At 46.4% G+C, this 57,671-nt stretch carries 48 protein-coding genes and 1 pseudogene (1 of these 49 running past the window's edge); 19 read left to right on the top strand and 30 right to left on the bottom strand.

From position 1 onward, the window contains the following. The 5 genes from serS to lrp form a co-directional block, all read right to left on the bottom strand. Positions 1 to 725 carry the 5' portion of a serine--tRNA ligase gene (gene serS, locus L4D12_RS12480; RefSeq protein ID WP_428448172.1) on the bottom strand. It extends 583 nt beyond the left edge of the window, so the window shows 725 of its 1,308 coding nt (coding positions 1-725); the start codon lies at positions 723 to 725; the stop codon falls past the left edge of the window. Positions 726 to 852: 127 nt separating this feature from the next. Next, positions 853 to 2,193, bottom strand: coding sequence for a replication-associated recombination protein A (locus L4D12_RS12475; RefSeq protein WP_428448171.1), 1,341 nt, complete (start codon positions 2,191 to 2,193; stop codon positions 853 to 855). Between the two features lie 144 nt (positions 2,194 to 2,337). Next, entirely contained in the window at positions 2,338 to 2,952 is a 615-nt protein-coding gene (gene lolA, locus L4D12_RS12470) for an outer membrane lipoprotein periplasmic chaperone LolA (RefSeq protein ID WP_428448229.1), read from the bottom strand. Positions 2,953 to 3,036: 84 nt separating this feature from the next. Then, on the bottom strand, positions 3,037 to 6,237 hold the full coding sequence (locus L4D12_RS12465) for a DNA translocase FtsK 4TM domain-containing protein (RefSeq protein ID WP_428448170.1): 3,201 nt from the start codon (positions 6,235 to 6,237) through the stop codon (positions 3,037 to 3,039). Positions 6,238 to 6,496: 259 nt separating this feature from the next. Further along, entirely contained in the window at positions 6,497 to 6,991 is a 495-nt protein-coding gene (lrp, locus tag L4D12_RS12460; RefSeq protein WP_036832575.1) for a leucine-responsive transcriptional regulator Lrp, read from the bottom strand. Positions 6,992 to 8,118: 1,127 nt separating this feature from the next. On the opposite strand from lrp, the gene trxB reads away from it, so the two are divergent. The 3 genes from trxB to cydC all read left to right on the top strand — a co-directional run bounded on the left by trxB (position 8,119) and on the right by cydC (position 12,708). Continuing rightward, positions 8,119 to 9,078, top strand: coding sequence for a thioredoxin-disulfide reductase (trxB, locus tag L4D12_RS12455; protein ID WP_428448169.1), 960 nt, complete (start codon positions 8,119 to 8,121; stop codon positions 9,076 to 9,078). A 143-nt stretch (positions 9,079 to 9,221) separates the two neighbouring features. Further along, the gene (cydD, locus tag L4D12_RS12450) at positions 9,222 to 10,994 is read left to right on the top strand and encodes a heme ABC transporter permease/ATP-binding protein CydD (RefSeq protein ID WP_428448168.1); all 1,773 of its coding nucleotides are present in this window, start codon (positions 9,222 to 9,224) and stop codon (positions 10,992 to 10,994) included. Beyond that, entirely contained in the window at positions 10,987 to 12,708 is a 1,722-nt protein-coding gene (cydC, locus tag L4D12_RS12445; RefSeq protein ID WP_428448167.1) for a heme ABC transporter ATP-binding protein/permease CydC, read from the top strand. Before cydD ends, cydC begins: the two co-directional genes overlap by 8 nt. A gap of 65 nt (positions 12,709 to 12,773) precedes the next feature. On the opposite strand, the gene rimJ is transcribed toward cydC, so the two are convergent. Then, positions 12,774 to 13,364 (bottom strand): ribosomal protein S5-alanine N-acetyltransferase, encoded by a 591-nt coding sequence (gene rimJ, locus L4D12_RS12440; protein ID WP_428448166.1) that lies wholly within the window; start codon positions 13,362 to 13,364, stop codon positions 12,774 to 12,776. 200 nt (positions 13,365 to 13,564) lie between these two features. Here rimJ and L4D12_RS12435 point away from each other — a divergent pair, with 200 nt between their 5' ends. Continuing rightward, entirely contained in the window at positions 13,565 to 14,041 is a 477-nt protein-coding gene (locus L4D12_RS12435; protein ID WP_428448165.1) for a methylated-DNA--[protein]-cysteine S-methyltransferase, read from the top strand. A 66-nt stretch (positions 14,042 to 14,107) separates the two neighbouring features. Here L4D12_RS12435 and tyrR read toward each other — a convergent pair whose 3' ends face one another. The 7 genes from tyrR to pspA all read right to left on the bottom strand — a co-directional run bounded on the left by tyrR (position 14,108) and on the right by pspA (position 21,495). Beyond that, complete coding sequence (tyrR, locus tag L4D12_RS12430) at positions 14,108 to 15,643, bottom strand: transcriptional regulator TyrR (RefSeq protein WP_428448164.1); 1,536 nt, start codon at positions 15,641 to 15,643, stop codon at positions 14,108 to 14,110. 136 nt (positions 15,644 to 15,779) lie between these two features. Continuing rightward, positions 15,780 to 17,267: a DUF1254 domain-containing protein gene (locus L4D12_RS12425; protein WP_428448228.1), complete on the bottom strand. Its 1,488-nt coding sequence runs from the start codon at positions 17,265 to 17,267 to the stop codon at positions 15,780 to 15,782. A gap of 252 nt (positions 17,268 to 17,519) precedes the next feature. Then, positions 17,520 to 18,557, bottom strand: a complete 1,038-nt coding sequence (locus tag L4D12_RS12420) for a YcjF family protein (protein ID WP_428448163.1) — start codon at positions 18,555 to 18,557, stop codon at positions 17,520 to 17,522. Beyond that, the gene (locus L4D12_RS12415) at positions 18,554 to 19,951 is read right to left on the bottom strand and encodes a YcjX family GTP-binding protein (RefSeq protein WP_428448162.1); all 1,398 of its coding nucleotides are present in this window, start codon (positions 19,949 to 19,951) and stop codon (positions 18,554 to 18,556) included. The genes L4D12_RS12420 and L4D12_RS12415 overlap by 4 nt, the downstream gene beginning before the upstream one ends. A 187-nt stretch (positions 19,952 to 20,138) precedes the next feature. Beyond that, positions 20,139 to 20,525: an envelope stress response membrane protein PspC gene (gene pspC, locus L4D12_RS12410; protein ID WP_428448161.1), complete on the bottom strand. Its 387-nt coding sequence runs from the start codon at positions 20,523 to 20,525 to the stop codon at positions 20,139 to 20,141. Next, positions 20,522 to 20,752, bottom strand: coding sequence for an envelope stress response membrane protein PspB (gene pspB / locus L4D12_RS12405; RefSeq protein ID WP_428448160.1), 231 nt, complete (start codon positions 20,750 to 20,752; stop codon positions 20,522 to 20,524). Before pspB ends, pspC begins: the two co-directional genes overlap by 4 nt. 77 nt (positions 20,753 to 20,829) lie before the next feature. After that, positions 20,830 to 21,495, bottom strand: a complete 666-nt coding sequence (gene pspA / locus L4D12_RS12400; protein ID WP_428448159.1) for a phage shock protein PspA — start codon at positions 21,493 to 21,495, stop codon at positions 20,830 to 20,832. A gap of 165 nt (positions 21,496 to 21,660) precedes the next feature. Between pspA and pspF the strand changes: the two genes are divergently transcribed. From pspF to L4D12_RS12370, 6 genes are all read left to right on the top strand, one after another. Further along, entirely contained in the window at positions 21,661 to 22,680 is a 1,020-nt protein-coding gene (gene pspF / locus L4D12_RS12395; protein WP_428448158.1) for a phage shock protein operon transcriptional activator, read from the top strand. Positions 22,681 to 22,822: 142 nt separating this feature from the next. Then, the gene (gene sapA, locus L4D12_RS12390) at positions 22,823 to 24,445 is read left to right on the top strand and encodes an ABC transporter substrate-binding protein SapA (protein WP_428448157.1); all 1,623 of its coding nucleotides are present in this window, start codon (positions 22,823 to 22,825) and stop codon (positions 24,443 to 24,445) included. A gap of 1 nt (position 24,446) precedes the next feature. Beyond that, the gene (locus tag L4D12_RS12385) at positions 24,447 to 25,409 is read left to right on the top strand and encodes an ABC transporter permease (RefSeq protein WP_428448156.1); all 963 of its coding nucleotides are present in this window, start codon (positions 24,447 to 24,449) and stop codon (positions 25,407 to 25,409) included. Beyond that, entirely contained in the window at positions 25,396 to 26,283 is an 888-nt protein-coding gene (gene sapC, locus L4D12_RS12380) for a putrescine export ABC transporter permease SapC (RefSeq protein ID WP_428448155.1), read from the top strand. Before L4D12_RS12385 ends, sapC begins: the two co-directional genes overlap by 14 nt. Beyond that, positions 26,283 to 27,284: a peptide ABC transporter ATP-binding protein gene (locus L4D12_RS12375; RefSeq protein WP_428448154.1), complete on the top strand. Its 1,002-nt coding sequence runs from the start codon at positions 26,283 to 26,285 to the stop codon at positions 27,282 to 27,284. The genes sapC and L4D12_RS12375 overlap by 1 nt, the downstream gene beginning before the upstream one ends. Continuing rightward, complete coding sequence (locus tag L4D12_RS12370) at positions 27,281 to 28,105, top strand: peptide ABC transporter ATP-binding protein (protein WP_428448153.1); 825 nt, start codon at positions 27,281 to 27,283, stop codon at positions 28,103 to 28,105. Before L4D12_RS12375 ends, L4D12_RS12370 begins: the two co-directional genes overlap by 4 nt. A gap of 70 nt (positions 28,106 to 28,175) precedes the next feature. On the opposite strand, the gene L4D12_RS12365 is transcribed toward L4D12_RS12370, so the two are convergent. Further along, on the bottom strand, positions 28,176 to 29,438 hold the full coding sequence (locus tag L4D12_RS12365; protein ID WP_428448152.1) for an MgtC/SapB family protein: 1,263 nt from the start codon (positions 29,436 to 29,438) through the stop codon (positions 28,176 to 28,178). A gap of 164 nt (positions 29,439 to 29,602) precedes the next feature. Beyond that, positions 29,603 to 30,502, bottom strand: coding sequence for an AraC family transcriptional regulator (locus L4D12_RS12360; protein ID WP_428448151.1), 900 nt, complete (start codon positions 30,500 to 30,502; stop codon positions 29,603 to 29,605). Positions 30,503 to 30,658: 156 nt separating this feature from the next. Between L4D12_RS12360 and L4D12_RS12355 the strand changes: the two genes are divergently transcribed. Beyond that, complete coding sequence (locus L4D12_RS12355; protein ID WP_428448150.1) at positions 30,659 to 30,991, top strand: zinc ribbon domain-containing protein YjdM; 333 nt, start codon at positions 30,659 to 30,661, stop codon at positions 30,989 to 30,991. A gap of 115 nt (positions 30,992 to 31,106) precedes the next feature. On the opposite strand, the gene pyrF is transcribed toward L4D12_RS12355, so the two are convergent. The 9 genes from pyrF to L4D12_RS12310 all read right to left on the bottom strand — a co-directional run bounded on the left by pyrF (position 31,107) and on the right by L4D12_RS12310 (position 40,171). Next, complete coding sequence (pyrF, locus tag L4D12_RS12350; RefSeq protein ID WP_428448149.1) at positions 31,107 to 31,802, bottom strand: orotidine-5'-phosphate decarboxylase; 696 nt, start codon at positions 31,800 to 31,802, stop codon at positions 31,107 to 31,109. A gap of 280 nt (positions 31,803 to 32,082) precedes the next feature. Further along, positions 32,083 to 33,252 carry a lipopolysaccharide assembly protein LapB gene (lapB, locus tag L4D12_RS12345; RefSeq protein WP_428448148.1) on the bottom strand — a complete coding sequence of 390 codons (1,170 nt, stop codon included), beginning with the start codon at positions 33,250 to 33,252 and terminating at the stop codon, positions 32,083 to 32,085. Positions 33,253 to 33,258: 6 nt separating this feature from the next. Continuing rightward, the gene (locus tag L4D12_RS12340) at positions 33,259 to 33,543 is read right to left on the bottom strand and encodes a LapA family protein (protein WP_428448147.1); all 285 of its coding nucleotides are present in this window, start codon (positions 33,541 to 33,543) and stop codon (positions 33,259 to 33,261) included. Between the two features lie 194 nt (positions 33,544 to 33,737). Next, complete coding sequence (gene ihfB / locus L4D12_RS12335) at positions 33,738 to 34,028, bottom strand: integration host factor subunit beta (protein WP_428448146.1); 291 nt, start codon at positions 34,026 to 34,028, stop codon at positions 33,738 to 33,740. 72 nt (positions 34,029 to 34,100) lie between these two features. Next, positions 34,101 to 35,771, bottom strand: coding sequence for a 30S ribosomal protein S1 (gene rpsA / locus L4D12_RS12330; protein WP_428448145.1), 1,671 nt, complete (start codon positions 35,769 to 35,771; stop codon positions 34,101 to 34,103). Positions 35,772 to 35,869: 98 nt separating this feature from the next. Continuing rightward, a complete protein-coding gene (cmk, locus tag L4D12_RS12325; RefSeq protein ID WP_428448144.1) occupies positions 35,870 to 36,553 on the bottom strand; it encodes a (d)CMP kinase in 684 nt (227 codons plus the stop codon). Positions 36,554 to 36,767: 214 nt separating this feature from the next. Continuing rightward, on the bottom strand, positions 36,768 to 38,048 hold the full coding sequence (aroA, locus tag L4D12_RS12320; protein ID WP_428448143.1) for a 3-phosphoshikimate 1-carboxyvinyltransferase: 1,281 nt from the start codon (positions 38,046 to 38,048) through the stop codon (positions 36,768 to 36,770). Between the two features lie 187 nt (positions 38,049 to 38,235). Next, entirely contained in the window at positions 38,236 to 38,913 is a 678-nt protein-coding gene (locus L4D12_RS12315; protein ID WP_428448142.1) for a DUF5666 domain-containing protein, read from the bottom strand. Positions 38,914 to 39,028: 115 nt separating this feature from the next. Then, entirely contained in the window at positions 39,029 to 40,171 is a 1,143-nt protein-coding gene (locus tag L4D12_RS12310) for a DUF5666 domain-containing protein (protein ID WP_428448141.1), read from the bottom strand. 92 nt (positions 40,172 to 40,263) lie between these two features. On the opposite strand from L4D12_RS12310, the gene L4D12_RS12305 reads away from it, so the two are divergent. Together L4D12_RS12305 and L4D12_RS12300 are read left to right on the top strand one after the other, a co-directional pair. Continuing rightward, positions 40,264 to 40,932, top strand: coding sequence for a response regulator transcription factor (locus tag L4D12_RS12305; protein ID WP_428448140.1), 669 nt, complete (start codon positions 40,264 to 40,266; stop codon positions 40,930 to 40,932). Continuing rightward, a complete protein-coding gene (locus L4D12_RS12300) occupies positions 40,904 to 42,145 on the top strand; it encodes a sensor histidine kinase (protein ID WP_428448139.1) in 1,242 nt (413 codons plus the stop codon). Before L4D12_RS12305 ends, L4D12_RS12300 begins: the two co-directional genes overlap by 29 nt. Positions 42,146 to 42,369: 224 nt before the next feature. Here L4D12_RS12300 and serC read toward each other — a convergent pair whose 3' ends face one another. Then, positions 42,370 to 43,452 (bottom strand): 3-phosphoserine/phosphohydroxythreonine transaminase, encoded by a 1,083-nt coding sequence (gene serC / locus L4D12_RS12295; protein WP_428448138.1) that lies wholly within the window; start codon positions 43,450 to 43,452, stop codon positions 42,370 to 42,372. Between the two features lie 221 nt (positions 43,453 to 43,673). Then, a complete protein-coding gene (gene gyrA, locus L4D12_RS12290; RefSeq protein WP_428448137.1) occupies positions 43,674 to 46,310 on the bottom strand; it encodes a DNA topoisomerase (ATP-hydrolyzing) subunit A in 2,637 nt (878 codons plus the stop codon). Between the two features lie 510 nt (positions 46,311 to 46,820). Between gyrA and L4D12_RS12285 the strand changes: the two genes are divergently transcribed. Together L4D12_RS12285 and ubiG are read left to right on the top strand one after the other, a co-directional pair. Continuing rightward, complete coding sequence (locus tag L4D12_RS12285) at positions 46,821 to 46,961, top strand: hypothetical protein (RefSeq protein ID WP_428448136.1); 141 nt, start codon at positions 46,821 to 46,823, stop codon at positions 46,959 to 46,961. A 197-nt stretch (positions 46,962 to 47,158) separates the two neighbouring features. Then, on the top strand, positions 47,159 to 47,866 hold the full coding sequence (gene ubiG, locus L4D12_RS12280; RefSeq protein WP_428448135.1) for a bifunctional 2-polyprenyl-6-hydroxyphenol methylase/3-demethylubiquinol 3-O-methyltransferase UbiG: 708 nt from the start codon (positions 47,159 to 47,161) through the stop codon (positions 47,864 to 47,866). Positions 47,867 to 47,887: 21 nt separating this feature from the next. Here ubiG and L4D12_RS12275 read toward each other — a convergent pair whose 3' ends face one another. After that, positions 47,888 to 48,010, bottom strand: coding sequence for a hypothetical protein (locus L4D12_RS12275; protein ID WP_428448134.1), 123 nt, complete (start codon positions 48,008 to 48,010; stop codon positions 47,888 to 47,890). On the opposite strand from L4D12_RS12275, the gene L4D12_RS12270 reads away from it, so the two are divergent. The 4 genes from L4D12_RS12270 to yfaE all read left to right on the top strand — a co-directional run bounded on the left by L4D12_RS12270 (position 48,009) and on the right by yfaE (position 52,890). Further along, a complete protein-coding gene (locus L4D12_RS12270; RefSeq protein WP_428448133.1) occupies positions 48,009 to 48,668 on the top strand; it encodes an HAD family hydrolase in 660 nt (219 codons plus the stop codon). The two genes, L4D12_RS12275 and L4D12_RS12270, sit on opposite strands and share 2 nt — an antisense overlap. 449 nt (positions 48,669 to 49,117) lie before the next feature. Beyond that, the gene (gene nrdA / locus L4D12_RS12265) at positions 49,118 to 51,385 is read left to right on the top strand and encodes a class 1a ribonucleoside-diphosphate reductase subunit alpha (RefSeq protein ID WP_428448132.1); all 2,268 of its coding nucleotides are present in this window, start codon (positions 49,118 to 49,120) and stop codon (positions 51,383 to 51,385) included. Between the two features lie 57 nt (positions 51,386 to 51,442). Continuing rightward, positions 51,443 to 52,576 carry a class Ia ribonucleoside-diphosphate reductase subunit beta gene (gene nrdB, locus L4D12_RS12260; RefSeq protein WP_428448131.1) on the top strand — a complete coding sequence of 378 codons (1,134 nt, stop codon included), beginning with the start codon at positions 51,443 to 51,445 and terminating at the stop codon, positions 52,574 to 52,576. After that, the gene (gene yfaE / locus L4D12_RS12255) at positions 52,573 to 52,890 is read left to right on the top strand and encodes a class I ribonucleotide reductase maintenance protein YfaE (RefSeq protein WP_428448130.1); all 318 of its coding nucleotides are present in this window, start codon (positions 52,573 to 52,575) and stop codon (positions 52,888 to 52,890) included. The genes nrdB and yfaE overlap by 4 nt, the downstream gene beginning before the upstream one ends. A gap of 40 nt (positions 52,891 to 52,930) precedes the next feature. Here yfaE and adiA read toward each other — a convergent pair whose 3' ends face one another. The 3 genes and pseudogenes from adiA to L4D12_RS12240 form a co-directional block, all read right to left on the bottom strand. Beyond that, positions 52,931 to 55,222 (bottom strand): arginine decarboxylase, encoded by a 2,292-nt coding sequence (adiA, locus tag L4D12_RS12250; RefSeq protein ID WP_428448129.1) that lies wholly within the window; start codon positions 55,220 to 55,222, stop codon positions 52,931 to 52,933. A gap of 67 nt (positions 55,223 to 55,289) precedes the next feature. Further along, on the bottom strand, positions 55,290 to 56,636 hold the full coding sequence (gene potE / locus L4D12_RS12245; protein WP_428448128.1) for a putrescine-ornithine antiporter: 1,347 nt from the start codon (positions 56,634 to 56,636) through the stop codon (positions 55,290 to 55,292). 747 nt (positions 56,637 to 57,383) lie between these two features. Continuing rightward, positions 57,384 to 57,671, bottom strand: a pseudogene (locus L4D12_RS12240) (group II intron reverse transcriptase/maturase); the annotation flags it as partial.

Genomic DNA, 57,671 nt, shown 5'->3' with positions numbered 1-57,671 from the left:
GTTGGGATCAGTGATAGAACACGCGGTTCCTCGTCATTCACTTTTTCCGTTAGTGGCTGAGTGTGGAATAGATCGGCACCAAACTTAGGCAGCTGACCTGTACCAAACAAGCTATCAGAATTCACAAGGTACGGTACATACATTTCCGTATAACCGTGTTCGTCCGTGTGTAGGTCAAGCATGAATTGAGCAATTGCACGGTGAAGACGGGCAAATTTACCTTTCATCACGATAAAACGGGCACCGGTGATTTTCACCGCGCTCGCAAAATCAAGACCACCAGCCAGTTCGCCTAGGTCAACGTGATCTTTTACTTCAAAATCGTAAGATTTCGGCTCACCCCAGCGGCAAATCTCAACGTTTTCATTTTCGTCTTTGCCTACAGGCACAGAGTCGTCTGGCAGGTTAGGGACTGTCTGAGTAATAGCATCTAGCTCTGACTGCAGAGCAGAAAGTGCTTTTTTCGCTTCATCCAGTTCAGAACCTAGGTTACCGACTTCAGCAAGGATACGCTCAGCTTCTTCGTGATCGCCCTTCGCTTTTGCTTGGCCAATGGACTTCGATCGCGAATTACGCTGTGCCTGAAGCTCTTCAGTTTGAACCTGAAGTGACTTACGTTTTTCTTCTAGGGAACGTAGTAACTCAACATCAAGAGTGAAACCACGGCGCGCTAATTTTTCGGCTGTTGCGTCCAGCTCAGTTCGAAGTAATTTAGAATCTAGCATGCTAATCCTGTGCTCATAATGCTCTAAAGTGCATATTATTTAACCAAGTTGCTGGCTAAATAATTTTTTGTTCAGAAGACGTTAGAAAACCTAACGCTAGTGGGTCAACAATACCCAAAAAGCCCTATTATTGATAGCGCTTTAACGTGCTTTTTACGTCTAATGAAGCAAGATAATCTAACTTTTCTGAAATTTTAGTTTCCAAGCCGCGATTTGACGGTTGATAATAACGCGTACCCGCTAGCTCTGGCGGAAAGTAACATTCCCCTGCCGCATACGCACCCGGCTCATCGTGGGCATAGCGGTATTCTTGGCCATAACCCAGCTCTTTCATCAGCTTAGTCGGCGCATTGCGCAGATGATGTGGCACTTCATAGTCAGGATGATTGGCGGCATCCAGCTTTGCTTGGTTAAACGCGGTATAGACTGCATTACTTTTGGGTGCACTGGCCAAATAAACAATCGCCTGAGCAATTGCCCGTTCCCCTTCGTAAGCACCCACTCGAGTAAAACAATCCCAAGCAGATACCGCGACTTGCATCGCGCGCGGATCGGCATTACCGATATCTTCTGAGGCGATAGCCAATAAGCGTCGGGCCACATACAACGGGTCGCACCCGGCCTGTAGCATTCGCGCAAACCAGTATAATGCCCCATCAGGGCTGGAGCCTCGAATGGATTTATGCACCGCTGAAATCATGTCGTACCACAAATCGCCCTTGTTATCGAAGCGACCAATTTTCTCTCCGGCCACATCCGCTAACAGGGCCAACGTAATTTGTTTATACCCCTGACTGTCTTCGTCAGCCATATCGATGATCTGCTCAAGGTAATTGAGCGACATTCTTGCGTCGCCATTCACCAGCTCCGCCAATCTCACTTTAACATCATCAATAAAATGTAATTTTGTTTCGCTAACCCCGCGCTCTTGATCCGCCAGTGCCTGCTCAATCACTTCTAGGATCTCATCATTTTCGAGTGATTTCAGCTTATACACTCTCGCCCGCGACAGCAGTGCATTATTCAGCTCAAACGACGGATTTTCCGTTGTTGCTCCAATAAAGGTCACAGTACCATCTTCAATATGGGGGAGAAATGCGTCCTGCTGGCTTTTATTAAAACGATGTACCTCATCCACAAACAAAATGGTACGACGTCCTGCCATTTTATTATCTCGTGCCTTATCAATTGCGGCACGTATATCTTTGACGCCAGAGGTCACCGCAGACACTCGTTCCACTTCAGCATTCGCGTAATGTGCCGCCACTTCAGCTAACGTTGTTTTTCCTGTCCCCGGAGGACCCCAGAGGATCATTGAATGTAAGTGACCGGCTTCTAATGCTCGGCGCAACGGTTTACCTTCGCCTAAGATATGCTGCTGGCCAATATATTCCTGCACAGTCCGGGGGCGCATACGGGCAGCCAGCGGACGGAAGTCTGATGAAAAATCCAGGCTGAAGTTATTCAAGGTCATGATTCCTTAAAAACAAAATTAGGCGGCACGTTGGTGCCACCTAAATAACAGTATCGAGTATCGAGTATCGAGTATCAGTGTGATATATCAATCACCAATGTCAACTCATCCCCTCTCGAATGCTGAGTAGCAAACTAATCAATTACGTTGATCATCTAGCTCGACACCTTTTGGTGGTGTAAAGGTAAACATGTTCGCTGCAGGGATTTTTTTATCAAAGTGCGTAAAGGTGAAGTTACTGCGTTGGCCGTCTTGCTCAATCACAGAGAACCCTCGAACATCACCGCTCTTGGCCACTGTTACCACAAATTTCCCCATAGAGGATGCGCTGCTTTTTGGCGTCAACGTAAAAGTATCTGCGGTTTGAGCAACATTATACTTCTGCCAATCGGCGCTACTGTTACGCGTCAAAAGCACAAAGGGAGTTTGATCGGTGGCATCATCCAACCACATTGCAGTGACCTGTTCAATGAATGGGCTGTAGTACCACAATGTTTTACCGTCTGAGATTAAGATATTTTCATCCGGTGTTTCAGTGTTCCAGCGAAACAGATTAGGTCGCTTAATCGACACATCACCGTCACCTTCCATCAATACCTTTCCTTCAGGACTAATCACCGTTTGGCTAAAATCGGCACTGAATGCATTAACTTTTCCCAAGCGGGTACTGAGTTCTTGCTGTGGATTTGCCATAGCTTGGGTGGAAAGCATCATCGGAGCTGCAATCAACACGCTGAATACGACTTTCTTCATCATTGTATTAAAAACCTTCTGGTTAATTGCCAGCTCACAGCAAAAGAGCTGGCTTAATCATTATTCTAGTGCAAAACAGCGACATTAATCACGCTGCTGCGGTGGTGGTGCCAGCACTTCACGGTTACCATTATGGCCGGGAGTACTCACGATACCATGCGCCTCTAGCTGCTCAACAATCCGTGCCGCACGGTTATAGCCAATTTTGAACTTACGCTGCACACCGGATACCGATCCGCGGCGCGTTTCAGCAACAAAAGCCGCAACCTCATCAAACAGCTGATCGAGATCATCTTCACTGGCAACCGGAGCTTCACCGGGTAATAAGCCATCAGAACCTTGGTCTGCCTCTAAGATCCCTTCAATATACTGTGGCTTACCGCGCGCCTTCCAATCATTAACAACATTGTGCACATCGTCGTCAGAGGCAAAGGCACCATGTACTCGCACCGGATGGTTTTGGCCGGCCGGCAAATACAGCATATCCCCCATACCCAGTAGCGACTCTGCGCCACCTTGGTCAAGAATGGTGCGTGAGTCAGTTTTCGTCGATACCGTAAAGGCCATACGACTTGGAATATTCGCCTTGATCAGACCGGTGATCACATCCACCGACGGACGCTGGGTTGCCAGTACCAAATGGATACCCGCCGCACGTGCTTTCTGGGCCAAACGAGCGATCAGTTCCTCTACTTTCTTACCGACCACCATCATCATGTCGGCAAATTCATCGACAATCACAACGATACTTGGCATTTTCTCTAGTAGAGGAGCGAACTCATCCATACTGTCGCCCGGTTTCCATAACGGATCATGAATCGGATGACCTGCAGCTGCCGCTTCTTGCAATTTGTCGTTAAAGCCCGCCAAATTACGCACTCCAACCGCAGCCATCAATTTATAACGACGTTCCATTTCACCGACACACCAACGCAGGGCGTTGCTGGCATCTTTCATATCGGTTACCACTTCTGTCAAAAGATGTGGAATCCCTTCATAAATCGAGAGTTCCAACATTTTCGGATCGATCATAATGAAACGACAATCTTCCGGCTTACACTTATACAGTAAGCTCAAAATCATCACGTTTACACCGACCGACTTACCAGAACCGGTTGTACCCGCCACCAGCAAATGAGGCATTTTGCTCAGATCAGCTACAACGGCCTCACCTGCAATGTCGTAACCCAATACGATCGGCAATGCACTATTTTTATGCTGGAAATTATCACTGGCTACCACCTGCGACATGTACACGGTTTCACGGTTAACATTCGGCAATTCAAGACCGATATAAGGTTTACCCGGAATAACTTCAACCACTCGTACAGCCGACGCGGACAAGGCCCGCGCCAAGTCTTTCGATAAACCGGAAATCCGACTCACTTTTACACCTGGAGCCAAATCCAGCTCGTAACGAGTAATCACAGGACCAGGATAAACCCCAACGACCTTAGCCTTGATCTTATAATCAGCTAGCTTAGACTCAACCAGCATCGCCGTCTGCTTCAACTCTTCTTCGCTGGCTGGTTCGACGTTCTGCTTCGCCGGAGCCAGCAGATCCACCGTTGGCATCGGACTTGTCGGTACCGGCAAATCAGCCTCTCTTTTCATCAAGAAAGGATTGTCTAAGCCTGCAGCATGAGCCTGTGCCTTCTGTGCATCCCGAATTTTTTTAAGGAATGCTTCTTCATCACTTAACTCGTCTTCGTGACTACTTCCGCGCTCTGCACGCTCCAGCTCTGACATGCCATCCTGGACACCAATTTCGATATTATGTGCCGGAGCAACATCAGGTTCCGCATTTAATGGGTGAGATACCGTTTCAATAACCGTTGGCGTAACCCGAGTTACCTCAGTCTCAACAGGCTCGATGCACTCTGCCTCGTCACAATATACTGCTTCTGTTATATCAGCAGTCATGTGAACAGGATGTGAATCCTCACGCTCAGCCGTGGCCTGAGTATCTATGTATGGATCGTATGCTTGTTGTATTACCCCTTCAGCAGCGGCTACAGGCGCTGATAAAACAGGCTCGATCGGCATCTCGACCGATATCGGTAGATTATGACTTTGCTGCAACGCCCCGATATCTTCCCGATTATCCTGCCGTTGTTCCTTATCTTCCTGCGGTAACATCACCGTCTCGTTATCCTCCGATGCTAAAACAGTGGCATTGGTCACCGTTACGGTCGGGGTAACATCGTCAATATTGACGGTGAAATTTTCGTCTTTCTCCAGCGCTCGCTCAAGTTCTGCAATGGTCATGCCTTTAGCTTGCATCGTTGAATGAATAGCGACAGGTTCGACAGGCTCTGCCACAACAGCCTGAACGGTCGGTTGTTGCACCGTCTGAACAGCGACGGGTTGGCGCTGAGGCATAACAATAACCGGACCTGTGTCGTTATCTGGTTCGCGCTGAATAGTGTTGTCCTGCGTATCTTGAATGGCAATATGGCTAAACTGCGGCTCCTGACGAGAAAACAAGTTACGATCATTAACGTCAGATTTTTCTACCGGGTTAGCGGCAGCGGTATAGCTGCTAGACGCTAAAAGCGCATCGTCAGCATCAGGCTCTTCAGCCATTTGCTGAACTAAATGACGTCCAAATTCTGTATTCTGCTCATCGGGAATATCCGTCGCAAACGGAGATAATGTTTCTGACTTATCGGCGCGTACCTTATTTAGCCCCCAAGCCAATGCAGCCAACACACTCTCCCCTAACGTATCCACGATAGTCAACCATGAAATACCCGTGAATAAGGTAAACCCAACGGCCCAAGCAAACATCAGAACAAGCGTTGCCCCTAGTAGGTTAAAGAGTGGCAGGGCCATATTCGACACCACATCCCCTATCACGCCACCTGACGAGAAATACCAAATATCATCAAAGTTGAGATCCGCTAAACCGCAGCTTGTCACAAACAGGAGCAACAGCCCGAGTAATCGTGTACCGTAGATCATGTAATCCACCTTAAACGGCTGCTCTCTACGACGAAATAAAATCCAGGCGGCTAAAATAATGACTGCAGGTAAAGGGTATGCGAGTGAGCCCAAGGTAAACAATAATGTATCGGCCACCAAGGCACCCAAAGCTCCCCCTTTGTTCTGTACTGGCCCTTCCCAAGCTGTCTGGGACCAAGAAGGGTCAGCAGGATCAAAACTGATGAGCGCAACCATAATAAAAATTGCTGACAAAATGCCAATAATCAAAAAGCTTTCCAGTAAGCGCTGTCCCCCGGAAAGGCGCGATTGGGGCTGTTTCTTGCCCTTAACTTTCCTCAAAAAACACTCCAATATAACAAATGATGAACGTCTGGCATTATCCTAAACAAGGTAGCGCCCATTATTATAAATAAAGAAATTGGCTGACCAGATCCGTAATGCCTTATCTTATACTAAATGCGAGCTATTTTTGCCATTATGCTGCTAAGGGAAGGTAAAGAGTTGGTGATTTTTCAGATAATGAGGGGAAAATCCGCGCCTAAAACAAATCAAGCGGCTCATTTAGGCCGCTTGATCTATACTATCTCAACACGAAAACTTAACGTGTCTTGATAACCAAGTTATTTGTCTGCTTAACTTCTTCCATAACCACATAAGTACGGGTATCGTTTACACCAGGTAGACGAAGCAGAGTTTCCCCCAGCAACTTACGGTATGCCGACATATCTGATACACGTGTTTTAAGCAGGTAGTCAAAATCACCGGAAACAAGATGACATTCCTGAATGTCTTCTAGCTCCTGAACCGACTTATTAAACTGCTCAAACACATCTGGTGCGCCACGGTTCAACGTGATTTCTACAAACACCAAGAGCGATGCATCTAGATATTGCGGATTTAAAAGTGCTGTGTAGCCACTAATGTAGCCTTGGCGCTCTAGACGACGCACTCGTTCAAGACACGGCGTTGGGGATAAGCCTACACGCTTGGATAACTCAACATTTGAAATCCGACCGTCTTTTTGAAGCTCATTCAATATGTTGCGGTCAATACGATCCAATTCCTTGGATGGTTTTTTCTTGGTATCTACCATTTTTTATTCCACCTTCTTACTTCCTTGCAAAAAAATATACTACAACTTTCTAATTTTTAGAATCAAATACTCTAATAGTCAAACTATAATGCTAGTAGGACTGTATTTACATCCTTGTCAATAGACAATCATACTAAAGGCCAAGAGAGATACAGGATTATCATTTGATACCCTTTATACAATCAACCATCACCAATACTGCCGTTTCTGTTCTGAACGCTGGCAATGCTTGTAAAAGACCTTTATTGGCCGTCACATCTTCGTTATCACCCCAACTATCACAAGGATCAAGCTGCTAAACTCTGACGATAAAAATGCTGGCGCTGTGATTATTTCTAACGCTAATGAAGTTTTTACCAGATCAGAGATGATTGTCAAAGTAAAAGCGCTTCAAGCAGTAGAAAGATTCATGCATTTTAATGGATAAATATTAATCATTTCTCTTCATCTTGCACCAGATTATCAACAAACTAAAGGCCTAATTAACAGCAACGTAACTTGATCCCTGACATCACCATTACCGTTCCCTTAAACAAATCCCCGATTTTAGTACCCGTTACGAAAATCACCGGGAGAATGTACATCCATACACGCGCCTAATTCCTAGAAAATAATCATGATAGCCACGATGCGCTCAGCCTCATTTTCCCAATAATGCTAACTTGGTGTGATTAACCACGGTGAACATGATGACAGTTGGCATAATCCGAATCGATGCTATTCCCTTGAGGAATCGTTGTGTTAGAGAGAGAAATCACAGCAAAAATGTCGATGACAAAGTAAAACGCTGCTATTACAGCGTTGACTGCTTCGGTAATGGTTATCAGCATGCATTAATACTGTTTTCCACTATAACCCTCAGCCATTACTTATAATGAAATGATATAGAGAATTCGAACATCACTATCGCCGAGGATGCTCTGAGTACTCCACGTACTAACAAATCCACACCGTCATTGCCCCTTATCGCTGCTCTCTGAAGCGAGCATCTTGAGGTGGCTTAAATATGGATAGGCAACATTTACGGAATATCAGCACACAGAAATCCCTCTTTCAATACCGTCCCAATTTACCTACAATCAGCCTTCACATAAGAATAATATTATTTTAGTTAGCCTGGAGAAGAAATGAGTAACGTAAGACATTGTAAACTGCTCATCCTTGGTTCTGGCCCTGCAGGTTATACTGCAGCAGTCTATGCAGCTCGAGCCAACCTGAATCCGGTAATGATTACAGGTATGCAGCAAGGTGGTCAGCTGACAACCACAACGGAAGTTGAGAACTGGCCAGGTGATGCTGAAGGCCTGACTGGCCCAGCACTGATGGAACGCATGAAAGCGCATGCTGAACGCTTTGATACCGAAATCATTTACGACCATATTAACGAAACTGACTTTAGCCAGCACCCATTCCGCCTAAAAGGCGATAGTGGTGAGTACACCTGTGATGCGTTAATTCTGGCAACTGGCGCATCAGCCAAATACCTTGGTCTCGAGTCAGAGGATGCCTTTAAAGGCCGTGGCGTTTCTGCCTGTGCAACCTGTGATGGTTTCTTCTATCGCAACCAAAAAGTCGCGGTTGTGGGTGGCGGTAATACCGCGGTTGAAGAAGCGCTTTACCTGTCAAATATCGCTTCTGAAGTTCACTTAATCCACCGCCGTGATACCTTCCGTTCAGAGAAGATCCTTATCAAGCGACTGATGGATAAAGTTGAAAATGGCAATATCATCCTTCATACCGATCGTACCTTAGATGAAATTCTAGGGGATGATATGGGCGTTACTGCTGTACGTATCAAAGATACGCAATCTGACAACACTGAAACTATTGACGTCATGGGTGCCTTTATTGCTATCGGCCACCAGCCAAATACCGCTATTTTTAACGGCCAGCTAGAGATGCATAACGGCTATATCAAAGTGCAATCCGGCACCGATGGTAACGCCACTCAAACCAGCGTAGAAGGTATCTTCGCCGCAGGTGATGTGATGGATCATAGCTACCGTCAGGCAATTACCTCTGCAGGAACCGGCTGTATGGCCGCTCTGGATGCAGAACGCTATCTCGACGCTTTAGAACAACAATAATAATTTGAATATTCCAAGTTATCTCAATGTGCAGCATTTAGGGCTCATTGAGGCAACTTGGGGTTACCCCGCCCCCCTTCTTGGGTGGCCATTTTACAGCCTTCAGCTTTCTACCTGCTGCAACATGCGGTTCAAGATTTTATATGGATAAACAATTACAACGCGATTTAACCAAATGGTTGAAATCACAGAGTAAACTAGCCAAACGCTGGCTCGTACTCAGTGTCGGCCTTGGTTTTCTATCCGGGTTGCTACTGGTTGGCCAAGCCGCCTTGCTTGCTAACATCCTGCATCAACTCATCATCGAACATACCGATAAACACCAGCTCGTTAATAGTTTTATCGGCCTGTTTATCATTGTCGGTCTCCGCGCTGCCTGTAGCTGGGGACGAGAAGTGTTTGGCTACCGATGTGGGGAGCAGATCCGCCTGCATATTCGCCAGCTCATTCTGCAACGTTTACAACAACTGGGCCCAGCCTACATCAAAGGGAAACCAGCTGGTGTATGGGCAAGCTTAGTACTGGAACAAGTGGAAGAAATGCAAGACTTCTTCTCCCGCTATATTCCGCAAATGTCGATTGCGGTATTAGTTCCGATGGTGATCTTATTTGCGGTCTTTCCGCTCAACTGGGCAGCAGGCTTAATCTTCCTGCTTACCGCACCTTTAGTGCCCATTTTTATGGCATTGGTGGGATTAGGGGCTGCGGACGCCAATCGCCGCAACTTTAAAGCGCTTCAACGCCTCTCCGGCCATTTCTATGACCGCCTGCAAGGGTTACCCACATTACGCTTATTTAACCGCGCGGATGCGGAAGCTGAAAACCTTCATGCCGCCTCTGAAGTGCTGCGCAAGCGTACCATGGAAGTATTGCGGATGGCGTTTTTATCATCAGCGGTACTGGAGTTCTTCTCTGCCATTTCCGTTGCTATCGTTGCGGTCTATTTTGGTTTTGCCTTCATCGGTGAAATTAACTTCGGTCACTACGGTGTTCCTATCACCCTATTTACCGGCCTGTTTGTCTTAGTGTTAGCCCCTGAGTTTTATCAGCCACTGCGCGATTTGGGGACCTTCTACCATGCAAAAGCTCAAGCCATTGGTGCTGCTGAATCCATTGTTGAGTTTCTGAATGCAGAAGCCGACGGGATGGATCATGGGCAGCAAAACCTAGACGCTCCAGAAACCATTTCTATCCAAGTCACCGATTTAGAAGTGCTTAGCCCTGAAGGCCAAGTATTAGCTGGCCCGCTTAACTTTGATATCCAGGCCCATGAACAGGTGGCGCTAATTGGCCCAAGTGGCGCGGGTAAAACCAGTTTACTCAACGCCCTATTGGGTTTCTTACCCTATAGTGGAAGCCTGAAAATCAATGGGGTTGAACTAAAATCTTTGGATCATAGTCAATGGCGTCAAGCGATCAGCTGGGTCGGACAGAATCCACTCCTGCTGCACGGTACTGTCCGTGACAATATCACGCTGGGTAATCCTCTGGCGACCGATGAACACGTCAGGCAAGTGGCTCAGCAAGCCTATGCTGATGAATTTATTCAACGCTTAGATCTGGGCTACCAACATCAGGTCAGTGACCGTTCTGGCGGGCTGTCTGTCGGACAGGCCCAACGCATTGCTGTCGCACGCGCCATGTTGCAAGGCGGTGCCTTCTGGCTACTTGATGAACCGACAGCCAGTCTGGATGCCAACAGTGAGCATTTGGTATTAGAAAGCCTGAAAATCGCCGTTACTGGCCAAACAACATTGATGGTCAGCCACCGTCTCGACCAACTTGCCGCAATGGACCGCGTCTTAGTCATGGATCATGGCAAGTTAGTACAGAATGGTAAATTCGAACACATTCGCCAGCAAGGACTTCTCGCCGATATGCTGGCTCACTCAGATAAGAGGGATCTCGATGCGTGATTTAATCCCTTACCTAAAACTTTATCGTAAACATTGGTTTGGCCTAACTCTTGGGATGCTACTTGGTTTAGCAACCCTGCTTGCAGCCATGAGCTTATTAACCTTATCCGGCTGGTTTATTGCCGCCTCTGCGGTGGCAGGTTTAACTATCGCCCGTGAAACCTTTAACTATATGTTACCGGGTGCAGGGGTACGCGGTTTCTCGATGGCACGAACCGCCGGCCGCTGGGGAGAGCGTGTTGTCAGCCACAACGCAACGTTCAAGCTACTGGCTGATTTACGCCTGTTTTTCTTCCGTAAACTGATCCCATTGATCCCAGGCCGTCAGGCTAATTTACGTGATGCCGACTTGCTGAACCGTCTTATCGCTGATGTTGATGCGATGGATCACGTCTACCTGCGCTTAGTCAGCCCATTGATCATTGGGATCATTGGGATTTTGGCGATCACTGGTTTTCTAGCCTGGTTTGACCTCACCATTGGTCTGACGCTAGGCGGGATATTGCTGATGCTGATGCTGAGCCAACCCGTCATCTTCTATCGCCTAGGTAAACGCAATGGTGAACAACTGACACTGGCTAAAGCCAATTACCGAGTCAAATTACTTGACTGGATCCAAGGTCATGCCGAGCTATTACTGTTCAATGCTGAAGATCGTTATTACCGTGCGGCGCTGAATGAGCAAGAAGCATTATTGAATGCCCAACGTAAAATGGCCAACCTGACTGGTCTTGCCAACGCCATCTTAATGGCCGCAACAGGCTGGACGCTGGTGCTCATCACCTGGCTAGCAGCTGATGGTATCAATGGCCAGGGGCCCGATCCATTTATTGCCATGGTCGCCTTTGCCACCATGGCCAGTTTTGAACTGATGATGCCAGTGGCTGGCGCGTTCCAATACCTCGGCCAGACCTTAACGTCTGCCCGCCGTTTAAACGAGATCATTGAAGCGACACCTGATACGCCCTTTGATCCGAATGGCTACGCGGCGACAGTCCAGGGTGCGGTTGATATTCAAGATATCAGCTATACCTATTGCGGCAGTGATAAGCCTGTGCTCAAGCACCTTAGCTTATCTATCCAGCAAGGGGAAAAAGTCGCGCTGCTGGGACGCACCGGCTGTGGTAAATCCACCCTGCTTCAACTGCTCACTCGTAACTGGGATCCGCAACAAGGCCAAATCCTACTCGACAACCAGCCCCTACCTCGCTGGCAGGAAGCAACGTTACGATCGGCTATCACCGTGGTAAGTCAACGTGTTGACGTCTTTAACGGCTCACTACGTGAAAACCTACTGTTGGCAAAACCTGCCGGTACTGATGAAGAGTTCAAAGCGGTTCTCATCCAAGTTGGCCTCGATAGCTTGCTAGAAGGACAGGCACTGGATACTTGGCTTGGTGAGGGAGGTCGCCAGATTTCTGGCGGTGAACGCCGCCGAATCGGGATAGCCCGCGCGTTACTTCATAACGCACCAATCCTGCTGATGGATGAACCCACAGAAGGACTGGATCGCCGCACCGAGCAGCAAATTATGTCGTTATTACTGACGCATGCTAAACACAAAACGGTGCTTTTCATTACCCACCGCTTAGTGGGGCTAGAACAGATGGACCAAATCTGCCTGATGGATGAAGGCGAAATTATAGAGCAAGGCAAGCATGCTGATTTATTAGCGCAAAATGGCCGTTATAGTGAGCTATGGCAACGTATTTAACGATGACTTAGCCTCATATTATTAACGAAAAAGCGAGCGCCAATGGCACTCGCTTTTTTATACGGTTAACTGATTGGCGGCGCCCAGTCAGGATTAATTCGGGCTGTCAAAACATGATCTTCCCACCGGCCATTGATCAACAAATAGTCCTTGGCTTCGCCTTCAATGACAAAGTCACACTGGGCCAATACCGCCGCACTCTTAGCATTACGCGGCATATAAGCGGCGATGATACGATGAAACGATTGATCCTCAAACATCCATCGGTTGGTTGCTTCCAGCGCTCGACTCATCATGCCTTTGCCCTGACATTGTTGATCCAGTGAATAACCAACATGGCAGGCATGAAAAGGGTGACGGACAAGATTACTGTAATTGACTACCCCACAAATCCCATCACTATTCTTCTTTTGGATAACGAAGTAATAAGCCATTTTATGTTTATGCAGTTTCATCAACTGCTCCAGCCGCAGCTGCCAGCCAAATTCGGTAAAAAAAGCCTCCTCACGCAGTGGCTCCCATGGCTGCAAGAAATCTCGGTTACGTTGATAATAAGCAGCAATTGCCGTCGCATCTTTCAAGGTAATAAGCCGGACGTTAAAATCGCCGACATCAATGGTTGTTGCTCGACTGATGATTGAATGAAACAACAGCATGTCATCCTATGGCTATCATTGGTCATAAAACGTTAGCATAGGCTATCAATCTACACTATCCCTTCGTTCCCTCAAGAGGTGGTATTCAGAGCAATATTTAACGGAAAAAGCATACGCTAAGACAAAGATTAGCCACTAGAGATCAACTATGATTGTGTTATCGATGCCTCGATCACCACCAACCAGCATAGTGATTAATTATGTACTACGACTACCTTGATTCGGTATTAGGAAAGGTTTATTTACTGGCAGATGAGCAAGGATTACGGCAACTTACCATCGCCAGCGGAGGATTTACCCCACACAGCCACTGGGAGCATAACCCACAATTTATGGCTCCGTTTATCTCTCAACTCACAGAATATCTCGATGGTAAACGAAAACAGTTCACCCTTCCCCTCGCCCCACAAGGTACTGAATTCCAGCGCCAAGTCTGGCATGCTCTGGTTAATATTCCCTATAACAGCCAATATTCTTACCAACAAATCGCCGAAACACTCAATCAACCTTGTGCCATATTAGCCATCGGTACCGCGAAGAACGTCAATCCCATTCCTATTATCATTCCATGTCACCGCGTCGCATCTGAAGTCGATGCCCAAGATAGCTGCCGCTATGGGCAGGAGATGATCAGTCAACTTCGCGCCCTAGAGAAGGGGGAACTTAGCCTGCTCTGAGCCTAACACGAAAAAAGGGAGGCAACCATTGCCTCCCTTTTAAATATTTGGTTTTAGTTCAATGTGCTAGTGCTTGTTTATACCGTATTCACGCAGCTTATTTGCCACCGCTGTATGGGATACCCCAAGGCGTTTTGCCAATTTCCGTGTTGACGGGTAGCTCTGATACAGGTTACCCAAAATGCCGGATTCATACCGCTTCATGATTTCATCCAGCGAGCCATCTAAGATTTCCTCACTGATCACTGAGGTTGATTCATTTTCTGGCAACTGAACATCATCGACCTGCATCTCAGGCCCATCTAGCTGGGTCATTGCACGGAATAAGACATTACGTAACTGTCTGATATTTCCAGGCCATGCATATTGACTCAAATACTGCGCAACACCATCAGAAATCTGCGGTTTGGGCTGCTGCAATTCCTGTGCGAATTGCGAAAGGAACAAGTCAGCCAACGGGACAATATCAGCAGTCCGCTCACGCAATGGCGGCACAATCAGTGACAACACATTAAGTCGATAATACAAATCTTCCCTGAACTGATTGGAGGCAACCAAATCAGGCAACTTTTTCTGAGTCGAGCAAATCACCCGCACATTCACCTTCATTTCCCGTTCCTCACCAACCCGACGGAAGGTACCATCCTGAAGGAAGCGCAGTAACTTAATTTGCAGATGATCCGACATTTCGCCGACTTCATAAAGGAATACCGTTCCCTCATCGGCCTGCTCGAAAATGCCTTTTTTGCCGGGCTCCGTCACCGTTGCGGCCATACCAAACAGCTCTGTTTCTGCCGCATTGTCTGGCATAGACATACAGTTAACCAAGAGGAAAGGCTTCTCACGACGCAGAGAACGCTGATGGCATGCACGAGCCAGCATTTCTTTACCCGTGCCTGTTTCGCCCTGAATCAATAATGGTGCATCCAACATTGACAGCTTCTTAGCCTGCGAAACCAGCTGTTTAAAACGGGAAGACTGGCCGACTAAATGTTCAAAGCCACTGTCACCATCCAACTTGCGCATTGCGATAGGCATTTGAGCTTCAGACAATGATTTAAGCAAAATCATTGCACTGGCCAGTACATGCTCTTCGCTTTCATCAGTGACATAGACGGGTATCACCTCCATCATGTAATCGAGGCCAGACAGTACGACTAACTCACTCCGCTTGCTGGCATGATCTTTTTCCAGCCATTGCTGAACATTGAACCCGACAAAAGTATGAATATGTTCACCAACAATCTCACCACGAGACTTTCCGAGCAATCCTTCTGCCGCATCATTAGCGAGATCAATTTTTCCCTGTAAGTTGATCGAGAAAAAAGGATCAGGCAGTGCTTCCAATAAGGCCTTCAACTCTTTGTGCTCTCGCTCACTGGGCATAAATTGAATTTTTCGAACATCCGTCACCCCATCCAACTGACGGATCTGTGACATCAACTGACTAAACTGCTCAAATTCCACTTCTGGGCAATTCAGGTAAATGATCCCGACCCGGTCAATTTCAATGCCTCGCAGGTCAATCTGACGGCTGGCTAAAATATCCAACAGCTCTCGGGTCATTCCAACTCGGTCTTCACAAAAGACTTGTAGTCTCATACTCTTCTCATCCAAAGTGTCAGGAATTGTTGACACTTAAAGTGTGCGCCTTCCCCGAATTTGAGTCAAGCCATTGCCACCCTAAACTAAAAAGCACCCAAAAGGTGCTTTTGTGTAACCCTGTATGTTGACTACATTATTGCGCGACGGGCTCAATATCACCGGGCTGCCAGCTGTCGTCATACCAGGCTTCCAATGGCCCGTAAAGGCGCAATATAGTAAACCATCCTTTACCCGGTACAGTCTGAATCCAGTTGGCTTCTTTACCTTCAGGCGCCTTAGGGCCAAAATATAAATCCACCGAACCATCTGCATTCATCAACAATTTGTCGCGGGTATTGTTCTTACTTGGAAACGGTTGACTTGTCTGTAACTCAGAGCGAGTCTGGGGATCATAAACCACAATGGACCAAAAGTTTTTAGCGGGTACATTCGCAGGTAACGTCAGCTTATATTGCTGACTGCCATCCAGAGCGCGGCCATCCTTCGACTGGTCGACAAGGGCATACTTTGATCCTTTCCCCACCATCTTCAGCGCCATAGCTGGCGTATTCACCGTGGCGATATAAAAGAAATAGCTTCGCGCATCCAGATTACGCCCCCCTTCACCGTCGTCAATTAACCAGCGGTAATCCCCACCAATGAAGGCTCTTTTCCACAACCGTCCAGGATAGCGATAGATGTCATTCTGCCGTGGATTAAAAAAGAACGAACGCGCCGCCGCGTTACCAATCGCCACCCCGTCAATTAAGTGCTTAAGCATGCGCTCATCAGGCTGAAACGGCTTCCCTTTCATCAGCCCGATACTCGCCATCATGCCGCGTAATTCAGGGGTTATAAACGCAATGGGCTCTTTATCCAGCACCGGCTTTAGCTCATCATAAAAATGGACATCATTGGCATGTATGGTGTTAAAAACCTTACCACTGCCTGAGGTAAAAGCCATTTTTGGTGGGTTAGCTTGCTTCGCTAACGGGTATATTTTCAGATGCTGCTTAAATGCGACTGTCGCGGCATCAGGTTTACCATCTTTTAGAAAACCACGCGCAATAAACCAATTGGTGTAACTCGTCGATTGAGAGACGAAATACCCTTTAGGGATCTCACCTTTATAGCCCGGCGGCAAAATCAGGTACTTCCCGCCCTTGCCTTTATCCGGCCCGACAATACCCAGATCAGTCACAAACCGGAAATACGCATCATTGACGGTCGTTGGGCCCATTTCCGGCGGCACTTCGATCACGGTCGGGCCATCTCGCTCCAAATCTAAAAATGCGGATGCGTAAACCGTATCCGTATTCCCGGTCAGAAATAACGAATTAGAATCCATTAATTTATTAAACAGCAGAACCTGATTCGATTGCGTGATCCCTAATTTAGCATGACCAAGCCTAAGGGCTTCCAGTGACGCCATCGGGATAGCAAGCAGGAAAACCTCAGCCGCACGGGCTGTATCAAGAAAATCGTAGACTTTCTGGCTACTCTGCTTTGATGGAACCCCATCATTGAATGACAATGTCCCTAAACTGGTCTCAACCGAGTCAGGGGTAAGGATGCCGCTTGGAATGGGCGTATTATAGCCCTTGGGAACGGTGTTATCCTGCTCGGCCTGTACCTGTGGCATGAGGATCAGCGAGGCCATAACCACCCCGATTCGTACCTGCTTCGTCATGTATGTTACGTGTTCTTTCATTATCAACTCCTGAATAGGTTGTATGTCTATTCTGTCGTGGTAATGAAAGATTAGCTCTTTTCCTCGTTATTGTGAGTCGCAGGAGAGAAGCACTGTCGCAGGCTCTCTACAAAGCTAGCGCAATATAAATCACAAAAACAAAGGACCAAAAAAAGGCGCCAAACTGGCGCCTTCCTCTCAACTCTATTTCTCTTTTTTAAAGGAGAGCTGACTTAACAAATCCCGACGGATTTCGCTCAATTTTGGCTGCTGATCCGGTAGCCATGGCAATGGTCGCATTAAATTAATGGCCTTAAACCCCAAACGGCCAGTCAGTAAACCGACCCCGACCCCTTGCGCGACCCTGGTTGACATTCGACCCGCCAGATCCATCGACAGCATATCCATCCCGCTGTCAGCGATCAGCTCACTCGCCCCAGCCACTGCCATATTGGCCAACACGAGTTTGATCAAGCGGATCCGCGACCAATAACCCAACTCGATGCCATAAACAGCCGATACCTGCTCAATCAAACGAAAATTACGCCATGCCACTAGCAACATATCGGCAAGAGCCAGCGGACTGACCGCAACCATCACTGCCGCTTCACTGGCGTATTTCGCGACCAGTTTACGTGCAAGCTTATCTTGATAACCCAGCACCATTTGATCGTAAAGCTGCATCACTTCACGATCATTATGGGTCTCGGCCAGCGACTGTTGCCAACGATCATACCCAGCATGCTCTTCCTGAATATTCCCTTTCCGTGCCAGTCGGGTACAGAACGCTTTTGCGCCACCAATGCCGTCGGCATCCAGCAATGCCTGAGCTTGTTCACGCACCTCTTGCCGTTGTTTAAGCCGACGTAAGCTCAGAAACTCACGGCCCAAGGCCGAGACCCCGGCAGTTGCCAATCCGGCAACAATCACACTCCAGCCCAGTGCCAGCCAATCACCGCTCTGATAGGCCGTGACCACATAGTCCACCGTCTGCCAAGCGACCATCACCGCACCGCCCACCAGCAGCCCTTTCAACCAGCCCGAGCGACGCTTAGGTTTGGCTGCCAAGGCATCAGTGAGTTCATGCTCAGCCTCTGTGGCTTGGCTATCGGTGCTTTCAGGTAAAAACGTTTCTTGTTCAGCAAACTGCAGTTGCGACGTCAGTTCCAGCTCGTCACCGGATCGACCATGAGCCTGGGATGCGTCATCAAATTCAATTTTGCCCTTGTATTGCTCACTCATCGTAGTTTATCTCCCAACAGATATTCGAGCGCCTTATCCATCCGGATATGTGGTAGAGGCTCATCAATCTGGAGCCCTAAAGGACGAAAGTTAATAAAATCAAATCCGGATTGTTGCCAGAATTCATCACCGGGTAAGCGCCGCGGCACATCACCCGGAAAAACCGTTTTTGCCTCACCATCCAGAGTATGACCGCGTAATGCAGGTACTTGCTTACCCTGATAATCCACCATACCAAGCTGCGTCGCCTGAATCGAGGACAAGCTCATGCAGTCCATTTTGATCCCTTCAAACGATGCGGTCTGCCACGCTTCATTCACTAACTGCTGAAGCAGGCTAACCAAATTAGGATGTTGTTCGGGCGTTACATGATCCGCTTTCGTCGCGGCAAAGAGTACTTTATCAATTCGGGGCGAGAACAAACGTCGTAGCAGTGAGCTTCGACCATAACGGAAACTCTGCATTAATTGATCCAACGCCTGACGCATATCATTGAATGATTCCGGCCCGGCATTAAGCGGCTGCAAGCAGTCGACCAGTATGATCTGACGATCAAATTTCGAAAAATGCTCTTTATAGAAGGCCTTCACCACATGCTGCTGATAATAACGATAGCGACTTTTCAGCATCCCGACGTTGGTATCCTCCCCCGCCTGTGCAAGCTGCTGCTCAGTGACATCACTGAGCCACACCATTGGGAAAAACTGCAACACTGGCGCGCCAGCCAGCTCACCGGGTAAAACAAACCGACCCGGCTGTACCCAGTGCAAGCCACCTTCAGCTTTGCATTTATACAAATATTCGGTAAAACGGGCAGAGATGCGCTCGATCAAGGCTTCATCTGCTGGCGCAAACGGGTCAAATGACTCCCCTTCGGCTAACCATTCCTGCGCCAACGTTTTACGTTTACCTTTAATCACTTGGCTCTGCTGTTTAGACCAGGCGATATAGTCAAGATCCAGCAATGGCAAATCCAACAACCACTCGCCGGGATAGTCAACAATGTCGAGATACAGCGTTGCCGTCTCTTGCAGTAGCTTCATCGGCCCGCTTTGCGGCTTATAACGCAGCGCCAGACGTGTCTGGCTGACGTCTCGGGTGGCTTCTGGCCACGATGGCGGACTGGCAAGCAGTGCATTCATGCCCTCTTCATAGCCAAACTTCGGCACATGCATATCAAGCTGTGGTACACGTTTTGCGCCTATTAAGTGCCCCTCCCTCACCGCCGTAAACAATGGCAGGCGGGGGTTGGTACTGACATGCATCAGTTGATTCACCAATGAAGTAATGAAGGCCGTTTTACCCGCCCGGGATAAACCCGTCACCGCCAAACGCACATGCCGGTCTAAACTTCGGTTCACTAGCTTGTTCAACTCATTACCCAATAGGCTCATAGTCCATCCTGCACAGTTTGCTCAGAGGCAAAGCAACATCATCACTTCACCGAAACAATTAATGATTGAAAATATAACAGGTTACAGATTAACCCATGATGAATCTGCCGTTCAACTTGTGAACTTTTTTAAGCACAAAAAAAGAAAAGCAGGCCTTAGCCTGCTTGTCTGTATCCCCTAAACATCGTTAGAGGTTGCGAAACTCACGGTCAACGCTGAATGCAGATGATGTCACATAGGCTTCCATCTGACGCAGATCCTGCTCAATATTATTCAGCTCAGCCTCAACACTGTGGAGGATCTGCCCAGCAGGCTTACCGGCCTGCCACGGTTTTTGCTTAACGTGATGTTCGCGAAATACCGTCTGTTTGATGATCCGCTCTTCCGGCATTTTATCAAGAATAAGCCAAGCGGCGATGTAGATCAGGGTGACAAAAAAACCGACCCCAAGCAGAAAGGCTGATACCGCTAAAATCCTCACCAACCAGATTTCTAAGCCAAAATATTCAGCGATGCCAGCACAAACGCCTCCGAGTTTGCCATTTTTTGGATCACGATAGAGTGCCTCCCTCATGGTTTCTGCCTCCATTGTGGCGCTTCTGCATCCAGAATACGTTCCAGTGTCACAATCCGTTCTTGCATCTGCTCTGCGCGCGCCACCAGCTCTTGTAACTTCTGATGCTCCTCTCCAGATAACCCTTCATTCGTATGCTTCTTGCTACGGTAGTGAAGGATCAACCACAGTGGGGCAACCACGACCATAAACACAATAAGTGGACCAACAATAAACCCCATAGACATTACATTCTCCTTAATACGCGCAGATTCATTTGATTAACGCAATGGTCATCATAACAACCGGTATTCACCCAAGTGAATTACTCTTTGCCTTTCATGTTCGCTTTCATGCGCTCAAGCTCTTTTTCAATCTCGTCTTGAGCTTGCAGATCAGCAAATTCACTTTCCAGATTTTTACCGCGGCCAAGTCCATAGCTGTCAGCTTCGGCTTCCATCTCGTCAATGCGACGCTCATACTGCTCGAATTTTGACAACGCTTCATCCACTTTTCCGGTATCAAGCTGACGGCGAACATCACGACGGTTACCTGCGGCCTGATGACGCATAACCAGAGCCTGTTGACGAGCACGCGTTTCTTGCAGCTTACGTTCAAGCTCAGCCACTTCACCGGCCAACTTATCAATCGACTCTTCAACCAGTTTGTATTCTTCATTCAGTGTCAAAGCGACATCGTTCAGCTTCTGCTTCTCAATTAACGCCGCACGTGCAAGATCTTCACGGCCTTTTTGTAGGGCCAGACTCGCCTTCTGCTGCCAGTCTATACTCTGTGATTCAATCGCCTGAATTCGACGCTGAAGTTCTTTCTTATCCGCCAATGCGCGCGCAGAAGAAGTACGCACTTCCACCAAGGTGTCTTCCATTTCCTGAATAATCAAGCGGATCATTTTTTGTGGATCTTCAGCCTTATCAAGCAACGAGTTGACATTGGCATTAACAATATCGGCAAAGCGTGAAAAAATACCCATAATTTTATCTCCAGTGTTGTAGAGCAATGTTTGCATTCTGTCTCAATAGTAATTCAACAAGCATGCCAACTTTTTGTTTCTTACATATCATAGGTTTAGCTTTGCAAGTTACCAGGCGCCCTGATAGGGTATGACCATATACGCCAATAGTTAGCGAGATTAACCATGCGAAAACCAGATAATTTAATCGGTGAGTCCGAGGCCTTTCTCAGCGTGCTGGATCACACATCCCGTCTGGCTCCCCTCAATCGCCCAATCCTGATTGTAGGTGAACGCGGTACGGGTAAGGAATTGATCGCACAACGGATGCATTACCTGTCACGACGTTGGGATCAGCCTCTGGTGTCGCTTAACTGTGCCGCACTTAGTGAAGGCGTGATTGATTCCGAACTGTTCGGCCATGAAGCCGGATCGTTCACGGGGGCCAAAGGGCGGCATCAAGGTCGCTTTGAACGTGCGGAAAATGGCACCTTATTTCTCGATGAGCTAGGGACAACACCACTTGGCGTACAAGAAAAACTATTGCGGGTGATTGAATACGGCGAATATGAACGGGTTGGCGGCAATAAAACCTGTCAGGCGAATGTACGCCTGATTTGTGCCACCAATGAAAACCTCCCTCAATTAGCCGCTGACGGCGTATTTCGCGCCGATTTGCTTGACCGCCTCGCGTTCGACATTATTCATCTTCCCCCCTTGCGCGAGCGACGTGATGATATCCTGCCACTGACCGATTACTATGCCGTTAAAATGTGCCAAGAGCTGGGATACAGCTACTTTGCCGGCTTTACACCGGAGGCCACTCAGCAACTCATGGCATACCACTGGCCGGGTAATGTTCGTGAACTCAAAAATGTCGTTGAACGATCGATTTTCCGCCACGGCCTAGAAGATGAGCCCGTCAGCGAGATCATTATCGATCCATTCCGTGCCCCCTGGCATGACACCCCAAGCCCATCCGTTTCAATTTCAGCAATAGACAAAACGGCAATAGCAACACCGCCTCCCATCCTTCCGCTCGATTTTCGCCAATGGCAGCAAGATCAGGAAGTTGAAGTTATCCAATTAGCGCTGGAACAAGCACAGTTCAACCAACGTAAAGCCGCAGAATTGTTATGCTTGAGCTACCATCAACTAAGAGGGCTACTGCGTAAATACCAATTGGTTGGCAGTGGTGAAAACTGATTTTAATCCAGCACATTGGCTACTCTGCACACACCCTGCACGAAATGCGCACAGCAATTGTAGGTATTTTACGGAGATGACTTGGTGGCGAAGTGGGATAATGGTAAATTTACAATCTTATTTTCAAAAAACTTCTTATCTTATGAGCGCCTATACTCGTCTTCTACTTGCGTGTGTTAGCTTAGCCAGTCTCGTTGGCTGTAGTGAACCTGAGCAGGGAAGCAATGTTCGTAGCCGAGGCTTCGTCTATTGCGGGCAAGATACGCCAGAAACCCTTAATCCTCAGCTGATTGATGGTGGATTAACGGCTGATACACTGGCCGCGCAAATCTTTGACCGCCTTTTGTTGCTGGACCCCATCAGCCATCTGCCACAACCATCACTCGCCCGTAGCTGGGTCATCAGTGATGATGGTATGACCTATACCTTTACCTTACGGGAAGGAATCGAATTTCAGTCAACTGATTGGTTTAGACCTACACGCCAGTTCAGTGCCCAAGATGTGGTGTTTAGCTTTAAGCGAGTCATTGACCCGAGCCATCCTTTTCACTTCATTTCCGGTGGTCACTATCCATGGTTTGAAAGCCAAGGGTTTGCTAATCTCATTGATGATATCGAAATCGTAGATCCCCATACCGTTCGATTCAATCTCTCTCGACCAGACAACGCCTTTTTATCAAATTTAGCAACGACTTATGCGGTTATCCACTCTCAGGAATATGCCGATACCCTACTTCGTTCAGGTCGGCCAGATCAACTTGATATGCAACCCATTGGTACGGGACCGTTTTATCTGGAACAATTTCAACCCCATGAATTTATTCGCCTTCATCGACACGGGCAGTACTGGCAAGGTGCGGCTCCCATGGAACAAGTGGTCTTTGATATCGCCTCTCGGGGGACTGGCACGCTCGCCAAGTTACTCAGCGAAGAATGTGACGTGCTATCATCACCCGTAGCAAGTCAGCTGCCGGTGATCAGTGCCAATGACGAATTCGAGCTGAATGCCCAAACAGGAATGAATGTCGCCTTTCTCGCATTCGATACTACCCAGCCTGAATTAAAAGATCTCCGGGTTCGTAAAGCCATCAACCATGCGATAAATCGTGACAACCTGCTTAACTCAGTCTATTACGGTACGGGGACCGAAGCGCGCAGTATTTTACCACCGATGTCATGGGCGCATAACCACGACAGCCAAGCCTTAGGCTATAACCCATCCAACGCTCTATCTTTGTTAAAAGAAGCGGGCTACGAAAAGAACCTTAACCTGACACTTTGGGTGCCATTGGACCCTCGACCATACAATCCAAGCCCTCGTAAAACCGCTGAGCTTATCCAAGCGGATCTCAATGCGGTGGGGATTCAGGTCGAGATCATCTCACAAGATTCGGTCGGCCCGTTCAATACCATTGATAAAGACAGCAGTGATCTCATCCTAACGGGCTGGATTGCCGACAACGGCGAGCCGGATAACTTCCTACGCCCATTGTTGTCATGCGATGCGAAAACAGCAGGATTAAATGTCGCCAATTGGTGCAATCTGGATTTTGATAATCTGCTGGAACTGGCTTCACGTACGACCCGCCTCAACCAGCGGCTGAATTACTACCAACTGGCACAAAATATTCTTGATCAGCAAGTACCTATTGTTCCATTGGCTCATGGCGTACACTTCCAAGCTAATCACAAATCACTCAATGGCTTACAAATAAGTCCGTTTGGTACCCGTTCTTTCTCAACGGTGTATCGGAGCGAAAAATAGTATGTTTATTTACACAATCCGACGGCTAAACTTGTTTTTGATCACTTTGCTGATCTTAACGTTGATTGGCTATAGCATTCTCTGCCTTGATCCTGACTCTCTCTGGAGTCACGAGAGCTTCTGGACTGGCTGGCCTCAATATCTTGAAAATCTGTTTACCGGTCACCTCGGCCTGAACCAACAGGGAGAACCGATTCTCAATGAGGTGCTTTCCGTTTTCCCGGCAACGTTGGAATTGAGTTTCTTTGCCTTTGTTCTGTCACTCATTATTGGGATCCCGCTGGGTACACTCGCTGGCGTTAAGCGTGGAAGTTACATCGATACCGCCATTTCATCGATTACACTCGTCGGCTACTCGATCCCGCTATTTTGGCTGGCCATGTTGTTGATCATGCTGTTTTCACTCGAGCTTGGCTGGCTACCCGTCTCGGGCCGCTACAGCCTGCTGTATCAATTTGATCATGTTACTGGCGTCGCATTAATCGATATTATGCTGTCAGATAAACCGTATCGCACTGAAGCGCTAATAGATGCCGCACGCCACTTAATTCTGCCGACCATTGTTCTGGCCATGGCCCCGATGACTGAAGTGATTCGCTTAACCCGGACATCGGTTTCCGATGTGATGGAACAGAATTTCATTAAGGTTGCGCAAACCAAAGGCTTATCGATGTTTGAAATCATCACACAGCATGTTTTACGTAATGCTATTCCACCCATTATTCCGAAACTGGGCATGCAGTTTTCCACCATGATGACCTTTGCCATGCTGACAGAGTATATTTTTAACTGGCCGGGTATTGGCCGCTGGCTATTAGATGCCGTCTCTGCGCAAAACTATGTCGCGATCCAAGCCGGGGTGATCACTGTTGGCTGCTTTATTTTGATCGCTAATATCCTGTCAGATCTGGCTGGCGCCTTTGTTAACCCGCTTGTTCGCAAGGAATGGTATGCTATCAAATAATATCTACCAAGAGACCAAGATCCCGACGCAAAGGGAACGTGCCTGGCAGAACTTTCGATCAAACTCACTCGCAGTATTCGGCTTTTGGTGTTTATTGCTACTGATCCTAATCACGCTAATTGCACCTTGGATTTCCCCCTACAATGCGGTGGATCAAGTCGGTGACATACTCATGCCACCCTCTTGGGATCCGCACGGTTATGTCGAATTCTTCTTTGGTACCGACGATCTTGGTCGAGATATTCTCAGCCGACTACTGATGGGAACCCGGCTAACCTTTGGCTATGCCATTTTAGTCGCTCTGGCCTCTGCGGCTATCGGGATCCTGATTGGTATCATGGCGGGGATGACTCGTGGCTTGAAATCGAGCATATTAAATCATGTGCTCGACACTTTTCTGTCAATACCGTCACTGCTGTTAGCCATTATTATGGTCGCGTATATGGGGCCGGGGGAAGTCAGTGTTCTATTGGCTATCTGGCTAGCACTGATCCCGCGCTTTATCCGTGCCGTATATACGGCAGTGCATAATGAGGTAGAAAAAGACTACATCTTGGCTGCCCGACTTGATGGTGCCAACAATTTCTATCTACTGTATAACTCGATTTTGCCAAATATTCTGACGGTACTGACCAATGAGCTAACGCGAGCAATCTCAATTGCCATTTTAGATATTGCCGCATTGGGCTTCCTTGGATTGGGTGCCCAAGCCCCCCTTCCTGAATGGGGAGCCATGCTGGGGGATTCAATCGAGTTAATTTATCTCGCGCCATGGACCGTCACACTGCCAGGCCTTGCCATTACATTTAGTGTATTGGTTGTAAACTTAGTTGGAGAAGGACTCCGCCAAGCCATGAATGCGGGGATTGACTGATGCCACTATTAGATATTCGAAACCTAACGATCGAAATTGATACCCCACAGGGTATGGTTAAAGCTGTCGATCGTATGAGCCTCACCATCAACGAAGGCGAGATCCGTGGCCTGGTAGGCGAATCCGGCTCAGGTAAAAGCCTGGTTGCCAAAGCTATCGCCGGCGTCACCAAAAGTAACTGGCGCATCAGTGCAGATCGTCTGCGTCTGGGGGATATCGATCTTCTCGCATTATCAACCCGTGAGCGGCGCAAAATCGTCGGCCGAGAAATTGCGATGATTTTCCAGGAACCGTCATCCTGCTTAGATCCCTCAGAGCACGTTGGGGAACAATTAGAAGAAGCGATCCCATCCAGTTCATTCAGTGGCCGTTTCTGGCAGCGCTTCCATTGGCGTCAGAAACAAGCAATTGCTTTGCTGCACAAGGTTGGGATCAAAGATCATAAGCGGATTATGCGCAGCTATCCCTATGAACTCACTGACGGTGAGTGCCAAAAGGTGATGATAGCGATGGCAATTGCCAACCGCCCGCGCCTGCTGATCGCCGATGAACCGACCAATGATTTAGATCCGATCACCCAAGCGCAGATTTTCCGCCTGCTGAGCCGGATGAACCAGCTCAGCAACACCACCATTTTGTTGGTGAGCCATGACTTAACCACGGTTACCCAATGGGCCGACCGTATTACCGTTATGTACTGTGGCCAGTCTGTTGAGTCAGCCAGTCGCCAGCAGCTTTTAGAAACACCGCACCATCCGTATACCGAAGCCTTGCTGCGGGCCATGCCAGATTTCAATCTAGATCAGCTTCCGCATAAAAGTAAACTCGAAGCCCTACCCGGCTCAATTCCTCCTCTTCAGCATCTTCCTATTGGCTGCCGACTTGGTCCTCGATGCCCACATGCCCAACGCAAGTGCGTCGAAGTCCCACAACGGCAAAAAATCAAGACGCATAAGTTCAGCTGCCACTTCCCATTGAATATGGAGGAACCGACAAAGTGAGTGCATTACTTGAAGTCGAGAATCTCAAAAAAGACTATCACTATCGAACCGGATTGTTTCGCCGCCGGACGATAGAGGCAGTTAAACCTGTTTCTTTCAATTTAGAAGCAGGGGAAACCGTCGCCTTTATGGGAGAGAATGGTTCTGGAAAATCTACGCTAGCTAAAATGCTGGCCGGTGTTGTTGAACCCACCGATGGTATTATCCGGGTTAATGGTGAACCCCTTGCCCATCGTGACTTCCAGACCCGATGCAAGCTGATCCGGATGATTTTCCAGGATCCCAACACCTCGCTGAATCCGAGAATTCAAATCGGCAAAATTTTAGAAGGGCCACTCAAGCGTAATACTAATATGACGCCGCAGGCCCGTGAGCGACGGATCATGGAAACATTAAAGCGCGTCGGCTTACTGCCTGAACACGCCTATTTTTATCCACAGATGCTCGCAACAGGTCAAAAACAACGAGTCTCTCTTGCCAGAGCTTTGATCCTACAGCCTTGTATTATTGTTGCTGATGAAGCATTAAACGGCCTTGATATGTCAATGCGTTCACAGATGATCAATCTGCTATTAGAGTTACAAGAAGAGATGGGCCTGTCCTATATCTATGTATCTCAGCACATGGGAGTGATCAAACACTTCACTGATAAGGTCATGGTCATGCAAAACGGTGCCGTGGTTGAGCAAGGGCGCACCGCTGAGGTGTTTGCCAACCCTCAGCACCCACTGACTCAAAAACTGCTCGACAGTCACTTTTCAGCCCCCTCTCATGATCGCACCAACCGGATCAGCAGTGCGACACCGAAGATTGAGTGCTAGCGCGCCTAAACATCGTGCTCACAAATTAATCCGCAATATAAAAACTAAAAACGGGCTTCACGCCCGTTTTTTACACCTGCAGAGCCACCCCACCCAGCACCACCGACAACACAATCGGTACAATCACAAACTTGCGCATGGCACGATCACCGATCACACACGCCATGCCCATTTTCACTACGCTATTGACTGCCGCCGCGATAAATATCCCCAGAGTGGCTAAAGCGATGCCCTCTCCATTTGCACTTTGACGACCGAGAGCCAGCGTAATGGCGTCGACATCCGAGATCCCGGAAATCGCCGCTAATATCAGTGTCCCGGCGTTACCAAACCACTCTTGTAATGCATTAGCCAGTACAATGATTACCATCAAAATAAAACCAAAGATCAATGCAGAAGAAAGCGCCAGCGGATTTTGTTTCATCTCTGGATTAGTCTGATTATTCGTATTGTGCCGTGACCAAATCCATCCCGCAGATAGATAAAATCCCAGCATCATGACCCCCATAGGGAGCCAAAGTAACTCTAGCAGTGCGGTATTCACAACAGAGCAAACAAACAGAATCCGTGGAAACATGGTTCCGCAACTCAATAAAATGCCACTGGCGAGCAAACCGCTTATCTGCGGTTGCTGTTTCGATAAATGGGAAAACTGCAATGTGAGTGCAGTGGAAGAACTTAAACCCGCAAACAGGCACGTCAATAAAATTCCTTTTTCTGCCCCTCCAATCTTCATCGCAAAATATCCGACAAAGGAAATACTGGCAATCAATACCACCATCCACCATATCTCATACGGATTAATCGCATTCCATGGCCCCATCTGCTGGTTAGGGAGCAGAGGTAACATCACGACAGAGATCAGCAGTAACTTCAATGCCGCATCGAGCTCATATTCCTGAAGCTTGTTCAGCGCGCCATGCAGCTCTTTTTTATTATCGAGAATAATCGCGGTGATCACCGCAGCAGAAGCCGCGAGTACGGGGTCGCCCACAATGGTAAAAGCCCCCAGTAAAAAGGTGATCAAGGTACCGATCAACCCCGTAATACTCAGGTTAGTGTGCCAACGTAATCTGCTAGTGTAAGCCACCGTCACGATGATGGTAAGAGCGATAAAAGAGAGGCCAAGAAATAATTCTGAAAAATGCTCTGCCAACAGTCCGCATAACCCGCCAAGCAACCCCACCAGAGAATAAGTGCGGATCCCTGCAATACGACTACCCGCCGCTTCCTTACGATCAACCCACCCACGCTGAATACCAATAATTGCACCAAGCAGCAAAGCAATCGCTAACCGTATGTAAGGCGAAGACAAGTCAAAATACGTATCCATAGCGACCTCCACTGACGGGTGATAGATCTAGTTTAGGGGCTGTAGCGGGCAATGAATACTGAGTGGGTCACGGATTCGGAGTTTGCGAGGTTCGAGGGACTAGGAAGAGCGGGAAAGCAGGTTTTCGGACCTATGGCCCCTTTGCTCTTCCGCTCTTCCTCGCCCTACTTAATCGCAGTGCAGAAACTCACATCCGCATGCTGGGTCTGCGGATCAAAGCTGTGGTATAGCTCAAAGCACGGTCGGCAGTCTATCTCTACGCCAGAGGCAGTGACTTCACCCATCAAATTATCCCATGCTTTTGGATACTGACTAAAATCAGTAATGGTTTGACGTATCACCGCATACTGGCCGCCAGAGAAATCTTGCAGCTCAATCCCACTTGGGACATCTGTCCCCTCTGGCACCATTAGACAAATGTCGGTACGACACTTATCATCGGGGGTGATTTCTGGGCTGTCGTGGTAGATAAATATGCACGTATTACCTGCCAAACCCTTCATACCAGCCCATTGATACAGACGCCCGCTTGCCGCTTCATAGCCTTTACCGTAAGGACCCGTGACACGAATATATGCCAGTTTCGAAGGTTCAAAATCTTGCGTTTCCATTGCTGTACTCCATTGTGTAAGTTCACAACCAGTATATATATCAACCGCTTTCGCTTCGTTTCCAATCTTGCGCAACGTGTGTCCAATCTTGCTGTTTCTCGCCAGAGCTGAAAATGCTTTCTGATCTTCACAATCACGAAACTCAGTAGGTGTGACGCCAAAATGCTGTTTAAAGGCTTTCGCCAGACTTTGAGAAGACGAAAAACCGTATTCCAGCGCAATATTCAGCACTGGTTGTTTAGATTTAAATAGCTCACCCGCCGCTGCTTCCAGCCTTAAGCGCCGAATAAAATCTGCCAGCGTTTCACCTTGTACCGCTTTAAAGGTACGATGAAAATGATACGGAGACAGGTTGGCTAACGCAGCCACTTCAAGCAGGTTCAATGGCTCGTTAAAATGTTTTTCCAGATAACGGATTACGGGAATAAATCGCTTATGATAATCAACGCGCATGACGTTCCTCATCGTTCCTTGATTAATTAGGCAGACTACCGCTTTCAAACAGACTTTCAATCACTATCCTATAAAGTTGAGATATAGGTTAACCTAGTCGCAAACAGATACATTGGTTATTATCAGCCCTCTTTTTACTTTAACTCTTGGTATCTTATGTCTTTTCCTCCTTGCCCTAACTGTCAGTCTGAATATGTGTACCCCGACCAAAACCATCTCGTTTGCCCAGAATGTGCCCACGAGTGGGATCCAAACGCGGTAGAAGAAACGTTCACCGTCAAAGATGCCAATGGCACCCTGCTGGCAGAAGGCGATAAGATCACAGTAGCGAAAGATCTGAAGGTAAAAGGTAGCTCGATGGTATTGAAAATCGGCACGAAAGGCGTAATCAAGCGCATCGTGGAGAGCAAAGATCATCAGTTAGACTGTAAGTTAGATGGTGCTGGCGACATGATGGTCACCGCTGCCTTTGTGAAAAAAGCCTCATAACCTTTTACTGCCTGAAAAAGTATGCGTTTTCGCGCTTCAAGCAACGCATAAAAAACGGGCCCTTGTACAAACAAGGTCCCGTTTTTTTACAATTTTGATAATAACAAGCGAGGCATTATGCCAATGTCTTGTTAATCGCCGCCAATACTGCCGCAGGATCTACCGCCTGGGTAATTGGACGACCGATAACCAGGTAATCAGAACCCGCGGCTACCGCTTCTACAGGCGTCATTACACGGCGCTGATCACCTGCGGCGCTGCCTGCAGGACGGATACCCGGTGTGACCAGCTTAAATGACTGACCCAGCTCACCTTTTAGCAGGCTCGCTTCTTGTGCGGAACAGACGACTCCATCCAGACCACTGTTCTTCGTCAGGCGGGCCAGATTCAGTACCTGCTCTTGTGGGTCACACTGAATGCCAATTCCACGCAAATCTGTCGCTTCCATGCTGGTCAGTACTGTCACGCCAATCAGCAATGGACGATCTTTGCCATACGGCTCAAGGATCTCACGGGACGCTGCCATCATGCGCTCACCACCAGAGGCGTGCACGTTGACCATCCAGACACCCAGCTCTGCCGCTGCACGGACTGCATGAGAACAGGTATTTGGGATATCGTGGAATTTCAGGTCAAGAAATACAGAATGACCCCGATCATGCAGTTTACGCACAAAGTCAGGGCCAAAATAAGTAAACATTTCTTTGCCAACTTTCAGTCGACAAGTTCCCGGTTCAATACGGTCAACGAAGGCGAATGCATCGTCTTGGTTTGAATAGTCGAGAGCAACAATCACTTTTGGGTCTAACATGGCATCTCCTGCTTAATTATTAAACATGTCGATTCAGCTTCCTGAACGCGGTCGGGATTGTACCGTAAAAAAGTATTTATGCGAGAAATTATTGATATAGTGTTTGTAACACTCAAAAGTCAGAGTTTTCTTAGCGCTGCAATCGTTTGTCCGTACCATTAAGCTTTATCGGTATTGCAGGGATCGATTAAGAAGATGAAAGATACGTTTCAGCTGATAATAAAAAGCCTGTCCATAAGAACAGGCTCTTCTATAGTCACGCTATGGGTAGCAACATAGGCTACTCACCATCAAGGCCTCGAATTGGCTTAATGGTTCCCCAGCTTTTACAAGACGGACACTGCCAATAGAGGGAATGGGTCGCAAAACCACATTGGCGACAACGGTAATGGGGTTTGATCTTTAACTGCTCCCCAACCAAGCCCCGTAACGTCGTTAAGCTGTCCTTGGCGCGTCCATCTTCCGCTTCATCCAGATGATAATCCATCAGTTGATAAAAGCCTTTTAGGGTGGGGTTTTTCTGAAGCTGGCGTGTCATATACGCCTGCGCCATGGTCGCCCCCTCGCGCTTGGCAATTTCATCCGCGAGCATCAATTCAGCGGTCGAACCGGCTTTTTCCTCAACACAATAACGCAGGTACTTTAACCAGCCTGATTCATTATTGGTAACCTCATAGCATTCGAGTAGCAGAGGTAATGCCTCACCAATAAATTCCATATCTTGATCAGCAACCCGTTCAAGCTGTTTTGCGGCCGCCTTATACTCATTATCAGCGATCAGAATTTTCGCCAACATAATACTCGCACGAACACAGGACTTATCTGCAGAAAGCGACTTCTTCAACAGCTGTTTGGCTTTGTCAGAATGCTGGGCACTCATCTCCAGCATCGCCATCTCGCACCAGTAATGAGCAATATCATGCTTGAGCTTGGTTTTCCCGAGCTTGACTAACTGAGTAGCCACCTCTATTGCTTTCTCCCACTCACGCGTCTGCTGATAAATGGTTAGTAACTGCAGCAATGCCCCTTTGCGGTGATCGGGTTCATCTAGCAACTGCTCGAAGATTTTTTCGGCGCGGTCAAAAAAACCAGCGACCATATAATCCTGAGCCAATTGCTGCAATGCAAGATTTCGCTGATCGATAGTTAAGTTTGGACGGGCGATGAGATTTTGGTGAATACGAATGGCGCGATCAACCTCACCCCGGCTACGAAATAGGTTGCCCAAAGCCAGGTGGGTATCAATTGTTTCACTATCAACTTGGAGCAGCTCGATGAAAACATCCACCGCTTTGTCAGATTGGTCTGACAACAACAGATTCAAACCTGTCACGTATTGACGTGACATATGGTGAGACTGCTCCTGTTGTTTGTTACTAGCGCTCCTGTTACCCATATACCAGCCATAAGCGGCAGCAATAGGTAATAGCAGGAACAACAGCTCTAGCATTAACGATTATTCCTTAACAGGCTCGGCACGAAGCTGATCCAGTTCAATTTGTTGTTTCTGTACTTTTTTGCTCAAACGGTTTTTAGTAAAACGTGCTTTTAGATACAGCAAGCCACAGATCAGCCAGCCAATCGCAAACCCGGAACCGAACGCAATCCCTAGTAAAGTAGAAAGCTGGAACTCTCCTTGGGCAATCAGATAGTCGAAATTCACTAATTCCTGATTCTGAGCACCCAAAGCAAGCGTAATCAGAAAACAGGCAATCAATAAAATAACAGTCAGTATCTTCATCGTGAATCCTTCCCACTTAATCGAAATATTGATGATACCAATCTGATGAAGTAAATGCTCTATAGAAGACGGTGACAGGTACTAAAACAGATGGGTAGGCTGATTATGCAAGATTTTTCATCATCAGACCATATTCAATAAGCATAAAAAAACGGCATACTAAGCAGCATGCCGTTTTTTTGTTCTATCCGTGGTTAACTAGCTAGTGCCAAGTTAACACGGTCACGTAATTCCTTACCAGGTTTGAAGTGAGGAACGTATTTACCGTCCAACTCAACTTTGTCCCCTGTTTTAGGATTGCGACCAACACGTGGAGCGCGATAATGCAATGAGAAGCTACCAAAGCCACGGATCTCTATACGGTCACCATCGGCAAGCGTTGTCGCCATATGTTCAAGGATTTCCTTGATTGCATCTTCTACCTGTTTGGCAGAAAGATGTGTTTGTTGACTACATAGTCTTTCAATTAATTCAGACTTTGTCATAAACACTCCGTTTTTAGTATGTTTCTCAATAGTATAACCGCTTAGGGGGAAAAATCTTCCCCCTTCGCTCAATTATTCGCCTTTAGCTGCTTTGAAAGCATCAGCCATTGCGCTACCGAAAGAAGCTTCGTCTTGCTTGTTCAGTGTAGCAATTGCTTCTTGCTCTTCTGCAACGTCTTTAGCACGTACAGATAGGTTGATTACGCGGTTCTTACGGTCAACGCCTGTGAATTTAGCTTCAACAGAATCGCCTACAGAAAGAACTAGAGTTGCGTCTTCAACACGGTCAACAGATGCTTCAGAAGCACGTAGGTAACCTTCAACACCTTCGATTAGCTCAACAGTTGCGCCTTTCGCGTCAACAGCAGTAACAGTACCAGTAACTAGAGCACCTTTCTTGTTAGCTGCAACGTAACCGTTGAATGGGTCTTCGTCGATCTGCTTGATGCCTAGAGAAATACGCTCACGCTCAGCGTCAACTGCTAGAACAACTGCAGAGATTTCATCGCCTTTCTTGAAGTCACGAACTGCGTCTTCACCAGCAACATTCCAAGAAATGTCAGATAGGTGAACAAGACCGTCGATGCCGCCGTCAAGACCAATGAAGATACCGAAGTCAGTGATTGACTTGATCTTACCAGTTACTTTGTCGCCCTTAGCTTGCATTTCTGCAAATGACTGCCATGGGTTCGCTTTACACTGCTTCAGACCTAGGCTGATACGACGACGCTCTTCGTCGATATCAAGAACCATAACTTCAACTTCATCGCCCACGTTAACAACTTTAGATGGGTGGATGTTCTTGTTAGTCCAATCCATTTCAGAAACGTGTACTAGACCTTCAACGCCTTCTTCGATTTCCACGAAGCAGCCGTAATCAGTTAGGTTAGTTACACGGCCAGAAAGCTTAGTGCCTTCTGGGTAACGCTTAGCGATAGCTACCCATGGATCTTCGCCTAGTTGCTTAAGACCTAGTGATACGCGAGTACGCTCACGGTCGAACTTAAGAACTTTAACGTTGATTTCGTCGCCAACATTAACGATTTCACTTGGGTGCTTAACGCGCTTCCAAGCCATATCAGTAATGTGTAGAAGACCGTCAACACCGCCAAGATCAACGAATGCGCCGTAGTCAGTAAGGTTCTTAACGATACCTTTAACTTCCATGCCTTCTTGTAGAGAAGCAAGAAGTTCATCACGCTCAACGCTGTTCTCAGATTCGATAACTGCGCGACGAGAAACAACTACGTTGTTACGCTTCTGGTCAAGCTTGATTACTTTGAACTCTAGCTCTTTGTTTTCTAGGTGAGCAGTGTCACGAACTGGACGAACATCTACTAGAGAACCTGGTAGGAACGCACGGATACCGTTAAGTTCAACTGTGAAGCCGCCCTTAACTTTACCGTTAATGATACCGATAACTGTTTCAGCATCTTCGTAAGCTTTTTCAAGAACGATCCAAGCTTCATGACGCTTAGCTTTTTCACGAGAAAGCTTAGTCTCACCGAAGCCGTCTTCTACTGCATCTAGAGCAACGTCAACTTCTGCACCAACTTCGATTTCAAGTTCGCCAGCAGCGTTCTTGAATTCTTCAACTGGGATAGAAGACTCAGACTTAAGACCTGCGTCTACTAGTACGTAACCGTTTTCGATAGCTACAACAGTACCTTTAACGATCGCGCCAGGACGTGTTTCGATTTCGTTTAGAGACTCTTCAAAGAGTAAAGCAAAAGATTCAGTCATTATTTATCTTCAATCTGATTAACAACCATGGGTATCCTACCGCATGGGGTTGGTAGTAATGTCAGTTATCATCCTTGACACCGACGCGGTCATACTGATTATTCAGCAGACAATTTCATTTCAATATACGCTAATGCTTGCGCAGTAACTTGCTCTATAGAAAGCTCAGTAGAGTCTAGCAGCAAAGCATCAGCTGCGGGACGTAACGGCGCGGCAGCTCGATTGCGGTCACGATAGTCACGTTCCTGAATTTCTTTCAAAAGGTGGTCAAAGTTAACATCTAAGCCTTTCTGTTGCAACTGGTTCATGCGACGTTTCGCACGTTCTTCAGCACTGGCATCGAGAAAAATCTTGACTTCTGCTTGCTGGAACACAACCGTTCCCATGTCACGACCATCTGCAACTAAGCCCGGCGCTTCACTGAATGCTCGCTGACGACGTAATAATGCTTCTCGAACACGAGGCAGCGCGGCAACTTTCGATGCTGCCATACCGGTTTCTTCTTTACGAAGTTCACCAGAGACATCCTCACCTTCCAGAATAACCTTGACTAAATCACCTTCTGCGACAAATTGAACGTCTAGATGCGCCGCTAATGGCACTAAGGCATCTTCAGATTCTAATTCAACACCATGGTGAATTGCAGCCAGTGCCAATACGCGATAAATGGCACCAGAATCAAGTAGCTTCCAGCCCAGTTTATCCGCCAATAGCATACAGAGGGTACCTTTACCGGCACCACTTGGGCCATCGACTGTGATGACTGGAGCATGAATAGACATAAGTTTTCTCCGAACTTGTTCTAATATAAGCAGTAATACGGATCAATACCTTTTCAAATATCGATCCGTATTACATCTTTTAAGCGGGGCATATTATACGGGAAAATAATGATGATACCAATCGGTAATCCTGCCTATATCCCGGTATCCGAAGTAAAAAACAAACCCGCCAAGTGGCGGGTTTACAGTCAATCTATTAAGTGTAGTGCAATCTTTACTGACTCAAAATAGCCAGTTGGTCAAAATAGTCTGGAAATGTCTTCGACGTACACTTCGGATCGTTAATGGTTACTGGCGTATCACCTAATGCCACCAGCGAAAAGCACATCGCCATTCGGTGGTCATCATAGGTGTCTATCGCGGCATGCTTAAGCTTGGCTGGCGGCGTGATAATAATGTAATCCTCACCCTCTTCAATGCCAGCGCCGACCTTACGTAACTCGGTCGCCATTGCCGCTAAACGATCGGTTTCTTTTACTCGCCAATTATAAACATTGCGAATCGCCGTCGTTCCTTTAGCAAACAATGCCGCAGTAGCAATCGTCATCGCTGCATCAGGGATATGATTAAAATCCATATCAACCGCTTTTAGCTCACCACGACGGGCGATGACATAATCATCACCCCATTCAATTTCAGCCCCCATGGCGGCTAACGCATCCGCAAACTGAATGTCGCCCTGGATACTTTTCTTGCCAATTCCCGTGACTTTAATTTCTCCGCCACGAATAGCTCCTGCCGCGAGAAAGTAAGAGGCGGATGACGCATCACCCTCCACTAAAAAGTTACCGGGCGACTGATACGTTTGTTGCCCCTTGACCACGAACTGTTGGTAGTTGCGGTTTTCTACCTCAACCCCAAACTGGGCCATGATCTGCAATGTAATATCAATATAAGGCTTAGAAACTAAATCACCTTTAATGCTGATTATAGTATCGGCCTGCGCCAATGGAGCCGCCATCAAAAAAGCAGTCAAAAACTGACTGGAAATTGATCCGTCAATCTCAACAGCCCCGCCTTGCAGGCCAGTACCAGTGATCTTCAGCGGCGGATAGTGTTCATTTTCCAGATATTCAATATCGGCTCCTGCCGCGCACAATGCATCAACCAAATGACCAATAGGCCGTTCTTTCATTCGCGGATCACCCGTTAAGATAAACTCGCCTTGCCCGAGACACAGGGCAGCAGCTAACGGACGCATTGCGGTACCAGCATTACCTAAATTAAGCATTAGTGGCTGAGATGACGCGAACGTATGCCCTAGCCCTTCAACTGTACATTGCGTCTTATCTTCAGATAGCTGGTAGTTCACACCGAGCGCTTTTAATGCGGTCAGCATATGGCGGATATCATCACTGTCTAATAAATTGGTTAAGTGCGTCGTTCCCTGAGCGAAAGCAGCTAATAGTAATACGCGATTGGAGACACTTTTTGAACCGGGCAGGTTCACTTCCCCATTGATCAATGTGATCGGTTGTAATGTTAGGCTTTCCATTTATCCCTATCTATCCTCAATAAAGCATGCTGTCAGAGTAACGAATATTATCATTGTGATCTATACCCATGTTATCGGTATGACCCGCGCGCTCATACACCCATCACTCAAAGCAGGAAAGACTAACATTTACCATTACAATGCGCTTTTATACTAATCAATATCAACCGACGCTCATCAGGCACCGCTATTTAATATCAATACGCTTCGCGGTTAACTGATCATTGATAAAATTACCGATCACTTGCACGTACATCCCGTTAGTTAATGGCTTACCCGCCGTTACTGTCAGTGGCGCATAGGCAATTTTGGCTGTACCCAGCATGAAACTGCTGGCCGTAAGATCTGACACTTTACCTTCAATTTCTGAACTTGGCATCGCATTCACAGGGGAAACATTGGTCACTACCCATTGTGCATTGCCATTCAGGTGAGCAAAGACCAGTACCCAGCCAAGATCGCCCCCACCATGTTTATAATCAAGATTAAATACCTGTGGGTCCGAAATGGAGAGTTTGATGCCGTTCATCACTAATTGATTATCAGGGTTAAGGACCGCCAGACCTGAAAATGCGGGATCTAAATCCACTTCAGTGACCTTATTATCTTGCAACAGCAAGTTCACGTTCATCCCCACTTTCACTGAACTGATATTATAATCGCCACCTTCGTAATAGACTTCTGCATGCTGAGTCACATAAGTTTTACCATTCACGGTCACATCATAGGCTGAGGCGGCATCTACCACACCAGAAACTGACGTTGATACCACTTGCGGCACTTTAACTTGCTCCGGCGCGGGGGATTTATCCCCACATCCACTCAATAGTAAACTTAGTGCAACCGCAATGCTCAATGTCTTCATAAGGCCTTCTTAACGTAGCGTTTAAAATCATGTTCAAGCAGCAACCATACCGCTAAAGCATATAAAAACAAAGCGCCCCTAAGGGCGCTTCTAAAAATACGGCGTAATCTGTTAATTAGTCGTTATCAAGTTCAACTTCACGGGCAACATTTTTACCGTTGATCACCACGGCTTCTGCTTCTACACGTGAACCACCAAGAGTCGCCATGTTCACCCCTTCAAACACCGTTTGGCTGTCAGTGACAAAGTTGACTGTATTCCCTGTTTGAGCATCCAACACCGAGAATGTTGCGGCATCAGCATCAATGACCGTTGCTATACCTTCTGCTTCAACTTCTTTCCAGCCAGGACCTGTGGTGTAATCGTCGTCAAATTCAACTTCAGTCGCGATCTGCTGACCATTCTGCGTTACAGATTTCACTTCAACAACCACACCCTGTTTCAGGTTGGTTTTATTACCATCATCAAACTCTGTGCCATTGTTAACAACAAAACGACCACGGAAGCTCAATTCAAAAGCAGACTGATCATTGGCAACCCAAGTGATCACGCCTTCTACTTCGTTATCATCACCCAGATCATCGTAGTCATCGACTTCAACTTCTGTCGCATCAAGCGTTGTTCCATTGATTGAACCTGTCACTTCTACCCACTGACCATTCAGTAATGTGGCATTATCTTCCACTACCTGTTGGGTATAGTTAACCGTTAATGCAGCACCAAGTTTGAATGTATTATTATTATTATCTAAGCCAGAAAGACGACCTTCTACTTCAACAGTGTTTCCTAGCTTGTCCGCTTCAAACTCAACCACAGACAATACTTTATAACCAGCGGTCGCAGTTGGCAGAGATGACACCATCACCCAGTCACCATTATCAATATCAGCATGCAATCCGTCGAACGTCAGACTGATGCCGTTCACTTTAAACGTATTACCAACGATACCAGTAATCATACCCACGATAGTCGGCTCAACCTGAACCTGCACGCCAGATTTTGCAGCAGAAGCAACCTGTACCATCATGTTGGCCTTCAGATCGGTAACTGCCAGTGGGTTTGCACCGTAAGCAACACTCGCTACATCATAACGGTAGCCATTAACCACAATTTGTTTAGATATGGCATCAACTGAATCAATGGTTCCCAGTACCGCCTTTGGCGCAACGTCAAGTTGCGGCTGGCTATTATCACTACCACTGCCACCACAGCCAGACAGAATCAGACCAATCATAGGAACGAGCGCCAACTTTTTCATCTAAACACCTACAAATTAAAGAATATTGATTTCATAGGCAGTATATTAGTGACCCTAACGTGAAGCACTCGTGAAAAAAGCAAAATTATTCTATGAAAGTATTGATTGCCGATGACAACCACAACGTAGTAGAAACCATAGCCGATTATCTAGAGCTAGAAGGAATAACTATTGATTGTGCCTATCATGGTGAAGCGGCGGCCACCCTTATTGCTGAAAATCATTATGATGTGATCATCATGGATATCATGATGCCCAAAATGGATGGTATTTCTGCGGTAAAAAAAATCCGTGAAGAGCTGTTCTGCCAAACCCCCATTCTTTTTCTTACCGCTAAAGACTCTCTTGATGACAAAGTGGCAGCTTTCCAAGCTGGCGGCGATGATTATCTCCTCAAACCGTTTGCGATGCAGGAGCTTATTTTACGCCTCCATGCACTGAGTAATCGAGGCCCAAGACAAGATATTGGTGAGTTAAAATACGCCGATATTTCGATCAATACCCGTACTGACGAAGTCGTGCGCGCAGGACAACCGATCAAACTCAGCCGGATCCAATACAAAATACTCAAAGCCCTGCTGCGACGAGCACCTAGTATCGTCAGTCGCCAAGAAGTCATTGATGCCGTATGGGGAGATGAGTCCCCATCCAGTGATGCTCTGCGAAGCCACATTTATGGTTTACGCAATGCCATCGATAAAGGGTTTGAACATTCACGACTAGAGACTATTCATGGACAAGGCTACCGAATCAAATCATAACGTCTACCCTAGCATCTACCGTAAAATTCGGTGGAGCTTTGGGAGCATGACGCTGATGATGTTTGCCATTTTCTGGAGCATCATTTATATCGCCGAAGATCAACTGGAAGTTATTAGCCTACATCATTGGTTAGACACAGAGGCGAACCGTTATGTCGCGGATTACCAATACCATCAAGAAAATACACTCCCCCCCAATACGACCGAATTCACCAGCTATTGGAGCGAATCATCTCGCCCTGAATGGCTAAAAGCCTACGATAAGCCCGGTTTTTATGAACATTTACTCGGAAAGGAAGATAAGCACTTCATCGTAATTGACCATCCATCAGGTAAAGGGCTGATGTATATTCTATTTCAGGATGATGCTGACGATTACCTTGATAATTATGAAGACACGCTTCATTACTGCATCATGCTCTTTGGAATCATCGTGTCGTTAGGAATGGCTATTTATGGGATCTATTTCGTTCGAACCCTGTCAAAACCACTGGCTGCCATTGAGGCAAAAATAAGCCAGATGCCCCCAGACCAACCCGACTTTAAGGTCGATACCGCCTATAATGAAACCCGCAATATTGAACAAATACTCCTAGACAGTAAAACCAATATTGCTGGATTTTTTCAGCGTGAAAAAGAGTTTAGCCGATTTGCGTCTCATGAACTCAGAACCCCTATTATGGTGATTCAAGGTTCGGCTGAATTATTAAGCAGAGTCCCTAACCAACCGCCGGTCGCACTGAAAGCGATAGATCGGGTGCAAAGTGCCACAGAGGAAATGCGCATATTAACTGAGGCTTTCCTGTTGCTGGGTAAAGTAGATATTGAAGCCCATCACTTAGGGTCTTATGAGTTGGAGCAACACCTACGCCAACAACTTGAGGTACTGGCCCCCTTATTTGCTAAACAAGATGCCAGCTACCGCCTTTTAGTTCTATCTTCCGGCTCTGTCACTGCCCCAGAAAGCTTTATCACCATCGTCATCAACAACTTAATAAAGAATGCCTTCAGTTATAGCGTCGGTGATATTTACATCCAATTAGCAGGGCTTCGCCTCATCATCATTAATCGCCATGAAGGTAATGAAACCTACAACGCCGGCTATGGCTGTGGCTTAGTCATTGTTGAACGGATCTGCGAACGCATGGGTTGGCAGTTCTCAACTCATGATAATGGTAAGCAATTTAAAACTGCAATAACGTTTGCGATGTAAGAGTTCCCACTTATTACTTAGGGTCTAGGGTCTAGGGTCTAGGGTCTAGGGTCTAGGGTCTAGGGTCTAGGGTCTAGGAAAAATAAGTGCAAAAACAGGGACTAATCAAGAACGTTTCGAAGATGAGTAAAGATCGATTGCAAAGCACCATAAATAGACATGAAAAAACCGCCCACTGGCGGTTTTTTTATGTGGCTCACATGCAGTGTCAACGCACTACGTGATTAAGCCTGTTGCTGTTCAAACTGGCGCATGAAATCAACCAACGCTTGCACACCTTCCAGTGGCATGGCGTTATAAATTGACGCACGCATCCCGCCGACAACACGGTGACCTTTCAGTGCTTTTAACCCTGCAGCATCCGCTTGCTCAAGGAATAATGAGTCCAGTTCAGGATTCTTCAGCTGGAACGGCACATTCATCAATGATCGGTTATCACTGTGAACATCATTACGATAAAAATCTGACTGGTCAATATAGTCATATAACAGCTTGGCTTTCGCCTCATTGCGCTGTTGCATTTCAGCAACGCCACCAATGTCCTTCAACCACTTAAACACCTCACCAGAGAGATACCAAGCAAAGGTCGGTGGCGTATTAAACATAGACTCTTGGTCCACCTGGACGCGGTAATCTAAAATACTTGGCAGACACGTTTTTGCTTTGCCTAATAAATCATCGCGTACAATGACGATGGTTAACCCCGCAGGACCAATATTTTTCTGTGCCCCGGCATAGATGACCCCATACTTCGACACATCAATTTCGCGAGATAGGATCGTCGATGACAGATCCGCAACAATCGGCTTATCCGTAACAGGTAAATCACGAATTTCAATACCGTCGATGGTTTCATTTGGACAAAAATGGACAAACGCCGCTTCATCTGACAAAGGCCACTCTGACGCGGGCAAAATTGCAATTTTACCGTCTTTTTTACAGGTAATATCCACTACGTTCGGCGTACAGTATTTCGCGGCTTCTTCCGCAGCACTGTGAGCCCAATAGCCACCATCCATATAATCAGCCGTGGTGGCATCACCAAGCAGGTTCATCGGTACCGCTGCAAACTGGGCACGAGCGCCACCATGACAAAACAGAACATGGTAATTATCAGGAATGGATAAAAGCTCACGTAAGTCTGCTTCAGACTGTTTAGCGACTTGGATAAACTCTTTACTACGGTGGCTGATCTCCATCACCGAGGTACCTAATCCATTCCAATCAACGAGCTCTTGTTGTGCTTTTTTCAAAACGTCTGCCGGGATCATTGCCGGTCCGGCGCAAAAATTAAAAACCTTATCCATGATAAAAGACTTGCTCCTGCTAAAACATGGGATTGCAATTATTCGCTATAGCACCACTCATGTTCATAAGCGGCAACTGTGACAGCGGTCATATCCTTGTTTTTACACCTTTCTCGACGTACTGAAAAGGGGTTACCCGTAAATAGTTAGGACGTTTTTATTGAGATAAAAAAAACGCAGCCCGAGGGCTGCGTTTTTCTTAGATGATATTACTATCAATCTTATTCTTCTTCAGAAGAACCTTCTGCAGCAGAATCAGCCGCTGGCTGTTCTGTCGATGGAACGGCTTCACCGTCAACAATCTCTGCATCAGAGATCATTTCGTTTTCTTCCAGTTCATCAATACGCTGAAGGCCAACAACTAGCTCACCATCAGTGGTGCGGATCAGGGTGACACCCTGGGTATTACGACCTACACGACTCACTTCGGCAACACGGGTACGAACCAGTGTACCGCCGTTTGTGATCATCATGAATTCGTCGCCGTCTTCAACTTGGACAGCACCAACCACACTACCGTTTCGCTCGGAAACCTTAATTGACACAACACCTTGTGTCGCACGGCTCTTCGCTGGATATTCCGCAAGCTCAGTACGTTTACCATAACCATTTTCGGTTACAGTCAGTACGTCACCGTCGTTATGCGGTACGATAAGTGATACCACTTTATCGCCTTCCGCCAACTTCATACCACGGACACCCGCAGCAGTACGGCCCATACCACGCACTTGCTCTTCTGAGAAGCGAACCACTTTACCTGCTTCAGAGAACAGCATAATTTGGTCTGTGCTATTGGTCACATCCACACCGATCAATGAATCGCCTTCACGTAAGTTAACCGCAATAATACCGGCACTGCGTGGACGACTGAAATCAGTCAGTGGTGTTTTCTTCACTGTACCATCAGCGGTAGCCATGAATACAAACTTGTCGGCTTCATACTCTTTCACTGGTAGGATCGCAGTAATACGCTCACCTTCTTCCAATGGCAGAATATTCACAATTGGTTTACCACGTGCAGTACGGCTCGCCTGAGGCAATTGGTACACTTTCAGCCAGTACATGCGACCACGGCTGGAGAAGCACAAAATGGTATCGTGAGTATTAGCAACCAACAAACGCTCAATGAAGTCTTCATCCTTCATGCGCGTTGCCGCTTTACCTTTACCACCACGACGCTGAGCATCATAGTCGCTCAGGATCTGGTACTTCACGTAACCTTCATGAGATAGCGTTACAACGACGTCTTCCTGAGTGATCAGATCTTCTAGATCGATATCGTGGCTTGCCGCTGTAATTTCAGTACGACGTTCATCGTTAAACTGCTCTTTAACTGCGTAGAGCTCATCGCGAATCACTTCCATCAGGCGCTCAGAGCTGCCCAAAATCAGTAATAATTCTTCGATGATATCAAGCAGACCTTTGTATTCATCGAGGATCTTCTCGTGCTCAAGGCCTGTCAAACGGTGCAAACGCAGCTCAAGGATCGCTTGGGCTTGCTGCTCAGTTAAGAAGTACTGGCCACCATGAATACCAAATTGAGGCTCTAGCCACTCCGGACGTGCAGCATCAACACCGGCACGCTCAAGCATAGCCGCCACATCACCTAACTGCCATGGACGAGAAAGTAATCCTTCACGTGCCACTTGTGGTGTTGGCGCGCTCTTAATTAATTCAATGATTTCATCGATATTAACCAAAGCAATGGCCAAACCTTCAAGAAGGTGTGCACGTTCACGTGCTTTACGCAATTCAAAGATAGTACGGCGTGTCACAACCTCGCGGCGGTGATTCACGAAGCACTTCAGCATCTCTTTCAGGTTGAACAACTTTGGCTGACCATGGTCGAGTGCAACCATGTTGATACCAAATGTTGTCTGTAGCTGAGTCTGTGAGTAAAGGTTATTCAGAATAACTTCACCTACAGCATCACGCTTACACTCAATAACAATACGCATACCGTCTTTATCAGACTCATCGCGTAATGCACTGATGCCTTCAACCTTCTTCTCTTTAACGAGTTCGGCAATCTTCTCGATTAGGCGCGCTTTGTTGACCTGATATGGAATTTCAGTCACAACAATGGTTTCACGACCACTTTTGTTATCCACTTCAATATCAGCTTTGGCACGCATGTAAACTTTACCGCGACCAGTATGATAAGCATCAATGATCCCTTTACGGCCATTGATCAACGCTGCCGTTGGGAAGTCAGGTCCAGGAATGTAATCCATGAGCTGATCGATAGTGATATCTTCATTATCAATCAACGCCAAGCAACCATTAACCACTTCACCTAGGTTATGCGGTGGTATGTTTGTTGCCATACCTACAGCGATACCCGATGAACCGTTCACTAAAAGGTTAGGCACCCTAGTTGGCATAACCGCTGGAATTTGCTCTGTACCATCATAGTTAGGTACATAGTCAACGGTTTCCTTATCAAGATCGGCCAACAATTCGTGGGCGATTTTTGACATCCGGATTTCGGTATAACGCATTGCCGCTGCTGAGTCGCCATCGACAGAACCAAAGTTACCTTGGCCATCAACAAGCATGTAGCGTAACGAGAATGGTTGCGCCATACGTACGATCGTATCGTATACAGCACTATCACCATGTGGGTGATATTTACCGATTACGTCACCAACCACACGGGCAGATTTTTTGTAAGCTTTATTCCAGTCATTGCCTAGCACATTCATCGCGAATAATACGCGACGGTGCACTGGCTTTAGGCCATCACGCACATCAGGAAGCGCTCGACCCACGATAACTGACATCGCGTAGTCGAGGTACGAGCTTTTCAGCTCTTCTTCAATGTTGACGGGCGTGATCTCTTTTGCAAGATCGCTCATTGAGCCAATATCCCTCAGGTAATTTCTGTCGTATTTTTAGTACGTGCAAGGTGCGAGAATATAGCATATTTCAGCCTCAATAGGCACACCTTTCACTGTTATGTTGTGAGTAATTTATCGGATTAACAAAAAATCGGAAGTCTTAAGCGGGAAAAGTCACGGTTAACCGTTCACTTTTCACTCAAATCCCATTTTTCAGATAAACATCACGAGATAATGATCACTAACGTCCTTTACAACCTCAACAGGCACCGTTCTGCGCAAATTTCCCTTGAGTGGCACGTTCTGATTTCACTGTACACCTGCAACATAACTACAGATAAACTGTAACCATTTGTAAAAAACAGAGCCATCTTTAAGAACGCTAAATCCTTTGCTAAATGGTATAAATGCTGTGCATAAATCTGATCATCATCAAGTTTAGTAAAATATGAAAGCGTAGTATTGATCGCGCAAAGCGGAAATCTAAGATTCCAATAATCACTACAAACAAGCGAGGTCAGTATGTTGATGAGAGCAATCACAGCCATTGGTATGTGTGTAATTGGCGGGAAATACCTATTAATGCTCATTTTAGCAGCCATCACCATTTCAACTGGGTCTGTTCAGGCCGATGTGGTTTCATTAGCCATGGCCGATCCAGCAGAGTAATTACAATGGTGACATTATCTGAACCGATTAAGGGTGCTTGATAGCATGCTCACAAGCACCCCTGCCAATATTCCGGATAATCAATATGCACTTTCTCAAACAAGCTCGTCTGCTCAACCACATGCCCATCCTCAGTATGATCTATTGAACTGTTTTCGTTATAATGCCGTCATCTATCAGGACTATGGCATAATCACATGAGCAATCCGTTGAACGTCGACCCGGCAGAAATAAGCAAATTTGAAGATATGGCTTCCCGCTGGTGGGATCTTGAAGGGGAATTTAAACCTCTACACGAGATCAACCCACTGCGCCTTAACTTCGTGAGTGATCATGCCGATGGTTTATTTGGCAAAAAGGTACTTGATGTTGGCTGTGGTGGCGGAATCCTTGCTGAAAGTATGGCTGTCGAAGGCGCTAACGTTACGGGCCTAGACATGGGAGAGGCACCTTTAACAGTCGCTCGCCTTCACGCTCTGGAAACGGGTACCAAACTCGAGTATGTCCAACGTACCGCAGAAGAACACGCCAACCTTCACCCGGAAACCTACGATGTTGTCACCTGCATGGAAATGCTGGAACATGTCCCCGATCCAGCCTCTGTCATTGCAGCATGTGCCCGCATGGTAAAACCCGGTGGTCACGTTTTCTTTTCCACTTTAAATCGGAATATCAAATCGTATTTATTTGCCATCGTAGGTGCCGAGCAGCTACTCAAGCTCGTCCCCAAAGGCACCCACGATCATGACAAATTTATTCGCCCGTCAGAAATGCTAGCGATGATCGACCCCACCCCACTACAAGAACGCCACATTATCGGATTACACTACAATCCTCTTAAACATAAATACTGGCTAGGTAACAATGTCGATGTGAACTACATCGTCCACACCGTAAAGCCATAAGCACGCTTTTCCCTCACTGTACTACTCTGTGATCTGCTTAGCAGGACGTACATACCGCCCTGCTAAGTAATTGCTAAATGTACCTTTTACAGCCAATACTTGATTAATGACTTCAACAAACATGTCATACAAGGAAGGGATCATGGCTAGCACCATTCAGGGAATATTGTTCGATTTAGACGGCACTTTACTCGATACCGCGCCAGACATGGCCAAAGCAGCCAACCGGATACTTGCTGAGTATGATCGGCCACCACTGTCACCGGCTCAAGTGCAAGCTAACACCAGCCATGGCGCCAAAGGATTACTGACCGCCGGCTTTGGCTCCCACCCCTTACCCTGTGACATGACTATATTACGCCTGCGCTTTCTGGATTATTACAAAGAGAATATCTGCGAGCACACCACCCTGTACCAAGGCGTTACCAGCCTACTGGGACACCTCGATACCCAACAGATCCCGTGGGGAATCATGACCAATAAGCCTGGTTTTCTCACCGACAGACTACTACCATTTTTCCCCGAACTCATGGGAGCGCGTGCTTTGGTATGTGGTGATACCCTGCCACTGGCTAAACCTCATCCGGAACCACTGTGGTACGCCTGCGACTGTATGGGGGTCAGCGCGATACATTGCGCGTATATCGGTGATATTGAAAAAGATATGATTGCCGCCAAGGCTGCCAATATGACGGGTTTTGTTGCGGGCTGGGGCTATATCGGTGAAAATCAGACACCGGATGACTGGCACTCGCATGCTGTGCTCTCTCACCCAACGGAGCTGATCAGCCTCATAGCCTAGCCAAATAAAGACTCAAGGTGTAGGATTCGAGTGTCAAAGTAAGCTGTCTTGTGTATAAGCTAACTAGCCAATAAACAACCAAAAATGCTGACTTTCACAGCAACATTGATACCCCATAAAAAAGCAAGAATTTTATTTTTTTTCCAACCACATTTTGGACCGAATTTCCTTTGCATTTTTCTATGATATTGTCAGACCTGCGTAAATCAGTTAGTGAATGCTAACTATATTTTATGAATCCCCATGTTATCCACAGCTGGTCAAAAATTACCACCTTGCAATACCCCTCAATCGCCTCTATCTTGTAATCAAAATAGCTCAACACCCCAATATATAGTGTTAAAAGAAATGATCATAAATCCACCTAGGCATCTATTTTTTGCTACGGTTATGATTGAAAGTCACAAAAAAACACTGTTACTGCTGGATATCTGGGAAAAAGACCAAAAATGACTCAACAGCTTACTGTTACCAAGCGTGATGGACGCAAAGAAAACATCGATCTAGACAAAATCCACCGAGTAATTACCTGGGCTGCCGAAGGCCTAGAAAACGTCTCGGTCTCACAGGTCGAACTAAAATCTCACATTCAGTTTTACGAAGGGATCAAAACTGAAGACATCCATGAGACCATCATTAAGGCAGCGGCTGATCTCATCTCTGAAGATACGCCAGATTACCAATACCTATCAGCCCGACTCGCGATCTTCCATTTGCGCAAAAAAGCGTATGGTCAGTTCGAGCCACCAGCCCTGTATGACCATGTCACTAACATGGTAAACAAAGGCAAATACGACCAACACTTGCTAGAAGATTACTCTCAAGAAGAGTTTGATCTGATGGATACCTACATTGACCACTGGCGTGATATGAACTTCTCTTACGCTGCAGTTAAACAACTTGAAGGTAAGTACTTGGTTCAAAACCGCGTAAGCGGTGAAATTTTTGAAAGCGCCCAGTTCCTGTACATGATGATTGCGGCTTGCCTGTTTGGTAAATACCCGCGCGAAACACGTATGAGCTACATTAAGCGCTTCTACGATGCGGTTTCCCAATTTAAAATTTCACTACCAACACCAATCATGTCTGGTGTGCGTACCCCTACCCGTCAGTTCAGCTCGTGCGTACTGATCGAGTGTGATGACAGCCTGGATTCAATCAACGCGACGGCTAGCGCCATTGTTCGCTATGTCTCTCAGCGTGCTGGTATTGGTATCAATGCTGGCCGTATACGCGCGCTAGGTTCAGAGATCCGTGGTGGTGAAGCCTTCCATACCGGCTGTATCCCATTTTATAAATATTTCCAAACAGCCGTTAAATGTTGTTCACAAGGCGGTGTACGTGGTGGTGCGGCTACCCTGTTCTACCCAATGTGGCACGGTGAAGTTGAGTCACTGCTGGTATTGAAAAATAACCGGGGTGTTGAAGAAAACCGTGTTCGTCATATGGATTACGGCGTACAAATCAACAAACTAATGTACACCCGTCTCATCAAGGGTCAAAACATCAGCTTGTTCTCACCGTCTGACGTTCCTGGACTTTATGACGCGTTCTTCGCGGATCAAGCTGAATTCGAACGCTTGTATGAAAAATATGAGCAAGACAGCAGCGTCAAACGCAAAACAATCAAAGCAATAGAGTTGTTCTCACTGCTGATGCAAGAACGTGCTTCAACAGGCCGTATCTACATCCAGCACGTTGATCATTGTAATACGCATAGCCCGTTTGATCCGAGCGTTGCACCTATTCGCCAATCGAATCTGTGTCTTGAAATTGCATTACCAACCAAACCACTGAACAATGTTGAAGACGCTAACGGTGAAATTGCACTGTGTACGCTGTCTGCTTTCAACTTGGGTGCGATTGACACACTTGATGATCTGGAAGAGCTTGCTGACTTAACCGTTCGTGCACTGGATGCGTTACTTGACTATCAAGACTACCCATTGCCAGCGGCTTACCGTTCAACTATGAACCGTCGAACTCTGGGCGTCGGTGTGATCAACTTTGCTTACTATCTGGCGAAACACGGTGTTCGTTACTCAGACGGTAGCGCAAACAACCTGACCCATGAAGCCTTTGAAGCGATTCAGTACTACCTACTGAAAGCCTCTCTCGGCTTAGCAAAAGAGCAAGGTGCCTGCCCGGCATTCAACGAAACCACCTATGCTCAGGGTATCCTGCCTATCGATACCTACAAAAAAGATATTGATAACGTCTGTTCTGCTGAACTGCGTTACGACTGGGAAACGCTACGTGAAGAGATCAAAACTCACGGCTTACGTAACTCAACGCTATCAGCATTGATGCCCTCTGAGACATCATCACAGATCTCAAATGCCACCAACGGCATTGAGCCACCTCGTGGTTTCGTATCGGTGAAAGCATCAAAAGATGGTATCCTAAAGCAAGTGGTTCCTGAGTACAGCAAGTACAAAGATAACTATGAGCTACTATGGAATATCGGTAGCAATGACGGCTACTTACAGCTTGTCGGTATCATGCAGAAATTCATCGATCAGGCAATTTCAGCAAATACTAACTATGACCCAAGCCAGCAGCCAGGTGGCAAAGTGCCAATGAAACTGTTGCTGAAAGACCTGCTTAACGCGTATAAACTCGGCGTGAAAACGCTGTACTACCACAACACCCGTGACGGTGCCTCTGATAGTCAAGGGGATGTGGGCGCAGACGACTGCACAAGCTGCAAGATTTAATCAGTTACTAAGATAAAACAATGGGAGCCTGAGGCTCCCATTGATGTTGAGGATAAGATGGCATATAGCACTTTCTGTCAAACCAATAACGACCAACTTAAAGAACCGATGTTCTTCGGCCAATCTGTCAACGTTGCGCGTTACGACCAGCAAAAATTCGAAATCTTTGAAAAGCTGATTGAAAAACAACTCTCTTTCTTCTGGCGTCCGGAAGAAGTCGACGTCTCTGGCGACCGTATTGATTACAACAACCTGCCAGATCACGAACGCCACATTTTCATCAGCAACCTGAAATACCAGACACTACTGGATTCCATTCAGGGTCGCAGCCCGAACGTGGCACTGCTGCCAATCGTTTCTATCCCAGAGCTTGAAACCTGGATTGAAACCTGGTCGTTCTCTGAAACGATTCACTCACGCTCTTACACTCACATTATCCGTAATATCGTTAATGATCCTGCGACCATTTTTAACGATATCGTGGGTAATGAACATATCATCAAGCGTGCAGGTGATATTTCCAAATATTATGATGCTCTGATTGTAGCCACCAACGACTACCATCGTTTGGGTGAAGGTACCCACACCATTAACGGTGAGATCATCACGGTTGATCTTCACGAGATCAAGAAAAAATTGTACCTGTGCATGATGTCAGTGAATGCACTGGAAGCGATTCGCTTCTATGTCAGCTTTGCTTGCTCATTTGCCTTTGCCGAACGCGAACTGATGGAAGGTAATGCTAAAATCATCAAGCTGATCGCGCGTGATGAAGCTCTGCACCTAACGGGTACCCAGCATATTCTGAATTTACTGCGTAATGGCCATGACGACCCTGAGATGGCAACCATTGCTGCAGAGTGCAAGCAAGAGTGCTTCCAAATTTTCAAAGATGCCGCAGAGCAGGAAAAAGAGTGGGCAGAATACCTATTCAAAGATGGTTCGATGATCGGCCTGAACAAAAACATTCTGTGCCAATACGTTGAATACATCACTAACTTACGTATGGCCGCAGTGGGGCTTGAGCAGGCTTACCCTGGCGCCACGCAAAACCCAATTCCATGGATCAACTCTTGGCTATCATCTGATAACGTACAAGTAGCACCGCAAGAAGCGGAGATCAGCTCGTACCTTGTTGGTCAAATTGATAACGATGTTAGTGCCGACGATCTGGGTGACTTCGAACTATGAGTCAACTCACCTTTATGGTGAATGGCATAGAGGTGCACGGCAATAGCCGTGAACCTCTACTCACTCAGCTGGAGCGCGTAGGGATCCAACCGGAATACCAGTGTCGTAGCGGTATGTGTGGCGCTTGTCGCTGTACACTCACCCAAGGTGCCGTTGAGCAAGAAGATAACATGGCATTCATTGCCAAAAATGAAATACTTGCCTGTTGCTCTGTGCCAAAAACAAACCTCACTATCGAGTTTAACTACCAACTGGTTGGTACGACGCTTGATACAGCAGTGATACACGACAAAAAAAATACCGCTCAGTCTTAGCGGTATTTTTTTATCTTGATCTGCAATTCACTATGTAAGATCACGTCTTAATACACATGACATGATAAATTCCATCTTCAACTTCAGTCCCTTCCGTTTCATGCTCAAACCCAGGGAATTCTTTATCCCACACTTCTAAGCTTTGTAAATAACTGATCTGCGGGCTGGTGATATCACCAAAGCTCTCACCTGACATCAGCATAGGGATCCCAGGTGGATACGGGATCACCGCATTGGCTGTTACCCGATCTTTCAGCTGATGAGACGGCACCATTTCCACATTATTATCAACAATGGCTTCAAACGCTGCACGCGGAGTCACAACCGCTTCAGGTAACGTTGAATACGCCGCATTGAGTTTATCTGAAGGAGTATGTTGTTTCAGATAGTTAAACATTTTATCGCCCAAATCTTTAAAACCCATTTCGGCATAAACGTCAGGATAGGCCTCTACCAACTTAGGCAATACCGACTTCAATGGCGTATTTTGATCATAATGTTTTTTAAAGCTCAGCAGCGTGTTCACCAAGGTAGCCCATTTACCTTTGGTGATCCCCATCGAGAACAAAAACATGATCTGAAAATCAGTAGTACGGGTTGGTACAATCCCAAACCGTGTCAGATATTGAGTAACTAGCGCGGCGGGTACACCAGAATCCAACAAGTGACCGTCATCTCCCATACCCGGTGCTAAAATACTGACTTTAATTGGATCTAACATACACCAGTCATCAGGCATATCAGCAAATCCATGCCAATCATCCCCCGGCTTCATGACCCAGAAATCCTGGCTTGATGCTAAAAGGTTAGGATCCGCATCTTCAAAGGGGATCTCCTCGCCAGTATAAGGGTCGGCAATTGTTTCGGCATTCCACGGTTTAAAAAACCAGTCATTATCCGCTTCAAACTCACGATATAAACGCCCCATCGCCTGACGATAATCCACCGCTTCCTTAATCACTTCTTGAGTTAACGAATAGCCTCGATTGCCCGCCATTTGCGAAACGGCAATGTCATTAGACGCACTGATTGCATACAATGGTGAAGTGGTTGCATGCATCATGTATGACTGATTAAAACGCTGGAAATCAATGTGGTCTTTACCGTAGCGAATATGGATCCATGAGGCTTGCGAGAGTGCATTCAACAATTTGTGAGTAGAATGCGTTGCAAAAACGGTTGGCCCATCATCCGATTCAACCGGGTCACCGCGCATCGCAAAGTGATCTTTATAAATGGGGTTAAAACGTGCATAACCGTACCATGCTTCGTCAAAATGTAAGCGATTACTACTCTTACCTAAAATATCCTGAACCCGCTTGGCGTTATAACATAAACCATCATAGGTACAGTTGGTAATAACTGCGTAAACCGCCTCTTGGTTGGCATGATCTTTCGTTAACTGGCTCTCTAATACGCTTTTCTTGATCGCAGCAGGTTCTAGCTGCTCTGGATAGATAGGGCCAATAATACCGTAGCGATTACGCGACGGTAACATATAGACAGGTAACGCCCCCGTAAGCATCAATCCTTGTTCTATTGATTTATGACAGTTTCGATCACAAATCGCGAGACTATTTTCTTTCATACAAATTTGCATGATAGTACGGTTTGACCCAGAGGTTCCCGTCACTAAGGAGTACGATTTATGTGCACCGAAAACCTCCGCAGCATAGGCCTCACTATCACCAAAATAGCCAGTATGATCCAATAATGAGCCCAGCGAACCGCGCTCTATACCCATGTCGGTACGGAATAGCCCTTCCCCGTAATAACTATAGAAGCGCTGACCCGCTGGCGTTTTGGTAAAGCCTACGCCACCTTGATGCCCAGGAGCTGCCCATGAGTATTCATGAACATCATCATATTTCATCATACCAGCCATGAGTGGCGGTAAGAGCTGATCACGGTAACGCTGCATGGCTGCCAACGCACGACCTACAATAAAATCAGCGGTATCTTCTATAATCCAGGCAAACTCATCAACACGCGACATTAACTCTCTACTCACCGAGAGGGTAATTTTTTTCCGTTCGGCTAATAGAAATACCGGAACACCCTGCTGGCGATGATTAAGTTTATCAATCAATTGATAAAATTTTTCATTTTCTTCAACTTGCTGACCCGTCATTTGTGACGTCAGCATAAAGCAGTCAATTGCCATGTTTGCATTTAAAATCGAATAGCAATCATCAAATGACGTAGCGGTTATGACATCAATCCCTTCATTATGAAATTCATCCTCTAACCTTATGAGTGAATTTTCTATTACACCTGCTTTTAATGTGTCATTAAAAATCAATACCCGCTTATGTTTACCGTAATTTTTCATACTCTTATTTCCTTGCCTAGAAAATAATTTAAAACCCTGTCATATAAGACGACAAGATAGTTTACTATTAATCTATATGTTTAGAACTTGTATTTATTTCAAAGTTCTTTTGCAGCTGGTCTCGACTCGCAATAAAGCCATAGAAGAAATAACCAACCAACGTAATTGTCGTTCCATAATAAACAGCCTCTTCACCTGTTGCATATGCACCATAAATACTATAAAGCACCGCAACGGATCCGAGTATAATACCGGTCTTATATTCTTTATCTTCCACTTTGCTGATTCTTAAAATAACAGCAAGAGCTGACAGTGATAATATATAAGGGATCATATTGATGAATACAGCTAAATTAACCAACACATTAAATTGCTTTAATAATGTCGGAGAAATAGTCATAACGGAAAGTATAAGCTCCAGAGCCATCATGATCAGCATTCCCTTAACGGGAGCATCATACTTATTTACTTCAGAAAAGACTTTAGGGAATAACTGCATATCCGCAGCAGCTTTAGAGACTTGAGCATTGGTAAATTGCCAACCGAGTAGTGAACCGATACAAGCAATAATCGCCATTGCCGTAATGATATTACCCACCATAGGATCAAACATTTGGGCGAAAACTAAACCAAATGGTGCATCAGATTTCGATAACTGTTCATTGGGAATAATCCCTTGTATAACGGTGGTCGAGGCGATATAGGTAATCGCAGAAAAAACCGTAGCCAACATACATGCCAAGGGAACGTTACGTTTAGGGTTCTCTACCGCCCCCGAGTTTGCCCCGGCAGATTCAATCCCTAAAAAAGCCCAAAGCGTTAATGCAATACCCGATGAAATTGCGGTCACCGTTGGGACGTCATGAGGGTTCCACCCTGCTGCAAACACTTCCGGGTCAAACCAGAACCACCCAATAACCGATAAGCCGAGCACTGGAATAATAATTCCCCAGACCGTAAAGGCGGAGATGCCACCCGTGATTTTTGCACCTCGAAAATTAGCGACAAGAGTAACAATAAGGATGATCACGACACCGACAAAGGTATGTATTGGATTTTCTTTTAACCAAGGGAAAAAAGTTTCCAGATAACCCACCGTTGATACCGCAATCGCAACCGCACTAATCACCAAGCAAACATAATATGTATAGGACGCAATAAAAAAACTAGACTTACCATGTGCTTTTTGTGCATACGCAGACATACCACCATCATCTGTACAATACATACCACATTTAGAAAATGCATAAGCGATACATAGTGCGCCAACGGCTGTTATACCCCAGGCCAGTAATGCAATACCTCCTGTTGCCGCTAAACTTGATGGCAATAAAATAATTCCGGATCCCATCATATTAACAGTTACAATCGTTGTTAATCCGACCAATCCCATCTTATTACTTTCTTTACCCATGCTAGCTACCACCTACCAAACTGTTATTTTACTTATTCAATATGAAATACATCACCATCACATAAGTATAAATATAAGAATGACATTACAATCAAATAAAATAATTATTCATTGCAATGTGGACTATAAATATAGATTGAATGATTATAAGCTTAGTTTGACATTGTCATTTCACCACTTTAATTATAATAATTTACTATTGAATTCATCCAGATAACATTGACAAACCATAACCAACTGATAAAAATGACAAATAATAACTCGTTATAACATATATCCAATGTGTGGAGATCATAATCAATGATGACATATAAGAGACTCGACCAGTTATAACCCTATTATATTTAAACTATTCCATGAGACAGAAGATCTCATGAGAACGTCCAATTTTTAAGAACTCATATATTGATTTAGTTGTATACTATCTACCAGCATAAATACACCAAGATCATTAATAATTCATTTCAATGATTAATGAGTGATTATCTATGTCATTATTTATTTAAAACAATAGATATAAGTAATATAAAATAAACGAATTTAACTTTTCTAATATTGCTAATCCAATACTCATAGATATTAATATCACGTCAATCCGGTAGATTACATCGATGGCTCACAAGTCACCAATAATATAACATTGCTTTTAACACTAAGATCGCCGAATCCTGATCAAACATCGAGTAGGGTGAGGCGTCGCCGCCTCATCCCTCTCACAGAACCGTACGTACGGACCTCGTATACGGCTCATGTACATTTCCATTCAGCGTAAGTGCTGAACACATGCCCTGTCACAACATGTTCAATATTGACTAAACCAAGTTCATTGAACCATTGATTTGTCATAGCGTAGATCGATAACGGACTCGCAGAGCTTCTCCAGCCTGTCATTCGTATGTGACTAAACGGCGGTTTATATCCTCGCTGTTTCAATTCTCGATGAAGCTTACTTGGCTTCTTCCAGAGCTTGAGTTGGAGGCTTCTCAACCTTCGTCTTAACCACGCGGCTATCTTCTTAAACTCCCTCTTTGTATT

The sequence above is a fragment of the Photobacterium nomapromontoriensis genome (assembly GCF_050336815.1).
Lineage (GTDB): Bacteria > Pseudomonadota > Gammaproteobacteria > Enterobacterales > Vibrionaceae > Photobacterium > Photobacterium nomapromontoriensis.
The sequence above is the reverse complement of the archived record's forward strand: the minus strand, read 5'-3'. Positions and strand labels throughout refer to the sequence as shown.

Excerpts from the sequence above, each read along its gene's own strand:
- lolA (WP_428448229.1), bottom strand. The coding sequence starts at position 2,952 with ATGAAGAAAGTCGTATTCAGCGTGTTGATTGCAGCTCCGATGATGCTT.
- lrp (WP_036832575.1), bottom strand. The coding sequence starts at position 6,991 with ATGGTAGATACCAAGAAAAAACCATCCAAGGAATTGGATCGTATTGAC.
- trxB (WP_428448169.1), top strand. The coding sequence starts at position 8,119 with ATGAGTAACGTAAGACATTGTAAACTGCTCATCCTTGGTTCTGGCCCT.
- cydD (WP_428448168.1), top strand. The coding sequence starts at position 9,222 with ATGGATAAACAATTACAACGCGATTTAACCAAATGGTTGAAATCACAG.
- cydC (WP_428448167.1), top strand. The coding sequence starts at position 10,987 with ATGCGTGATTTAATCCCTTACCTAAAACTTTATCGTAAACATTGGTTT.
- rimJ (WP_428448166.1), bottom strand. The coding sequence starts at position 13,364 with ATGCTGTTGTTTCATTCAATCATCAGTCGAGCAACAACCATTGATGTC.
- L4D12_RS12435 (WP_428448165.1), top strand. The coding sequence starts at position 13,565 with ATGTACTACGACTACCTTGATTCGGTATTAGGAAAGGTTTATTTACTG.
- tyrR (WP_428448164.1), bottom strand. The coding sequence starts at position 15,643 with ATGAGACTACAAGTCTTTTGTGAAGACCGAGTTGGAATGACCCGAGAG.
- L4D12_RS12425 (WP_428448228.1), bottom strand. The coding sequence starts at position 17,267 with ATGCCACAGGTACAGGCCGAGCAGGATAACACCGTTCCCAAGGGCTAT.
- L4D12_RS12420 (WP_428448163.1), bottom strand. The coding sequence starts at position 18,557 with ATGAGTGAGCAATACAAGGGCAAAATTGAATTTGATGACGCATCCCAG.
- L4D12_RS12415 (WP_428448162.1), bottom strand. The coding sequence starts at position 19,951 with ATGAGCCTATTGGGTAATGAGTTGAACAAGCTAGTGAACCGAAGTTTA.
- pspC (WP_428448161.1), bottom strand. The coding sequence starts at position 20,525 with ATGAGGGAGGCACTCTATCGTGATCCAAAAAATGGCAAACTCGGAGGC.
- pspB (WP_428448160.1), bottom strand. The coding sequence starts at position 20,752 with ATGTCTATGGGGTTTATTGTTGGTCCACTTATTGTGTTTATGGTCGTG.
- pspA (WP_428448159.1), bottom strand. The coding sequence starts at position 21,495 with ATGGGTATTTTTTCACGCTTTGCCGATATTGTTAATGCCAATGTCAAC.
- pspF (WP_428448158.1), top strand. The coding sequence starts at position 21,661 with ATGCGAAAACCAGATAATTTAATCGGTGAGTCCGAGGCCTTTCTCAGC.
- sapA (WP_428448157.1), top strand. The coding sequence starts at position 22,823 with ATGAGCGCCTATACTCGTCTTCTACTTGCGTGTGTTAGCTTAGCCAGT.
- L4D12_RS12385 (WP_428448156.1), top strand. The coding sequence starts at position 24,447 with ATGTTTATTTACACAATCCGACGGCTAAACTTGTTTTTGATCACTTTG.
- sapC (WP_428448155.1), top strand. The coding sequence starts at position 25,396 with ATGCTATCAAATAATATCTACCAAGAGACCAAGATCCCGACGCAAAGG.
- L4D12_RS12375 (WP_428448154.1), top strand. The coding sequence starts at position 26,283 with ATGCCACTATTAGATATTCGAAACCTAACGATCGAAATTGATACCCCA.
- L4D12_RS12365 (WP_428448152.1), bottom strand. The coding sequence starts at position 29,438 with ATGGATACGTATTTTGACTTGTCTTCGCCTTACATACGGTTAGCGATT.
- L4D12_RS12360 (WP_428448151.1), bottom strand. The coding sequence starts at position 30,502 with ATGCGCGTTGATTATCATAAGCGATTTATTCCCGTAATCCGTTATCTG.
- L4D12_RS12355 (WP_428448150.1), top strand. The coding sequence starts at position 30,659 with ATGTCTTTTCCTCCTTGCCCTAACTGTCAGTCTGAATATGTGTACCCC.
- pyrF (WP_428448149.1), bottom strand. The coding sequence starts at position 31,802 with ATGTTAGACCCAAAAGTGATTGTTGCTCTCGACTATTCAAACCAAGAC.
- lapB (WP_428448148.1), bottom strand. The coding sequence starts at position 33,252 with ATGCTAGAGCTGTTGTTCCTGCTATTACCTATTGCTGCCGCTTATGGC.
- L4D12_RS12340 (WP_428448147.1), bottom strand. The coding sequence starts at position 33,543 with ATGAAGATACTGACTGTTATTTTATTGATTGCCTGTTTTCTGATTACG.
- ihfB (WP_428448146.1), bottom strand. The coding sequence starts at position 34,028 with ATGACAAAGTCTGAATTAATTGAAAGACTATGTAGTCAACAAACACAT.
- rpsA (WP_428448145.1), bottom strand. The coding sequence starts at position 35,771 with ATGACTGAATCTTTTGCTTTACTCTTTGAAGAGTCTCTAAACGAAATC.
- cmk (WP_428448144.1), bottom strand. The coding sequence starts at position 36,553 with ATGTCTATTCATGCTCCAGTCATCACAGTCGATGGCCCAAGTGGTGCC.
- aroA (WP_428448143.1), bottom strand. The coding sequence starts at position 38,048 with ATGGAAAGCCTAACATTACAACCGATCACATTGATCAATGGGGAAGTG.
- L4D12_RS12315 (WP_428448142.1), bottom strand. The coding sequence starts at position 38,913 with ATGAAGACATTGAGCATTGCGGTTGCACTAAGTTTACTATTGAGTGGA.
- L4D12_RS12310 (WP_428448141.1), bottom strand. The coding sequence starts at position 40,171 with ATGAAAAAGTTGGCGCTCGTTCCTATGATTGGTCTGATTCTGTCTGGC.
- L4D12_RS12305 (WP_428448140.1), top strand. The coding sequence starts at position 40,264 with ATGAAAGTATTGATTGCCGATGACAACCACAACGTAGTAGAAACCATA.
- L4D12_RS12300 (WP_428448139.1), top strand. The coding sequence starts at position 40,904 with ATGGACAAGGCTACCGAATCAAATCATAACGTCTACCCTAGCATCTAC.
- serC (WP_428448138.1), bottom strand. The coding sequence starts at position 43,452 with ATGGATAAGGTTTTTAATTTTTGCGCCGGACCGGCAATGATCCCGGCA.
- gyrA (WP_428448137.1), bottom strand. The coding sequence starts at position 46,310 with ATGAGCGATCTTGCAAAAGAGATCACGCCCGTCAACATTGAAGAAGAG.
- L4D12_RS12285 (WP_428448136.1), top strand. The coding sequence starts at position 46,821 with ATGAGAGCAATCACAGCCATTGGTATGTGTGTAATTGGCGGGAAATAC.
- ubiG (WP_428448135.1), top strand. The coding sequence starts at position 47,159 with ATGAGCAATCCGTTGAACGTCGACCCGGCAGAAATAAGCAAATTTGAA.
- L4D12_RS12270 (WP_428448133.1), top strand. The coding sequence starts at position 48,009 with ATGGCTAGCACCATTCAGGGAATATTGTTCGATTTAGACGGCACTTTA.
- L4D12_RS12275 (WP_428448134.1), bottom strand. The coding sequence starts at position 48,010 with ATGATCCCTTCCTTGTATGACATGTTTGTTGAAGTCATTAATCAAGTA.
- nrdA (WP_428448132.1), top strand. The coding sequence starts at position 49,118 with ATGACTCAACAGCTTACTGTTACCAAGCGTGATGGACGCAAAGAAAAC.
- nrdB (WP_428448131.1), top strand. The coding sequence starts at position 51,443 with ATGGCATATAGCACTTTCTGTCAAACCAATAACGACCAACTTAAAGAA.
- yfaE (WP_428448130.1), top strand. The coding sequence starts at position 52,573 with ATGAGTCAACTCACCTTTATGGTGAATGGCATAGAGGTGCACGGCAAT.
- adiA (WP_428448129.1), bottom strand. The coding sequence starts at position 55,222 with ATGAAAAATTACGGTAAACATAAGCGGGTATTGATTTTTAATGACACA.
- potE (WP_428448128.1), bottom strand. The coding sequence starts at position 56,636 with ATGGGTAAAGAAAGTAATAAGATGGGATTGGTCGGATTAACAACGATT.